At 73.6% G+C, this 54,655-nt stretch carries 53 protein-coding genes (1 of these 53 cut by a window edge); 28 read left to right on the top strand and 25 right to left on the bottom strand.

Translation table 11 applies throughout. The features are described from left to right. Positions 1-157 carry the 3' portion of a PadR family transcriptional regulator gene (locus ACZ6ZI_RS23295; protein ID WP_469523860.1) on the top strand. 482 nt of this gene lie to the left of the window's left edge, so only the last 157 of its 639 coding nucleotides appear in the window; its start codon lies off the left edge, out of view; the stop codon is at positions 155-157. A gap of 18 nt (positions 158-175) precedes the next feature. Here the strand turns inward: ACZ6ZI_RS23295 and ACZ6ZI_RS23290 are convergent, their stop codons facing one another. Further along, positions 176-1,054, bottom strand: a complete 879-nt coding sequence (locus ACZ6ZI_RS23290) for an EamA family transporter (RefSeq protein WP_469523858.1) — start codon at positions 1,052-1,054, stop codon at positions 176-178. 54 nt (positions 1,055-1,108) lie between these two features. On the opposite strand from ACZ6ZI_RS23290, the gene ACZ6ZI_RS23285 reads away from it, so the two are divergent. Further along, on the top strand, positions 1,109-1,957 hold the full coding sequence (locus ACZ6ZI_RS23285) for a MurR/RpiR family transcriptional regulator (RefSeq protein ID WP_469523857.1): 849 nt from the start codon (positions 1,109-1,111) through the stop codon (positions 1,955-1,957). A 79-nt stretch (positions 1,958-2,036) separates the two neighbouring features. On the opposite strand, the gene ACZ6ZI_RS23280 is transcribed toward ACZ6ZI_RS23285, so the two are convergent. Together ACZ6ZI_RS23280 and ACZ6ZI_RS23275 are read right to left on the bottom strand one after the other, a co-directional pair. Then, entirely contained in the window at positions 2,037-2,570 is a 534-nt protein-coding gene (locus tag ACZ6ZI_RS23280) for an EF-hand domain-containing protein (protein WP_469523855.1), read from the bottom strand. 144 nt (positions 2,571-2,714) lie between these two features. Next, on the bottom strand, positions 2,715-3,296 hold the full coding sequence (locus tag ACZ6ZI_RS23275; protein WP_469523853.1) for a hypothetical protein: 582 nt from the start codon (positions 3,294-3,296) through the stop codon (positions 2,715-2,717). 216 nt (positions 3,297-3,512) lie between these two features. On the opposite strand from ACZ6ZI_RS23275, the gene ACZ6ZI_RS23270 reads away from it, so the two are divergent. Beyond that, positions 3,513-4,205 (top strand): N-acetylmuramoyl-L-alanine amidase, encoded by a 693-nt coding sequence (locus tag ACZ6ZI_RS23270; RefSeq protein WP_469523851.1) that lies wholly within the window; start codon positions 3,513-3,515, stop codon positions 4,203-4,205. A 26-nt stretch (positions 4,206-4,231) separates the two neighbouring features. Here ACZ6ZI_RS23270 and ACZ6ZI_RS23265 read toward each other — a convergent pair whose 3' ends face one another. Both ACZ6ZI_RS23265 and ACZ6ZI_RS23260 read right to left on the bottom strand, forming a co-directional pair. Next, positions 4,232-5,707, bottom strand: a complete 1,476-nt coding sequence (locus ACZ6ZI_RS23265) for a M1 family metallopeptidase (RefSeq protein ID WP_469523849.1) — start codon at positions 5,705-5,707, stop codon at positions 4,232-4,234. 111 nt (positions 5,708-5,818) lie between these two features. Further along, positions 5,819-6,370, bottom strand: coding sequence for a hypothetical protein (locus ACZ6ZI_RS23260; RefSeq protein WP_363060769.1), 552 nt, complete (start codon positions 6,368-6,370; stop codon positions 5,819-5,821). 235 nt (positions 6,371-6,605) lie between these two features. On the opposite strand from ACZ6ZI_RS23260, the gene ACZ6ZI_RS23255 reads away from it, so the two are divergent. Continuing rightward, positions 6,606-7,196: an SMI1/KNR4 family protein gene (locus tag ACZ6ZI_RS23255; RefSeq protein ID WP_469523847.1), complete on the top strand. Its 591-nt coding sequence runs from the start codon at positions 6,606-6,608 to the stop codon at positions 7,194-7,196. A gap of 47 nt (positions 7,197-7,243) precedes the next feature. On the opposite strand, the gene ACZ6ZI_RS23250 is transcribed toward ACZ6ZI_RS23255, so the two are convergent. The 5 genes from ACZ6ZI_RS23250 to ACZ6ZI_RS23230 form a co-directional block, all read right to left on the bottom strand. Next, the gene (locus tag ACZ6ZI_RS23250; RefSeq protein ID WP_469523845.1) at positions 7,244-7,876 is read right to left on the bottom strand and encodes a hypothetical protein; all 633 of its coding nucleotides are present in this window, start codon (positions 7,874-7,876) and stop codon (positions 7,244-7,246) included. A gap of 122 nt (positions 7,877-7,998) precedes the next feature. Then, a complete protein-coding gene (locus ACZ6ZI_RS23245) occupies positions 7,999-9,126 on the bottom strand; it encodes a C40 family peptidase (RefSeq protein ID WP_469523843.1) in 1,128 nt (375 codons plus the stop codon). A gap of 140 nt (positions 9,127-9,266) precedes the next feature. After that, the gene (locus tag ACZ6ZI_RS23240; RefSeq protein ID WP_469523842.1) at positions 9,267-10,121 is read right to left on the bottom strand and encodes a dioxygenase family protein; all 855 of its coding nucleotides are present in this window, start codon (positions 10,119-10,121) and stop codon (positions 9,267-9,269) included. Between the two features lie 115 nt (positions 10,122-10,236). Then, positions 10,237-11,205, bottom strand: coding sequence for an AraC family transcriptional regulator (locus tag ACZ6ZI_RS23235; RefSeq protein ID WP_469523840.1), 969 nt, complete (start codon positions 11,203-11,205; stop codon positions 10,237-10,239). A gap of 103 nt (positions 11,206-11,308) precedes the next feature. Further along, complete coding sequence (locus ACZ6ZI_RS23230) at positions 11,309-12,310, bottom strand: PI-PLC domain-containing protein (RefSeq protein WP_469523838.1); 1,002 nt, start codon at positions 12,308-12,310, stop codon at positions 11,309-11,311. Between the two features lie 316 nt (positions 12,311-12,626). Between ACZ6ZI_RS23230 and ACZ6ZI_RS23225 the strand changes: the two genes are divergently transcribed. Next, positions 12,627-13,760 (top strand): lysostaphin resistance A-like protein, encoded by a 1,134-nt coding sequence (locus tag ACZ6ZI_RS23225; RefSeq protein ID WP_469523836.1) that lies wholly within the window; start codon positions 12,627-12,629, stop codon positions 13,758-13,760. Between the two features lie 39 nt (positions 13,761-13,799). Continuing rightward, positions 13,800-14,486 (top strand): CPCC family cysteine-rich protein, encoded by a 687-nt coding sequence (locus ACZ6ZI_RS23220; protein WP_469523834.1) that lies wholly within the window; start codon positions 13,800-13,802, stop codon positions 14,484-14,486. A gap of 28 nt (positions 14,487-14,514) precedes the next feature. Here ACZ6ZI_RS23220 and ACZ6ZI_RS23215 read toward each other — a convergent pair whose 3' ends face one another. Continuing rightward, positions 14,515-14,988: a pRL2-23 gene (locus ACZ6ZI_RS23215; RefSeq protein WP_469523832.1), complete on the bottom strand. Its 474-nt coding sequence runs from the start codon at positions 14,986-14,988 to the stop codon at positions 14,515-14,517. A 177-nt stretch (positions 14,989-15,165) separates the two neighbouring features. Here ACZ6ZI_RS23215 and ACZ6ZI_RS23210 point away from each other — a divergent pair, with 177 nt between their 5' ends. From ACZ6ZI_RS23210 to ACZ6ZI_RS23190, 5 genes are all read left to right on the top strand, one after another. Further along, entirely contained in the window at positions 15,166-15,978 is an 813-nt protein-coding gene (locus tag ACZ6ZI_RS23210; protein ID WP_469523831.1) for a DUF4253 domain-containing protein, read from the top strand. Positions 15,979-16,106: 128 nt separating this feature from the next. After that, positions 16,107-16,967 carry an ABC transporter ATP-binding protein gene (locus ACZ6ZI_RS23205; protein ID WP_469523829.1) on the top strand — a complete coding sequence of 287 codons (861 nt, stop codon included), beginning with the start codon at positions 16,107-16,109 and terminating at the stop codon, positions 16,965-16,967. Then, a complete protein-coding gene (locus ACZ6ZI_RS23200; protein WP_469523827.1) occupies positions 16,964-17,950 on the top strand; it encodes an ABC transporter substrate-binding protein in 987 nt (328 codons plus the stop codon). The genes ACZ6ZI_RS23205 and ACZ6ZI_RS23200 overlap by 4 nt, the downstream gene beginning before the upstream one ends. Positions 17,951-17,954: 4 nt before the next feature. Continuing rightward, the gene (locus ACZ6ZI_RS23195; protein WP_469523825.1) at positions 17,955-20,039 is read left to right on the top strand and encodes an iron ABC transporter permease; all 2,085 of its coding nucleotides are present in this window, start codon (positions 17,955-17,957) and stop codon (positions 20,037-20,039) included. 257 nt (positions 20,040-20,296) lie between these two features. Beyond that, positions 20,297-21,067, top strand: a complete 771-nt coding sequence (locus ACZ6ZI_RS23190) for an FAD binding domain-containing protein (RefSeq protein ID WP_469523823.1) — start codon at positions 20,297-20,299, stop codon at positions 21,065-21,067. A 98-nt stretch (positions 21,068-21,165) separates the two neighbouring features. Here the strand turns inward: ACZ6ZI_RS23190 and ACZ6ZI_RS23185 are convergent, their stop codons facing one another. Further along, entirely contained in the window at positions 21,166-21,660 is a 495-nt protein-coding gene (locus tag ACZ6ZI_RS23185) for a hypothetical protein (RefSeq protein WP_469523822.1), read from the bottom strand. Positions 21,661-21,847: 187 nt separating this feature from the next. Between ACZ6ZI_RS23185 and ACZ6ZI_RS23180 the strand changes: the two genes are divergently transcribed. Beyond that, positions 21,848-22,411, top strand: coding sequence for a DUF6817 domain-containing protein (locus tag ACZ6ZI_RS23180; protein ID WP_469523820.1), 564 nt, complete (start codon positions 21,848-21,850; stop codon positions 22,409-22,411). 108 nt (positions 22,412-22,519) lie between these two features. After that, the gene (locus ACZ6ZI_RS23175) at positions 22,520-23,476 is read left to right on the top strand and encodes a DUF1963 domain-containing protein (RefSeq protein ID WP_469523818.1); all 957 of its coding nucleotides are present in this window, start codon (positions 22,520-22,522) and stop codon (positions 23,474-23,476) included. Between the two features lie 79 nt (positions 23,477-23,555). Here ACZ6ZI_RS23175 and ACZ6ZI_RS23170 read toward each other — a convergent pair whose 3' ends face one another. Next, positions 23,556-25,733, bottom strand: a complete 2,178-nt coding sequence (locus ACZ6ZI_RS23170) for a protein kinase domain-containing protein (RefSeq protein WP_469523816.1) — start codon at positions 25,731-25,733, stop codon at positions 23,556-23,558. A gap of 108 nt (positions 25,734-25,841) precedes the next feature. On the opposite strand from ACZ6ZI_RS23170, the gene ACZ6ZI_RS23165 reads away from it, so the two are divergent. Further along, on the top strand, positions 25,842-26,417 hold the full coding sequence (locus ACZ6ZI_RS23165; RefSeq protein ID WP_469523815.1) for a hypothetical protein: 576 nt from the start codon (positions 25,842-25,844) through the stop codon (positions 26,415-26,417). 96 nt (positions 26,418-26,513) lie between these two features. On the opposite strand, the gene ACZ6ZI_RS23160 is transcribed toward ACZ6ZI_RS23165, so the two are convergent. Beyond that, complete coding sequence (locus ACZ6ZI_RS23160; RefSeq protein WP_469523813.1) at positions 26,514-27,563, bottom strand: helix-turn-helix domain-containing protein; 1,050 nt, start codon at positions 27,561-27,563, stop codon at positions 26,514-26,516. Positions 27,564-27,634: 71 nt separating this feature from the next. Between ACZ6ZI_RS23160 and ACZ6ZI_RS23155 the strand changes: the two genes are divergently transcribed. From ACZ6ZI_RS23155 to ACZ6ZI_RS23140, 4 genes are all read left to right on the top strand, one after another. Then, on the top strand, positions 27,635-27,958 hold the full coding sequence (locus ACZ6ZI_RS23155; RefSeq protein ID WP_469523812.1) for a cupin domain-containing protein: 324 nt from the start codon (positions 27,635-27,637) through the stop codon (positions 27,956-27,958). Positions 27,959-28,045: 87 nt separating this feature from the next. Continuing rightward, complete coding sequence (locus ACZ6ZI_RS23150) at positions 28,046-28,555, top strand: DoxX family protein (RefSeq protein WP_469523811.1); 510 nt, start codon at positions 28,046-28,048, stop codon at positions 28,553-28,555. Positions 28,556-28,655: 100 nt separating this feature from the next. Then, the gene (locus ACZ6ZI_RS23145; protein WP_469523810.1) at positions 28,656-29,195 is read left to right on the top strand and encodes an ArsR/SmtB family transcription factor; all 540 of its coding nucleotides are present in this window, start codon (positions 28,656-28,658) and stop codon (positions 29,193-29,195) included. Positions 29,196-29,215: 20 nt separating this feature from the next. Then, positions 29,216-30,520: an MFS transporter gene (locus ACZ6ZI_RS23140; RefSeq protein WP_469524012.1), complete on the top strand. Its 1,305-nt coding sequence runs from the start codon at positions 29,216-29,218 to the stop codon at positions 30,518-30,520. Here ACZ6ZI_RS23140 and ACZ6ZI_RS23135 read toward each other — a convergent pair. Continuing rightward, positions 30,489-31,328: an SDR family oxidoreductase gene (locus ACZ6ZI_RS23135; protein ID WP_469523808.1), complete on the bottom strand. Its 840-nt coding sequence runs from the start codon at positions 31,326-31,328 to the stop codon at positions 30,489-30,491. The genes ACZ6ZI_RS23140 and ACZ6ZI_RS23135 overlap by 32 nt on opposite strands. Before the next feature lie 169 nt (positions 31,329-31,497). Beyond that, positions 31,498-31,713 carry a hypothetical protein gene (locus ACZ6ZI_RS23130; RefSeq protein ID WP_037698246.1) on the bottom strand — a complete coding sequence of 72 codons (216 nt, stop codon included), beginning with the start codon at positions 31,711-31,713 and terminating at the stop codon, positions 31,498-31,500. A 279-nt stretch (positions 31,714-31,992) separates the two neighbouring features. Between ACZ6ZI_RS23130 and ACZ6ZI_RS23125 the strand changes: the two genes are divergently transcribed. The 3 genes from ACZ6ZI_RS23125 to ACZ6ZI_RS23115 all read left to right on the top strand — a co-directional run bounded on the left by ACZ6ZI_RS23125 (position 31,993) and on the right by ACZ6ZI_RS23115 (position 33,542). After that, a complete protein-coding gene (locus tag ACZ6ZI_RS23125; protein WP_469523806.1) occupies positions 31,993-32,568 on the top strand; it encodes a snapalysin family zinc-dependent metalloprotease in 576 nt (191 codons plus the stop codon). A gap of 201 nt (positions 32,569-32,769) precedes the next feature. Then, positions 32,770-33,117 carry a VOC family protein gene (locus ACZ6ZI_RS23120; RefSeq protein ID WP_363055831.1) on the top strand — a complete coding sequence of 116 codons (348 nt, stop codon included), beginning with the start codon at positions 32,770-32,772 and terminating at the stop codon, positions 33,115-33,117. A gap of 50 nt (positions 33,118-33,167) precedes the next feature. Beyond that, on the top strand, positions 33,168-33,542 hold the full coding sequence (locus ACZ6ZI_RS23115; protein ID WP_469523803.1) for a VOC family protein: 375 nt from the start codon (positions 33,168-33,170) through the stop codon (positions 33,540-33,542). A 358-nt stretch (positions 33,543-33,900) separates the two neighbouring features. Here ACZ6ZI_RS23115 and ACZ6ZI_RS23110 read toward each other — a convergent pair whose 3' ends face one another. After that, positions 33,901-34,554, bottom strand: coding sequence for a TetR/AcrR family transcriptional regulator (locus tag ACZ6ZI_RS23110; RefSeq protein ID WP_469523801.1), 654 nt, complete (start codon positions 34,552-34,554; stop codon positions 33,901-33,903). Positions 34,555-34,733: 179 nt separating this feature from the next. Here ACZ6ZI_RS23110 and ACZ6ZI_RS23105 point away from each other — a divergent pair, with 179 nt between their 5' ends. Continuing rightward, on the top strand, positions 34,734-36,470 hold the full coding sequence (locus ACZ6ZI_RS23105) for an amidase (protein ID WP_469523799.1): 1,737 nt from the start codon (positions 34,734-34,736) through the stop codon (positions 36,468-36,470). A 109-nt stretch (positions 36,471-36,579) separates the two neighbouring features. Here ACZ6ZI_RS23105 and ACZ6ZI_RS23100 read toward each other — a convergent pair whose 3' ends face one another. The 6 genes from ACZ6ZI_RS23100 to ACZ6ZI_RS23075 all read right to left on the bottom strand — a co-directional run bounded on the left by ACZ6ZI_RS23100 (position 36,580) and on the right by ACZ6ZI_RS23075 (position 45,686). Further along, entirely contained in the window at positions 36,580-37,695 is a 1,116-nt protein-coding gene (locus ACZ6ZI_RS23100) for a type IV pilus twitching motility protein PilT (protein WP_469523798.1), read from the bottom strand. Further along, a complete protein-coding gene (locus tag ACZ6ZI_RS23095) occupies positions 37,692-41,636 on the bottom strand; it encodes a hypothetical protein (RefSeq protein WP_469523796.1) in 3,945 nt (1,314 codons plus the stop codon). The genes ACZ6ZI_RS23100 and ACZ6ZI_RS23095 overlap by 4 nt, the downstream gene beginning before the upstream one ends. Next, a complete protein-coding gene (locus ACZ6ZI_RS23090) occupies positions 41,633-42,157 on the bottom strand; it encodes a type II secretion system protein (RefSeq protein ID WP_469523794.1) in 525 nt (174 codons plus the stop codon). The genes ACZ6ZI_RS23095 and ACZ6ZI_RS23090 overlap by 4 nt, the downstream gene beginning before the upstream one ends. Continuing rightward, positions 42,154-42,615, bottom strand: coding sequence for a type IV pilus modification PilV family protein (locus ACZ6ZI_RS23085; protein WP_469523792.1), 462 nt, complete (start codon positions 42,613-42,615; stop codon positions 42,154-42,156). The genes ACZ6ZI_RS23090 and ACZ6ZI_RS23085 overlap by 4 nt, the downstream gene beginning before the upstream one ends. After that, positions 42,612-43,823, bottom strand: coding sequence for a type II secretion system F family protein (locus ACZ6ZI_RS23080; RefSeq protein ID WP_469523790.1), 1,212 nt, complete (start codon positions 43,821-43,823; stop codon positions 42,612-42,614). Before ACZ6ZI_RS23080 ends, ACZ6ZI_RS23085 begins: the two co-directional genes overlap by 4 nt. Positions 43,824-43,904: 81 nt before the next feature. Further along, entirely contained in the window at positions 43,905-45,686 is a 1,782-nt protein-coding gene (locus ACZ6ZI_RS23075; protein ID WP_469523789.1) for a GspE/PulE family protein, read from the bottom strand. A 252-nt stretch (positions 45,687-45,938) separates the two neighbouring features. Here ACZ6ZI_RS23075 and ACZ6ZI_RS23070 point away from each other — a divergent pair, with 252 nt between their 5' ends. The 3 genes from ACZ6ZI_RS23070 (at position 45,939) to ACZ6ZI_RS23060 (ending at position 47,970) form a co-directional block, all read left to right on the top strand. Continuing rightward, positions 45,939-46,343, top strand: a complete 405-nt coding sequence (locus ACZ6ZI_RS23070; RefSeq protein ID WP_469523787.1) for a type II secretion system protein — start codon at positions 45,939-45,941, stop codon at positions 46,341-46,343. Positions 46,344-46,444: 101 nt separating this feature from the next. Then, a complete protein-coding gene (locus ACZ6ZI_RS23065) occupies positions 46,445-47,263 on the top strand; it encodes a prepilin peptidase (protein ID WP_469523785.1) in 819 nt (272 codons plus the stop codon). Between the two features lie 155 nt (positions 47,264-47,418). Next, complete coding sequence (locus ACZ6ZI_RS23060) at positions 47,419-47,970, top strand: PadR family transcriptional regulator (RefSeq protein ID WP_469523782.1); 552 nt, start codon at positions 47,419-47,421, stop codon at positions 47,968-47,970. Positions 47,971-48,140: 170 nt separating this feature from the next. Here the strand turns inward: ACZ6ZI_RS23060 and ACZ6ZI_RS23055 are convergent, their stop codons facing one another. Further along, complete coding sequence (locus ACZ6ZI_RS23055; protein WP_469523780.1) at positions 48,141-50,033, bottom strand: FG-GAP-like repeat-containing protein; 1,893 nt, start codon at positions 50,031-50,033, stop codon at positions 48,141-48,143. A gap of 234 nt (positions 50,034-50,267) precedes the next feature. Further along, complete coding sequence (locus ACZ6ZI_RS23050) at positions 50,268-51,494, bottom strand: type 2 periplasmic-binding domain-containing protein (protein ID WP_469523779.1); 1,227 nt, start codon at positions 51,492-51,494, stop codon at positions 50,268-50,270. 296 nt (positions 51,495-51,790) lie between these two features. Between ACZ6ZI_RS23050 and ACZ6ZI_RS23045 the strand changes: the two genes are divergently transcribed. The 3 genes from ACZ6ZI_RS23045 to ACZ6ZI_RS23035 all read left to right on the top strand — a co-directional run bounded on the left by ACZ6ZI_RS23045 (position 51,791) and on the right by ACZ6ZI_RS23035 (position 54,523). Beyond that, positions 51,791-52,426: a hypothetical protein gene (locus tag ACZ6ZI_RS23045; protein WP_469523777.1), complete on the top strand. Its 636-nt coding sequence runs from the start codon at positions 51,791-51,793 to the stop codon at positions 52,424-52,426. Between the two features lie 68 nt (positions 52,427-52,494). Beyond that, positions 52,495-54,087, top strand: a complete 1,593-nt coding sequence (locus ACZ6ZI_RS23040; protein ID WP_469523776.1) for a prepilin-type N-terminal cleavage/methylation domain-containing protein — start codon at positions 52,495-52,497, stop codon at positions 54,085-54,087. Positions 54,088-54,091: 4 nt separating this feature from the next. Further along, positions 54,092-54,523, top strand: coding sequence for an excalibur calcium-binding domain-containing protein (locus ACZ6ZI_RS23035; protein ID WP_469523775.1), 432 nt, complete (start codon positions 54,092-54,094; stop codon positions 54,521-54,523). Positions 54,524-54,655 lie beyond the last annotated feature (132 nt).

Raw genomic sequence — 54,655 nt, 5'->3', positions numbered from 1 at the left:
GGCCGACAGCGAGGCGGAATGGACCCGCGGCCTGATCGGTCGGATCGAGAGCGGCGCCTACACGTTCGCGGGGGAGGGCGAGCCCTTCGTCGGCGTACTCGCGGAAGGCGAACCCAACCCGTACGCCACCGGCCCCCACCCCGAGGACCCGAGCTAGGCCCCGGCCGGCTCCTCCTCAGGCGCCGCCCGTCAGTTGGAGCACCGCTATCCCCGCCAGGACGGCGACGCTCGCGGTGATCCGCCGGTGCCCGAGGCGCTCGCGGAACACCACCGCGCCGATCAGGGCCCCGAACACGATGCTCGTCTCGCGCAGGGCGGCGATGGTGGAGAGGTCGCCCCGCGACTGCGCCCACACGACGAGCCCGTACGCCACGAGCGAGAGCAGCCCGCCCACCAGGCCCCGGCCCCACATGGGGCGCAGCGCGGTCAACAGGGCGCGGCCCCGGCGCGCCCCCGCGATGAGGGGCAGGACCAGCCCCTGGCACAGGAACAGCCAGGCGACGTAGCCGAGGACGCTGCCCGAGACGCGCACCCCGCTGCCGTCGACGAGGGTGTACGAGGCGATCATCACCCCGGTGCCGAGCGCGGCGGCCAGCGCCGGCACCTGGGCGCGGCCGGGGATCCCGTCGGCGAGGGCGAGGCCGGCCAGTCCGCAGGCGATCACCGCGATGCCGAGGGCCTGTCCGGCGGCCGGGGAGTGGCCGAGCAGGGTGGTCGACACCAGGGCCACCACCACGGGCGAGGTGCCGCGCGCCGTCGGGTACATCTGGCCGAAGTCCCCGAGCTGGTAGGCGCGCAGCAGCAGGAGTTGGTACGTGACCTGCAGCGCGGCGGAGGCGGCGATGTAGGGCCAGGCCGCCGGCGCGGGCAGCGGGGCGAAGCAGACGAGCACCGCTCCGCAGCCCGCGGAGGCGAGGCTGATCAGGGTGAAACCGGCGAGCTTGTCGCGCAGGCCGTGGGTGAGGCCGTTCCAGGCGGCGTGCAGCACCGCGGAGGCGAGGACGACGGCGGGCACGGCGGTGGTGCCCGCCGCGGCCGACAGGTGTGCGGGCAAGGGGCGCTCCCCACGGCTGGAGGGTGGAATGGGATTCCCTGTTAGCGTAAACCCATGGAAATCGATTCCACACCTTCGGGTGGGCTCGCCGCCCACATCCGCGCCCACCTGTCCGAGCTGCGCGACACCGAGGCGCGAGTGGCCCGGGTCGTCCTCGACAAGGGCGCCGAGCTGGTGCGGCTCAGCGTCAGCGACGTCGCGGCGCTGGCCGGCACCGCGCCGTCCTCCGTCGTACGGGCCTGCCAGCGGCTGGGGTTCCGCGGCTACCAGGAGCTGAAGATCGCCGCCGCCCGGCAGGCACCCGCACCCGAACCCTCCCGCGACCGCGACCCCGCCGCCCGCGCCCTGGCCGACACCATCCGCGCCGGACGGGAGGCCCTGGAGGGGGTCGCGGCCACGGTGACCCCGCAGGACCTGCGGGCGGCGGCCGAACTGATCGACGCCGCCCCCCGGGTCCTGGTCGTCGGCGCGGGACTCTCCGGCGCGGTCGCGCTCGACACGGCGTACCGACTGCGCGCGCTGGGCTGCGCGGTCGACGCGCCGGCCGACCCGCTGACCGCCCAGCTGGCCGCCTCGCAGCTGACCTCCACCGGCGTCTGCCTGGCCATCAGCCACACGGGCGCCACGCGCAGCACCGTGGACGCCGTCCGACGGGCCCGGCGGGCAGGGGCCCGGGTCGTCGCCGTCACCAGCTACGCCCGCTCGCCGCTCAGCGAGGCCGGTGGCCTCACCCTGGTCGCGGGCGGCCAGGACCTGGTGTTCGGGCTCGAAACCGTTGCCAGCCGGCTCGCCCACCTCACCGTCATCGACGCCCTCGCCCTCACCCTGCTGGGGTTGCGCGGGGAACCGGCCGAAGCGGCGCTGCGGCTGTCGGCCGACGTCACGGTCGACCACTCGTACTGACCCGCCGGGCGGGCTCGTCCGCACGTCCCGGCCGTGCGTCCGGGACCGGCCGGGCGTCCGGGACCGGCCGGGTCCGGGCTCAGCCGGTCCGGTCCACCTCGACGGGGCCGAAGAGCAGCCCGCCGGGCGCGGACTCGTCGGTACCGGCCCAGAACTCGTACCAGCCGGCACGGAACTCCTCCCGGCTGATGCGGCCGTTCCCGTCGAGGTCGAGCCGGTCGAAGGCGATGTCGGTGTCCGTGCTCCGGCCGCTGAAGGCCTCGACCATCTGTTTGTACTCGCCCCGATCGACCTCGTCGTCGCCGTTGGCGTCCACGGCCGCGAACATCGCCTCGGCGGTGCCGTGGACGGCTTCGGGCATGGTGGGGAGCAGGTCGACCACGTTCAGGACGTCGTCGAGCGACACCCGGTCCGCCCCGTCGGCGGCGGCCGACAGGGTCCGCCACCAGCCGAGCATCGTCTCCCGCAGCACCGCGTGGTCGCCCGCGGTGCGTAGCTCCGTCCACCGCCGGGCGAGGAGCGCGAAGTCCTCCTCCGTCAGGAACCCGTCGCCGTCGACGTCGAGCATGCGGAACGCGCGGTCGATCTTGTGACGTTGGAACTCGTTGGCCATCGTGCGTCCCTGTCTGTGCGGTGGCGCTGCCGTGGTCTCCCCCGGAGGGAGGATGATCCGCCCGGCGCGGCGTCAAACGCCCTCGGCCGCGGCTGCGGGCGTGCGCGGGCGGGTGTGCGCGGGCGGGCGTGCGCGGGTCGGCCGTCAGTCGAAGAGGTCCAGGGCGCCGCGCCCGGAGCCGTCGGCGGTGGACCGGTGGAGCCTCGGGCGCGGCTGTGGGTAGGTCTCGGCCGCGGCCCGCGCCCGGACGACGTCCGGTCCGCCGCAGGCCGCGACCGCGAACTCCCCGAACACCTTGGCGAACGCCGCCGGGTCACTGAACTCGACGCCGTACGCGTCTCCGTCCTTCAGCGGCACCCACACCACCCGGGTGGACCGGTTCCACCGCGATGCCGGCAGGTCGTCCGCCGTTGACCGTCCCTCCAGCCACAGCCGCGCCACGTGCAGCAGGTTCACGTCCTCCATCGGCAGCCGCCGGCGCCGTATGCGCAGTTCACGCGGCGTCACCACGAGCTGCCGGTCCTTGCGCGGGTACCAGACGGCGCCCACCCCGATCGGCGCCCACAGGACGACCCCGATCATCGGCCAGACCACGGCGTGACCCCAGGTCCGGATCAGCGCGCCGTCGAGCACGGACACGACCCCGAAGAACACGGCCCACTTCGCCGTCATCCGCCAGAACCCGCTGCCCTGCCGGTACAGGACCCTCTGCTTCGTCATCGCCATGCCCGCACGCTATCGGCCGTCACGCTCCCTCAGGACACCGAGGGCCGGGGGCCGTCGGCCCGTCAGCGGGTGTGCGCCGAGTGGTGGAGGACCGGCTTGCCGGGATGTGGGCACTGGTGAAGCATCGGAATACGGGACGAACCGCCATCTTTCGTGATGTCACGATGCGCGGTGCGTCGACCCCTGCCTGCCTGCTCGACCTCATGAGGAGTGGCCATGGAAGACAGCCCGCTTAGCCGTCGACGGCTCGTGTGGGGTGGTGCCGTCGCGGCGGGCACGGCGCTGGCCGCCGTGGGGTTGCCCCGGCTGATGGCGCCCGAGGCGAAGACGAAGGCCGCGCCCGCGGGTCCCGTACGCAGGACCGACGGCGCCGCCGGTCCGCCCGCGAGACGCAAGGGCGACGCCTCGGTGGACTACGCCCCCGCCGTCTGGGTCGAGGCCTCCGAGTACAACTACACGGCCTCGGAGCGTCCCGAGGCGTATCCCATCCAATACGTCGTCATCCACCTCACAACGGACATCATGCCGATCATGTTCGCCAAGTTCAAGGACCCCGCGGAGAGGGTGTCCGCGCACTACGTGATCAGCGCGACCGGCACGCGGATCGCCCAGTGCGTGCGCGAGCGCGACGTGGCCTGGCACTCCGGAAGCGTCTGGTACAACCACCGGAGCATCGGCATCGAACACGAGGGCTGGACCGATCAGCCCGTCTACACCGACGAGATGTACGAGGCCTCCGCCGTGCTCACCGCCACGATCTGCGCGAAGTACGACGTCCCGATCGACCGCGACCACATCCTGGGCCACGTCGAGGTCCCGCTGTCCACGCACGACGACCCCGGCACCGTGTGGGACTGGGACCGGTACATGGAGCTCGTCGAGACCGCCCGACGGCGCGTCAAGGTCTGAGGCCCCGCCCCGCCCCGCCGCCCCGGTCACGCGGGTTTGCCGTCGCCGTGGAGCCACGCGTCCCAGATCGGGTCGAGGTCCCGGCCGGCCCTGGCCTCCGCGTACGCCGTGAAGTCCTTCGTGGAGGCGTGGCCGTGGCGGTGGCGCAGGGCCCAGCCCCGCACCAGGTCCCGGAACCCCTCGTCCCCGACGGCCTGGCGGACCCGGTGGAGGACCATCGCGCCCCGTACGTACACGGGCTGGCGGGAGATGTCCGAGGCGCTCGGCGGCTCGGCGGGCGGGAAGTCCCAGGCGTGGTCGTCGGCGGCCTTGGCGTGGTTGCGGTCGAAGTGGTCCTGGGCGGTGGCACCGCCGTGGTCCTCGGTCCACAGCCACTCCGCGTAGGTCGCGAACCCCTCGTTGAGCCACATGTCCCGCCAGGTCCGCGGGGTGACGGAGTTGCCGAACCACTGGTGGGCCATCTCGTGCACCACGTTGGTGGTGTGGAAGACGTCCGCCGGAATGGTCGGCCTCGTCTGGGTCTCCAGGGCGTACGGAATGCCGGCCGCCTGATCGACGATCAGCCCGGCGGTGGCGAAGGGGTAGGGGCCGAACCGGCCCTCGGCCCACTCCATGATCTCGGGGAACCGGCCGAGGACCGTCCCGTCCTCGTCCACCCGCGCGGTCGTGTCGACCGCCGACAGGACCGGGACGCCGGAGCGGGTCTTCGAGGTCTTGATGTCGTAGCTGCCGATGGCCACGGTCGCCACGTAACTGGCCATGGGCTCGGCCTGGTGCCAGTGGAACGTGGACCGGTCGCCGCTCGTGCGCCGTGCGCGCAGCTGTCCGTTGGAGATCGCCTGGAGTCCCTTGGGGACCGTGACGGTGATGTCGTACGAGGCCTTGTCCGAGGGGTGGTGGTTGCCGGGGAACCAGGTCATCGAGCCCGTCGGCTCACCGAACGCGACCGCCCCCCGGTCCGTCCTCAGCCAGCCCTCGCGCCACCCGTGGTCGTGGACGATCGACTCCGGCGTGCCCCCGTAGCGCACGACGCCGCGGAAGGCGGCGCCCTTCCCGATGTGGTCGCGCGGCCACAGCGTCAGCTCCTGCCCGTCCTGGTCGACCCGGGCCTCGTGGCCGTCGACGGTGGCGCCGGACACCTTCATGCCGAGCAGGTCGAGGTGGAAGGCGCTGAGGTCCTCGGTGGCCTTCGCGGTGATCTCCGCGGTCCCTTCGAGGCGGCCGCTGTCGGGGTCGTAGGCCAGGGTCAGGGCGTAGTGCGACACGTCGTACCCGCCGTTGCCGAGCTCGGGGAAGTACGGGTCACCGGCGCCCGCGGCCGCGGGGTGCCCACCCCGGAACGCCGGGCCGGCGGCTCCCGTCCGGGCGGTCTCCGGGCCGGTGCGCCCACCCGTACCGACGGCGGCGCGTTCGCCGGACCGCGAGCACGCGGGCAGTGCGGCGAGCAGGAGCGCGACCGCCAGGGCGGTCGGACGTCCGGAAGTCTTCACGCAGCCGATCATGACCCAGCCCCCGGGCGCCCCGTTCCCGCCACGCCGTGTGCGTGGCCCCTCCGGGCGGCACGACCCCGCCCGGAGGCCGGGGCGGGGGTGCGACGTCGGATCGCGGTCGGATCAGAGGGCGTTGCGGGAGATCTTGACGATCTTGCACTCGATCTTGTCGGACGGCTTGGCGTCCTTGGCGACGTTGTAGCCCAGCGCGCCGGCGTTCTCGTCGGTGTAGGTCTGACCGGCGGAGAGGTTCTGCGCCGTCGAGGTGAGGTCCTCCTTCTTGGCGCCGTTGACCAGGATCTCGCCCTCGACGAGGTAGGAGTACCGGCGGTCACCGCTGTTCGTGTACTCCACCTTCACCTCCATCTCCTTGATGTCGTAGTCGCCGGTCTTCACGGAACAGGCGGTGATCCGGGCGTCCTTGGTGATGTCCGGCTGCCCGGCCTTCACGTCGCCGCCGACCTGCGCGGAGTCGTAGGACTTGTCGAGTTCCTTGCCGACCTCGTCGGCGGCCTTGCCCACGACGAGGGCGCAGCCGCCGAGGACGAGGAGGCCGAGGAGCGTGGGGATGCCGCAGCCCAGCGCGATCTTCGTACCGGTGCTCATGCCCTGCTTCGGGGCGGGGTACTGCGGGGGCTGCTGACCGTAGGGCTGCTGGGGCTGAAAGTCGGACATGACAGGGAGATCCTCGCGAACAGGGGGAGCCCCGGGGCACGGCGATGCGGCGCGGTGCGGCAGGGGCGCCGTCATGTTGGCATATCCGTGTCAAAGTTGCACACGCATCTCAGATTCGGACGATCACGGCGGAGGGTGCGTCAGGGGACGGGCCGGTGTGGCCGCCCCGCGCCGCGCGGCGGCTCCCGCCCGTCGACCTCGTCGAGGTGTCAGTGGGCCCTGGCACCCTCACGCCATGAACGCATTCGACGACCTCCTCCGACGCGTCGCCATCCGGGCGGCGGCAGACGACGGGAACCTTCCGGCCCCCGTCGACGACGAGCGGATCGCGCGGGCGCAGTCCCGCCTGGGCCTCACCCTGCACCCCTTGCTCGGACGCCTCTACCGCGAGGTCGCCGACGGCGGGTTCGGCCCCGATTACCACCTGTTGCCGCTGCTGGGACCGGGCGGCGTCGTCGCCCACTACCTCGCGTCGCGCGCGAAGTCCCTGGAGGCGGAGCACCCGGTGTGGCCCGAAGGCGTCGTGCCGATCCTCCACTGGGGCTGTGGCATGTACGCGGGCGTCGACTGCCTCGACCCCCGGGGCCGGGTCCTCCTCTTCGAGCCGAACGCCCACGACGGCGGAGCGTGGGACGGGTGCTGGTTCCTCGACTGCGTCGGCCTGGAGGAGTGGCTGGAGACCTGGCTGGCCGGAACCGGTTGGTTCGAGGAGGACGCGTACGACCGGGACGACGTGGCCGAACCGCGGCCCTGGGAGCAGGCCGCGGCCCGATTGTCGTCCGTCGGCCTCTCCGGCGCGGACCGTCGGCCGACGCCGCCCGCCTGACGTCCCGCGACGCCCGGCGGGCGGCGTCCGGTGCGGACGACCGTCGTCTACCGGAGCGAGGCGGTGGGGTTCTTGCCGCTCTGGGACTGCTTCAGGCGTTCGACGACCATGGTGGTGAGGTCCCTCAGGCGGTTCGGCACCTCGTTCCCCGGAGACCAGGCGTACTCGACCTTCGCGATGACCGTGCCCTGCCGGACGCTGACACCCTTCCCCGTCCAACCCCTGGCGCCTGCCGGCAGGTCGTAGCCGGCGGCGTCCTCGCCCGGAGGATTGCTCCCCACCTCATCAGGCGTGCCCCGGCCGGTGGAGTGGGTCTTGGCCGTGGCCTCGTCGTCGAACGACATCGCCCGGATGACGATCCGTTCCTCGGCACCGGCCGCCGCGCTCACGCCCAGGGCGAGGGCGTCGGCGCACTCCTCGTCCCGCCAGCCTTCCGACTGGCAGATCGCGGGGTTCGACATGTCCCAGGCCTTGACGGAGGCACCGCCGCCCCTCGCGAATTCCCGCGGCAGGTTGATGCCCTGGGGGAGCGCGGCCTCCAGCACCTCCTGTGACATGACCCGGCCCGGGGCCTCGGCCTTCCCCGGAGCCTGGAGTCCGGCGTTGCCGGGCAGGCTCTCGACCCCGGGCGATCCGCCGCACCCGGCCATCACCGCGCAGGTGGTTACCGTCGTGGCCAACAGGCCGATCCTGGGCACTCGTTCGCTGAGCACGTGGTGCGCCGTTCCCCTCTCCCGAAAGTGTGACCGGCTGATGATATGTGCCACCTGGCCGGGAGCGGTCCGCGGCAGCGGTGCGCGGGTCAGCGGGTGAGGAAGCGGGTGGCGCCGACGTAGACGCGGCCGCTGGAGGCGATGGGCTCCTCCGTGACGGGGTCGCCCGTTCGAGGCGAATTGATCATCATGGGTTCGCCGTTCCGCGTCCCCGAATAGATGCCGACGTGGGTGACCCCGGTGCCGGTCGCGGGGCGGAAGGCGACGATGTCACCGGGGCGGAGGTCCGCCGTACCGGTGATCCGCACCCCCGCGGCCGATCCCGCGGGGACCTGTCCGCCGCCCGCGTCGAACTGCGGTTGGGCGTCCCGGGGGATGGTCACGCCGAGCGCGGAGTAGACCTGGCTGGTGAGACCGGAGCAGTCGTAGCCGAATCCGGAGGTGCCCGACCACAGGTAGGGCAGGCCCAGGAAGGCGCGTGCCGCGGCGACCACGTCCGCGCCGCCGCGGGTGGACGGCACCCTCGCCAGGTCCTCGGCCCGGAAGTACACCCGGCCGCCGCCGGTGGAATGCGCGGTGACGACTCCGGGCACCGGCCCGGCCTCCACCGGGAACGAGGTGTTGTACGAGTACTCGGCGACCTGTCCGGATCCGCCGCCGGCGAGCGCGGCCCGGGCGGTGGCGAAGCCCCGGGCCGTGGTGCGGGCGACCCGTTCCTCGTGCGTGCCGGCGGGCGGGCGGCGCCGCTCCGAGGTCAGTTGCCGGTCGGGGATCCAGCCGGGGTAGGCGCCCCGCCCGGCCTGGTCCCTGGGCGTGGGCTGGCCGTGCACCCACACGTGGTCCCAGAGCACACCGTCGCGCCACTCGCTGCGGTCGACGGTCACCCGGACGCCGTGCAGGGCCTGGGTCTCCCCGGCGACCTCGCGCCGCTCGTCCAGGGACATGCCGGCCAGCCAGCCGCGTACGTCGGCGGGGTTGGTGGTCGCCGGAGCGTCCACCGGGCGGACCTGGTCGGGACTGACCCAGACCTGGGCGACCGTCACGTCGACCCAGCAGGTCGGGGCGCCTTCGCACGGGCGTGGCGCGGCGGACGGGGCGGAGCGGGGCACGGCGGCGGGCGCCGCGGGGGCGGCGACGGCCGGAGCGGTGAGGGTGGGAGCGGTGAGGGCGAGGAGCGCTGCGGCGGTGGCCGCCAGGACGGTCTTCACGGAATACATGCGTCGATCCTGTCCAGGACGGCGCTCCCGCGAACCCCTCCGATCCGGCCGGCCCCGGCCCGGGGGGCGGTGGTGCGCGAGGGTTCCCGGCGGCGACGGACGCCCCGGCCCGCCCCGGTCGGGTGCGGGCCGGGCGGTCCTCACCCGCGCTGCCAGAGCGCCGGCACGTTCGGCGGCTCCCAGCCCGCGACCGCGGTGTGCGCCTGGAGGCACCGGTAGGAGAGGCCCCCGTACGTCACCCCGTCGCCGGCGCGGTACGCCCGTCCGGGGGTCCAGGTGCCCGAGGGCGGGGTCGTCGGCGGGGGAGTGGTGGGCGGGGTGGTCGGGTCCTGGGGCACGTCCAGGACGAAGTCGAAGGTGCCCTCGTGGCCGGGCCCGGACTGGCGCACGTTCATCAGCAGCCGGCTGTCGAAGAGGGAGTCCGTGTTGTTGCGCGGCTCGCCCGGGAAGTACAGCTGGGTGGTGACCACCCGGCGCCCGGGCGCCTGGAGCTTGACGTGGAGGTGGCGGGTGCGTCCGGGGTAGAGACCCGGCACGATGGTGGTCAGGCTGAACGCGCCCTGCGCCGTGCTGAACTGGTGCCCGCGGAAGCGGTAGCCGCTGTTGTCGTACGCGCCGTTGTGGTCGGCCTGCCAGAAGTCGAGCAGCACGCCGGGTATCGGGCGGCAGGCCCGCCCGAAGACGTACCCGGTGACGGTGAGCCGGGTGCCGGGCGTACCGCTCGTGACCAGCGAGTTCCTCAGCGGGGAGTTGGGCTTGAAGTACGGGCCCTCCATCTGCTCCACCGTCGGCTCGTCGCCGTCGTGGCAGTCCGGGGTGGGAGCGAGGCCGGCGCCGCCCGCCCCCGACTGCTCGCGGGCGAGGGCGACCCGCCCCCCGATCAGCAGCGGGGCGGCGCCGAGCGCGGCGGCCGCGCGCAGGACGGTCTTGCGGCTGACGCGACGGCCGCTTCCCGCCGGGTCGGGCAGTGCGGTGGGCTCGTCTTGCACGGGCATCGAGGGCCTCCTGGCTGGACGGGTGGGGGGTGTGGACGCGCGGTGGGGGAAGGGCGGGACCCGTCCGGGCATCCCTCCCGGACGGGCACCGGTCCGCTCGCGACCAGCAGCCAACCTACGGGCCGTCCCGGTGCGCGGCGATGGACTCGATCCGGGGATCGTGGTGATTTCGACCGGCGGCACGGGCGCGGAACTCGCCCGGCGACATCCCGGTCTCCCTCCGGAAGAACCGGCAGAAGTAGGCGGCGTCCGAGAAGCCGGCCGCGTACGAGATCTGCCGGACCGTCATGTCGGTGCCGGACAGCAGCCGCTTCGCCTCCAGCGTCTGCTGTTGCCGGATCAGACTGCCGGGCGAGCGCCCCGTGGCCCGTCGTACGAGCGTCTGGAAGTGCCCGACGGACACGCCGAGCTCCCGTGCGAACCAGCCCACCGACCGCCCCGCGCCCTCGGGTTCGCAGAGCAGCCGTCCGAAGGCCGAGGCCAGCTCGGTGGCCCGGTCGCGCGCCGCGCCGGCCGCCCCGTCGCCCGCGGCGCCCTCCCCGGAGGCCGAGTGCGGCGCGTCACCGGTGCGGCCGAGGGTCCGCGACGCCCGGGCGATGAGGATGTGCAGGCAGGCCCGCAACACGTTCTGGTACCCGGGCCGCAGCTCGCGGTACTCCTCGCCCATGTCGGCCAGGAGCGCGGCGATGGGCGCGGCCTGGTCGCCGGCGGGATGCCCGGGCCGGCCGGCCAGCAGCCGCAGGGCGGCGGCGTCGTCCGCGTGGGGCAGGAGGAAGTCCTCGTTGAAGAGGACCACGTGCCCGGTGAGTCGGTCGGCCTCGTCCCAGTGGTGGACCTGGCCGGGGGTGATCACGCACAACTGCGGGGGCTCCACCGGCCGGCTGACGAGGTCCAGCACGTGCGCGCCGCTCCCGCCGGTGACGTGGACGATCTCGTAGAAGGTGTGCCGGTGGGGGAAGGCGGCGCGCGACAGCGGGCCGATGGTGTCGAAGGTCCCGATGGCGAAGGGCAACAGGTGGGGGAGGGGGACCTCCAGGCGGTGCAGGGGCAGGTCGGGGAGGCGGGTGTTCCGAAGCCGGTCCATCCCCGCAGTCTCCGACCTGCCCCTCCCACAGGTACAGACCAATCACGGACGTCTGTCGTCCGGCCGTCCGGTCGTCCCGCCGCCCTGTCGCCGGCCTCCGGCCCTAGCGGAACAAGCGGTCTGCGGGGCCGGCCATGCGGTGGGTCGCGCCGTGCCGGTTCACCCAGTCCCGGACGAGGGCGATCGCGTTGGCGCACTGCCAGGCGTCGTCGTAGTCGCGCATCCCGGTGAAGGACCCGTAGCCCGCGATGATGCCGTCCACGCGTCCCTCGCCGAGCAGTTTGTCGACGTACCACGGGTCGTTGTACGTGGTCGTCCACGAGAGGGTGGCGGCGAGCCGCCCGGCGTCGCGGTCACCGGCACCCTTCTTCAGCTCCGCGCACGTGTAGTACGTGGCCTCGGTGCAGTTGCCGAACCCGTTGGTGATGTCGCTGTCCCCGTAGTCCATCACCCGGCGACCGGAGGGGAATCCGGAGCCCGACCGGTCGAACGCGGCCTGGACCCGGTCGCGCGTCCCGGTGGTCGTGATGCCCTCCAGGGGGCCGAGCCTGCCCGCCAGGCTCTGCCAGCCGCGTCCGCCGACGTCGGGCGTGTCGCCGCCGTGGTACTCGTAGAAGCCGTAGAGCACCTGGATCCCGGCGGCCGTCAGCCGCTGCGCCTTGTCGCGCAGTCCGGCGACGCTGCACCCGCGGTTCTCGCGTTCGCCGCAGTAGTTGGGGTCCTTGATGTCCAGCCAGACCAGGGCGAGGCGGCGTCCCGCGTTCGCGTGGGACAGGATGCGGTCGACCATGCTGTCGAAGCCGGGCCCCAGCCGGTTGTCACCGGCCGAGGAGCAGTCGTGCCAGGCGCGCCATTCGTTCGGGTTCCACCAGGCGCAGACGTCGATCTCGATGCTGTTCGCGCCGTGCCTCAGGGCCGCGTCCACGCCGGCGAGCGTGTCGACGCGGTGCGCGATGGCGTAGACGGGGCGCCGGCCATCCGCCGCCTGATCCGCCGCCGAGGCCTGCGCGCCGCCGAGCGCGCCGGCACCGACGAGCGCGCACAGGGTGGTGAGCAGTGCCAACAACTTCCTTGTGAGGGAGGGGCGTTCGAGGTGAGTGGGCAAGAGCGTGCTCCTTCGTCCCGACGTCCGGGGCGGGTGGTCCGTCCCTGCGCCCACCCTGCCGGCAGGGGTACGTGCACGCTGCATGGATCTCGGTCGAGGTGCGCCCGGACCTGGCGGGAAAGCGCTCGGGTCGCGTCGTGGCCCCCACCGACGGGCAGGGTGGGGCGTGGCCGAACGGGGGTGTTCCCCGGACGCCCGTTGATGGATCATGGTCTCGGCGGCCTGGCCGGACTCCGGACCGGGACGGGAGGCAGACTCGGACCGACGGGCGTACGGACCACGCCCCGCGATCGTGTGTCACCCGAGAAAGCGGCCGATGATGTCCCACCCGATACCGGGCCCCCCGCAGGACGCCCACGACCCCTGGGCGCTCGCGCCGAGGGAATCCCCGAAGCCCGTTCACCCGCAGGACGGACCGCCCCCGACGCCGTGGCCGACGCCGGGCCCGGGGCAGGCCGGATTCCCCCACCAGGGCCCGTACGGGGGCGCCCCGTACGGTGGGTGGCCCGAGCCGCCGGTGCCCGCGCCCGGGCCGGTCCCCGCGCCGCCCGGGGCCGCGTACCACGAGCAGGGGCGCAACGGGCGACAGCGCGGCGGTGCGCGGGTGGGGGAGTTCTTCCTCGGGCTCGCGCTGATGGTCGGCGTGATTCTCTTCGTGTTCGCCGCGTGCGCCGTGGCGGGTTCCGCCTTGGGGTTGGAGTTCGGGCCGGAGGGGAGCACCGCGGTCTTCGCCGACCCGCTGCTCGACAACTCCGTCATGCTCGTGGCCATCGGACTGTGGACGCCGGCCGTGCTGATCGCCGTCCGTGTGTGTGGCGGACGGCCCGCGGGGACCCTGGTGTCCGTCACCGGCCGGCTGAGGTGGGGGTGGTTGGGGCGGTGCCTCGCCCTGGCCGGGGCCGTCATGCTCCTCCAGAACCTCGTGATGTTCGTGTGGAGCCTGTGGCAGGAGGGGGACGAGGCGGTGGCCGGCGAGTTCCCCGGCTGGTCCTCGCTCGGGCTGAGCCTGGTCGTCCTGTGGGCCCTGGTGCCCTTCCAGGCGGCGGCCGAGGAGTTCGTCTTCCGGGGCTGGCTGGTCCAGCTCTTCGGCGGGTTCGTGCGGTCGCCGTGGCCCGGTGTCGTGGTGACCTCGCTCCTGTTCTCCCTGGCGCACGGCTACGGACAACTCTCCGGGTTCCTGCTGTTGTGCTATTCGGCGATCTGGTGGGGCTGGCTCACCGTCCGCACCGGCGGTCTGGAGGCCGTCATCGCCGGCCACACGGTCAACAACCTGATCGCCTTCTCGCTGGCCGCCGTGTTCGGGGAGCTCTCCGACCAGAGCACCGCCGCCGACGCCCCGTGGGAGGCCCTCGTGACCGAGCTGGTGTTCACTCCCATGTTCTGCCTGCTGGCCGCCCGGCTCGCCGACCGGCACGCGATCGCCGCGCGCACCCCGCGTCCCGCGCCCTGACCGCTGATCGCCGCTCGCGGCAGGGACCAGAATGGCCCGATGGACACGCGACGCCCCTGCCCCTGCTGCGGTCACCTCGTCTTCGACGTCGAAGACGGGTGGCCCGGCTGCCATCTCACCTGCCCGATCTGTTCGTGGGAGGACGATCCGGCGCAGTTCCGCCGGCCGTTTCGGTCGGGCGGCGCCAACCAGTGGTCGCTCGTCGAGTCCCAGCGGAACTTCGTGGCCTACGGCGCCTGCGACCAGCGGGGCCGGCGATTCGTCCGACCCCCGCGGGAGGACGAGCCCCTCGACCCGGCGTGGCGGCCCGTCGATCCGGCCACCGACCTCTTCGAGGACTCCGCGGCGCAGGAACCGGCGGCGCAGGAATCGGCGGCGCGGGACGCCGCGGTCCTGTGCTGGTGGCTCCCCACCTTCCGGGGAGCCGGCGAAGAGGCGGCGCCCGATCCGGACCGCGAGGTCGTGGTGGACGTGGGCGCGGTGCGCACCGAGCGCGACCTCCACGGTGTCCTCGCGCGGGAGCTGGGTTTCCCGTCGATCTACGGCATGAACTGGAACGCGTTCTGGGACGCGATCACCGGCCTCGTCGTGATGCCCCACCGCCTGCGCTTCGTCCACTGGTCCGCGTTGGAACGGCGCCTGCCGTCGGCCGCGACCACGCTGCGGGACCAGCTGAGGAGGTACGACGAAACGGTGCGCGGGATCGGCGTCGCCTACGACCGGTAGCCGGCCCCGGAGCGAGGCGGTGGTGCGGTCAGGGGGTGTCGGGGTCGAGGAGCGCGGCCGCCGCCGCGATGAAGGTGCCCGTCGCCTCCCTGGCCGCGTGCCGGCGGGCGTCGAGTTCGGCCCGGTCGGTGGCCCTGCGCAGGGCGTAGGTGGCGTCCGCGGCCTGCCGGGCGGACTCGGCCAACTCGGGTACCAGCACCTGGAGGCGTATGTGGGGCGCGGTGACGGCCGCGCGGGTCTCGTGGGACCTCGTCTGGGCCTCCAACTCGTGCGCGGTGCCGGGCGAGGTCAGCGTGAGCCGTTCCCGGTGGAACATCGCGGAGCGGTGCGCGTCGAGGGCGGCGGCGAAGTCGGTGACGGCGTCGAGCCGGTCCTGGCGATGGGACTGGGCACGCTCCTCGGCGCGCGCGGTGCGCGCCGAGCGGTGTTGCAGGAGGCCTGCTGTCAGGGCTCCGGCGAGGGTGCCGAGGACGGCGACGAGGGAAGGCCACAGGGAGGACATCGGGACGTGGATCCTTTCGGGCGTCGGGGCCGACCGCGAGGCGGGCGGGGCTCCGTCGGCGGTCGGGCGCATGCCGAGAGAGCGTCGCACGGGGGCCGAGGCCCTCTCGACCCCTTTCACGGGCACCGGGGGACCCGGGCCCACGAGAGCGTCGCAGGCCGCGGCTAGCATCCGCTGGTGAATCCCGAGCTGCTGTCGAACCTGGCCGTGCCCCTCCCACCGGGGCGGCTGATCACGTCCGACGAAGGGGACGCAGGCGCCCGGACCCTGTGGTTGAGCGACGGTGTCGCCCCTGCGGGGCTGTGGGGCCGGCTCGTCGCCGAGCACCACCGCTCGGGCGTGTGGCCGCTGTTGCTCGACGCGCTGGATCCGAGCGACGACGAGTTCCGCCCGTGGGGGTCGGGGGAGCTCTTCCCCGAGGGGATGTCCTCCCCGACGGACCACGATCCCGACGACGTCCTCGCCGCGTGGTGGGCGACCCTCACCGCGGGCGACGCGTACGACGACGCCCTCGACGTCAAGAGGCGCCTCGCCACCACCGCGCCCTTCGGCCAGGCGTGGCCCGGCCCGGCGATCGGCCGGGAAGGGGCGGTCGACCCGGTGGAAGCGGCCTGTGCGCTCGCCCGGACCTTCCTCGCCGATCACCCGCGCACCCGTCTGGGGCTGGTCGCCGCGCGCTCGGGCGCCGAGGCGCCGGCGGTCGCGGGTTGGCAGGGGCCCTGCAACCACGAGAACGACACCGCGCGGATCTCGGCGGTCCTGCGGGACTGGGAGATCCGGTTCGGAGCGCGTGTCGTCGCCGCGGGCTTCGACACGCTGCACCTCGGCGTCGCCGCGCCGCCGACGGGCGAGCGGGACGCCCTCCTGGTCGCGGCCGAGCACTTCGCCCTGTGCCCGGACAACATCCTGCAGGGCGACCGGCCGTACACACTGGCCGCGTACGCCGAACGGATCGTCGGAGCCCACCGCTGGGACTTCTGGTGGGACTGATCCCTCCGTACGTCCGGTCCCGCGGGACGGACCCGGACGGGCGTGCCCCAGGTTGGCGGGAATTGGACTTGTCAGGGTTCGCGATCCCCCTCTTGGCCTAACGCTTAGGTTAGGCTAACCTTCGTGTCGTGCAAGCCGGTGAAGAGAGATCAGCAGCAGGACGCCCCCGCGGGCATGAACTGTCGGCCACGGAAGTGACCGTGGCGTACGACGGCGTCGACGTGGTCCACGACGCGTCACTGGTGCTGCGGCCCGGAGAGGTCACCGTACTGGTCGGCCCCAACGGCAGCGGAAAGTCGACGCTGCTGCGCACCGTCTCGCGGCTCCAGCGACCCCGGACCGCGAAACTCGTCATCGACGCCGACATCGACGGCCTCGCCCTGTCGCCCCGTGAGTTCTCCCGCCGCGTGGCCCTGTTGACCCAGGGCCGACCCACCCCCAGCGGCCTGAGCGTACGGGACCTCGTGGAGTTCGGCCGCTACCCCTATCGCGGCCGCTGGGGCAAGGCCGACCCGGACGGCACCGCCGCCGTGGACCGCGCGCTCGCCCTCACCGGCGTCGCGGAGTTCGCGGACCGCGGAGCCGAGCACCTGTCGGGCGGACAGCTCCAGCGCGTCTGGCTGGCCGGCTGTCTCGCCCAGGAGACCGGCGTGCTCCTCCTCGACGAACCCACCACCTACCTGGACCTGCGCTACCAGGTCGAACTCCTCGACCTCGTACGCGACCTGGCGGACGACCACGGCATCGCGGTCGGCGCCGTCCTGCACGACCTCGACCAGGCCGCGGCCGTCGCGGACCGGATCGTCCTCCTCCGCGCCGGCCGGGTCATCGCCGAAGGCCTCCCCGAGGAGGTCCTCACCGGCCACCGGCTCACCGACGCCTACGGCATCCGCATCGAAGTGGATGCCGACCCCCTGACCGGCCTGCTGCGCACCCGCGCCATCGGCCGACACCACACGCGAAGCGAAAGGCTCAGTACCACCTCATGAGAAGGCTCCTCCTCACCGCGACGACCGCCACCGTCGCGGTCCTCACCCTGACCGCCTGCGGGACCACCGAGCCCGCCGCTGACGACAAGGCCCAGGCCAAGGGCGCGGCCGAGAAGATCTCCCTCACCGACGGCACCGGTACCAAGGTCGAGCTCGACGGCCCGGCCAAGACCATCGTCGCCACCGAGTGGAACGTCGTCGAGAGCCTCGTCTCGCTGGGCGTCGACCCCGCCGCCGTCTCCGACGTCAAGGGTTACAAGGCCTGGGACACCGCCGTTCCGCTCAAGAACGAGCCCAAGGACGTCGGCACCCGCGGCGAGCCGAGCATGGACGCCATCGCGGCCGTCAAGCCCGACCTCATCGTGGCCACCACCGACCTCCCGGCCGCCGCGGTCGACCAGCTGAAGAAGGTCGCGCCCGTCATCAACCTGAAGGCCGCGGACGCCGCGGACCCGATCGGCCAGATGAACAAGAACCTGGACCTCCTGGCCCAGGCCACCGGCACCACCGCCAAGGCCGACACCCTCAAGAAGGCCTTCGAGGCGAAGATCGCCGAGGGCAAGAAGGCGCTCGCCGACAAGGGCCTGGCCGGCCGGCCCTACGCCTTCGCCGACGGCTACGTCGTCTCCAACCAGGTCTCGATCCGCCCCTACACCAGCGGTTCGCTGATCGGCGGCGTCAACGAGAAGCTCGGGCTGAAGAACGCCTGGACCGTCGAGGGCGACCCGGCCTACGGCCTGGGCACCACCGACGTCGAGGGCCTCACCAAGCTCGGCGACGTCGAGTTCGCCTACATCGGCAACGACACCGACAAGGACAGCAACCCCTTCAGCGGCCAGCTGGCCCAGGACAAGGTGTGGACCTCGCTGCCCTTCGTCCAGAACAACAACGTGCACCGCATCCCCGACGGCATCTGGATGTTCGGCGGCCCCGAGTCGATGGGCAAGTACATCGACGCCGTCGTCGCCGCGCTGACGAAGTAACAGCATGGCCGTCACCACACTCACCCCCGCCACCCGTCCGTCGGCGGCCACGTCCCGGACCGGCGCAGCCGTGGTGACGGCCGTCCTGTGCCTGCTCGTCACGGCCCTCGCCGTCGCCGACCTCACCCAGGGCACCGCCCACGCCGGCGCCCCCGAGGTCTGGAAGGCCCTCACCGGCCGGGGAGACGCCACCGACACCTCCGTCGTCATCGCCTCCCGGCTCCCGAGGGCCGCCGCCGGACTGCTCGTCGGCGCCGTGCTCGGCATGGCCGGCGCCGCCCTGCAGGCCGTCACCCGCAACGTCATCGCCTCCCCGGACACCCTCGCGGTGAACTCCGGCGCCTACCTGGCGCTCGGCCTCACCGCCGTCACCGGGATCTCGCTGCCGCTGTTCGCCTCCTCCGGCATCGCCTTCCTCGGCGGACTCGCCGCGGCGGCCGTCGTCCTCGGCCTGTCCGGCCTCGGCGCCGGCACCGTACGACTCGTCCTCGCCGGCAGCGCCCTCACCCTGGGCCTCACGGCCGCCACCGAGGGGATGCTCCTGCTCTTCCCGCAGGAGACCACCGGCATCTACCACTGGAACCAGGGCAGCATCTCCCAGAACGGCTTCGACGGCATCCTCCAGGTGCTGCCGATCGCCCTCGTCGGCCTCGTCGGGCTGCTCCTCGTCGCCCGCCGGATCGACGCCCTGGCCCTCGGCGACGACGCGGCCCGCGGACTCGGCGTCCCGGTCCGCGCCACCCGCGTCACCGTCGTCGTACTCGCCTCCCTGCTGTCCACCGCCGCCGTCACCCTCGCCGGACCCATCGGCTTCGTCGGCCTGTGCGCCCCCGCGCTCGTCCGGCCGCTCGCCCGCCGCTTCCGCGCCTACACCAAGACGCGCGGCGCGCTCCCGGCCACGGCGCTCGTGGGAGCCGCCCTGGTCCTCGGCTCGGACGTGCTGCTGCGCGCCGTCGTCCCCGCCGACGTGGCCGTCGCCGTCCCCACCGGAGTCGTCACCAGCCTCGTCGGCGCCGTCTTCCTGATCGTCATGGCGACCAAGACCCGAGACACCGCCGGCACCACCGACACCGAGCGGCTGCGCATCAGGAGCCGTACGGCCTTCCTCGCCACCACGGGAGCCCTCGTCGTCGCCCTCGTCGCCGTCACCGTGGCGGGCGTCCTGCTGGGCGACAGCAAGCTGCTCCTCGGCGACGTCGTCAACTGGGCCCAGGGCAACGCCGGCCGGACCATCACCTTCGTGCTCGACACCCGGGTACCCCGCGTCGTCGCCGCGCTCCTCGCGGGCGCCGCCCTGGCCCTGGCCGGAACCCTCGTCCAGGCCGCCACCCGCAACCCCCTCGCGGAACCGGGCGTCCTGGGCGTCTCCGGCGGCGCGGCACTGGGCGCCGTACTCCTCGTGACCACCGTCCCCACGGCCGGCTCGTGGGGCCTGGCGGGCGCCGCCTTCGCGGGCGCCGCAGTCAGCGGCGCCGTCGTCTTCGGCCTCGCCGCACGGGGCGGGTTCCGGCAGAACCGGCTCGTCCTCGTCGGCTTCGGCGTGGCCACCGGCTCGGCCGCCCTGATCAGCATGCTGATCATCCTCACCGACCCGTTCAACGCCACCAAGGCGCTGACCTGGCTGTCGGGTTCCACGTACGGGCGCGGCTTCCCCGACGTGGTACCGCTCGCCGCGGTGCTCGTCCTCGGCCTGCTCCTCGCCGTCCGACGACGCGCCGACCTCGACCTCGTCTCCCTCGACGAGGACACCCCCCGGCTCCTCGGTCTGGACCCGGCGCGCGGCCGCCTGGCCTTCCTGCTGCTCGCCGTCCTGCTCAGCGCCACCGCGGTGGCCGCCGCCGGCACGATCGGCTTCGTCGGGCTCGTCGCCCCGCACGCCGCCCGGGCCCTGGTGGGCCGCCGGCACGTCAGGGTGGTCCCGGTCGCGGTGCTGCTCGGCGCCGTCCTCGTCTGCGTCGCGGACCTGGTCGGGCGGACCGTGATCGCCCCGACCCAGATCGGCGCCGGAGTGATGACGGCCCTGATCGGTACGCCGTACTTCCTCTACCTGTTGGTCCGCAGCCGAGGCCGCGACCAGGGCCGCCCGTAGGCCGTCGGATTTTCGGCCACCACGCGAAGGCGGCCCGTACGGATCTTCCGTACGGGCCGCCTTCGCGTGGTGGTTCGTGCCGGAGCGCGGAACGACGCGTGCGCCGTCACGAATCGAAGCACGTGGGGGCGCACGACCGGACGGCGTGAGCTCTGTACGCGCCCCTGGCCGAACGGCCAAAATGCGCCTGCCGACGGCCTTTTGGCCGGAACGCCACGTACCCCGCCGTCAAGTCACCGGGAAGCAGGTCGGCTGCCGTGCTGCTGCGTTTGCCCACGTCCGTGTCCGAAGCACAGGAGTGCATGGCCGAGGGAGCGGTGCCGATAGGCGGCGCCACCCTGGTGTGGGCCACCTGGCAGCGGGACGGCTTCCCCGCCCAGGCCATGTCACTTCGCGATCTCCCCGAGGCCAACGGGATCGGGGCCGAGACCCTGGGCGCCGCCGTCGTGCTGAACCGCGTGGACGACCGGGTGCCCGAGGTGCTGCGCAAGGCCGCCGCCGGCGTGGGAACCGGAGCCGTGCGCCGCACGGCCACGGTCGGGGGCAACCTCGTCGGCAGCACGCTGCGTTGCCTGCTGCCCGCGGCGCTCGTCCTGGACGCCCGCGCCGTGATCCTCGAACCGGAGGGCGTCCACACCACCGACCTGGCCGAAGTCCTGGCCAAACGCCATCTGCTGCTGAGCCTGGGCTGGCGCACGCCCATCGCGAGCAACCACCACAAGGCGCCGGACGAGGCGGGCGGGCCGCCGCCCCTGGTGGTGGCGGCCGCCCTGCACCGCGAGGAGGGCGGACAGGGCGGACACCGGCGCCTGCGCGTGGCCGTCCGCGACGAGGGCGAGCTGTTCGGCGGCGGCGTCAGGTGCCGCACCACGGCCGAGGAGGATCTCCGCGCCCTGCGCGAAGGCCGTTTGGCCCGTCTCTCGGACACCGCCTGGGAAGTGGTCCGACGGCAGGTCACGCAGCTGCTGACGCCTCCCGAGGGCAGGCCGGAGACCGGAACGGGGACCGGGGCCCAGAGCGCCGGGTAGGGGCGGTTCGCGGGGGAGGGGGCCCACCTCCACGGGCGAGGCCCCCTCGGTGGGTCGGGCGTCGGGGCGTCGTCCGCCGCCCGCGCCGGCCCGGGGTGCTACGTCGGCCGCTTCCTCGGCCGGGGGCGGGCGTCCAGGAGCGCCCACCAGGCGTGGCCGTCGTGGTCGAGGTGGGCGCCGCAGGCGTCGACCGTGCGCAGGGACACGACCTCCGGCGGGACCCGTCCCACCACGCCCCCTTCGCCGACCCGGTGGTTCAACACCATGACGAGGATCTCGCCCTCCTGATCGGCGAGGTGGACGCTGACGCGCTTGCCGCCGGCCGCCACGGCCGTGTCGACCAGCCCGTGGACGGCCTTGAGGAAGTCGTGCTCGTCCAGCAGCGGACAGCCCCACCCGGCGACGGCCAGCGCCGCCTGCCCGGCGGCCTTCCTCGCCGCCCACCGGTCCGCCCGGAACGCCCACACCCTCGCCCGCCGGCTCGTCACCACCAGCCGGGGAGGCACCCCGGTGACCGACGTCGGCCCCGCCGCCGCCTTCGCGGGGCAACTCGGCGCAACCTCGGGACCCTTGGCTTCCACGACCTCGCTCATACCCCACCACGCTACGCCGCCGCACCACCACCCCGCACCGGTGTCGACCACAGTGGTCCGCCGCGCACCCGTACGAGGGGCGCCCGCGCGGCGCCCGGGCGCCGTCGGGGAACCGGCCCTCCCCGCCACGGTGTCCGCATGCCGGTCCCGTCGTACGCGGACGCGGGCGGATCGTCATGATGGGCCCATGATGCACAGCGACGACGACCAGCACACCGACTCGCCGGCGATAGCCCTGCTCAAGGAGGTCGGAGCGGAGACGACCAAGCACTCCGGCGGCACGCTCCTGGCCCACCTCCTGCGCGTCGAGGCACTGCTCGCCGCGTGGGGCGCGCGGCCCGCACTGCGGACCGCGGCGCTGTGCCACGCCTTCTACGGCACCGACGGACTGCCGCAGGCGCTCCTGGAGCTGTCCGAGCGCCACCGCCTCGTCGAGGCGATCGGTGCGGAGGCGGAGGAACTCGTCTACTTCTACGCCGGCTGCGACCGAGCGGCCTCCTACCCCACGCTTGCCGCACCGGACGGCGAGCCGGTGACCTTCCGGGACCGCTTCACCGGCGAGGAGTTCACGCCGTCCGCGCAGCAGCGCCGCGACTTCGCCGAGCTGACCGTGGCCAACGAACTGGACCTGGCCAAGGTGAACGAGTCCTTCCGCGAGCGCAACGGGGCGGGCCTGCTGGAGCTGTTCACGAGCTGGGCGCCCCTGCTGTCGGAGGCGACCCGCCGCGAGGTGACCGAGGTCCTCGGCTGACGGTCCGATCCGCGCCCCGGGGAACGGGACCCGGAGCGCCTCGCCCGTCGACGGGACGCCGGGGCTGCCCGGCAGGGGGTTGTCAGTGGCGCGGGCCATGATCGCCGCATGGACGAGACAGAACGTTTCGACGCGGGCGCGGGCGCGGGCGCAGACGGGGACGCGGACGGGGCCGGCGCCCGTGCCCTGCGCGACATCGCGTACCGCCATCTCGACGAGGAGGCGGCCCGGCGGTGGGGTGCGCTGGTGCGGCCCTCCGTGTGGCTCGCCCGCGAGGAGGAGTCGTGGGGCGCGCGAGGAGGGCCGACGGTGGCCCGCCTGGGCGGGCGGCCCCCACTGTCCGCGGACGAGCCGTGGCCGGCGGACCGCGACGGCGCGCCGATGGCCTTCGTCGCCGCCGTGGACTGCGGGGCGGTGGCGCGCGCCGGCGGGCTCGACCTCCCGTTGCCCTCGGAGGGCGTTCTCGCCTTCTTCGCCTCGACGCCCTGCGCGGAAGGCGGTGCGGGCGGCTCCGCCGGGGGCCGGTGCCCGGGCCGGGTCCTCCACCTCCCCGCCGGGACGCTCGACACGGAGCACCCGGCACCGCCCTCCGTGCCGGTGTTTCCTCGTGTCCCCCTGACCGCGTGTCGCGAGCCGAGCGCGCCGTTTCCCGACCATCCGCGCGTCCGACAGGCCTTCGGCCTGCACACGGCCGAGGAGTTCCACGACCACCCGCTGAACGACCAGTCCTTCGTCGACGAGCTCGCCGAGTACGGGCACCGCTTCGAGAACCGGATCGGCGGTTACCCGGCGGCCTCCTCCGCCGCCGCGTACGAGGCCGGTGCGGGGCCCGCGGCGCACCCGGCGGGAGGCCGCCCGCGACAGCCCGGTGCCGAGGAGACCGACCGGGCGGCGCGGTGGGTCGCGCTCGCGCAGTTCCAACGCGACCCCGCGGGCGGCATGTCGGCCGCACCGCGGCCGGGCGGGACGCGCACCGCCCGCCGGGGCGTGCTGCTCTGGCTGATCCGCCCCGAGGACCTCGCACGGCGGGCCTTCGAGGAGGCAGTCCTGTTCCGCGCCCCGTGAACGGGACGCACCGCCCCGCCGCGCGCCCACCCCCGGGTCGGCGTGCCCACCCCCCGGGTCGGCGTGCCCGCGGCCCCGGTCAGCGGGATCGGCCGCGGACCCTGATCCGCAGGTAGAGGTCGCCCGTCGAGCCGGACAGCGCGCCCGTGTCGCCCTTCCCCGGGACCCGGAGCCGGTCGCCCTGGCGCACCCCGCCCCGGACGGCCACCTTGACGGTCTCCTGCGCCGGGGCCACGCCGTGACCGGAGCAGCCCGGGCAGGGCGTCGGGGTGACGGCGCCCAGTCCCAGGCAGCGCAGGCAGTGGTCGAGCCCGCGTACGTACCCGGCGCCGCGGCAGGGCTCGCAGCGGTACCAGGCCGCGGTGCGGCGGCGCTCCTCGGGGATGCCCGCGCCCCGGCACCGGCCGCAGGTGACCAGCCGGGTCGTGACGACCTCCCGTACCCCGCCGGCCAGGGCCCGGCGCGGCCACAGCGTCAGCGTCTGCTGCGTGTCCGCGCCGGGGCGGGCCGGGTTCGGCGGGCGCAGTTCCAGGAACCGGCGCCGGGAGCGCAGCGCCCGGCGGTACTCCGGTCCGTCCTCCACGGTCGTGTCGGCCGTGGAGGCGCTGATCCCGCGGAAGGTGACGGTCAGATAGAGGTCGCCGGGCAGTCCGCCCCGTCGGCCGGGCTCCCCCTTGCCGGTCAGGCGCAGACGCTGGTCCTCCCGCACCCCGGCCGGCACGCGGACGTCCAGGGTGGCAGGGACCCGACCGACGTCGCAGGCCGGGCAGGGCGTCGAGGGCAGGGCCGTACGCCCGCGGCAGCCCTGGCACACGCCCCGGCTGCCGTACCGGAAGCCGGTGAGGCAGCCCGCCGGACAGCGCCGACCCGGGCCGCTGCCCGGAGCGGCGCCGGTGCCCCCGCAGTCGAAGCACGGCTGGTCGGTGGTCATCCGGGTGACGGTGCCGCGGGCGGCCTCGTCGAGGCCGAGCGGCAACAGGAGCGTACGGTCCGGCCCGCGTTCGGGTCCGACGTCCGCGGTTCCGGGGGCGAGGTGACGGCCCAGCGCCCGCTCCCGCCACAGCGCCCGCCGGTCCGGGCGGGACAGCCCCGTGGGGGTGCTGGGCTGGAGGGCGAACAGCCTGCGCGGCGGTCGTACGGGCGCCTCCTCACCCGTGCCCGCGGGCGTGTCCCGGTCCCCTGGGCGCACCCGGGTCCAGGGACGGGTGCGGGAGGCGCCGCCCGCACCGGCCCGGGGGTCGAACCTGGTCCTCGTCGACTCCCGCGCGAGCCGCTCCCCGGCCGTGTCCGCGTCCCGGTCCTCGGCCGCCAGCCGCTGGATGCGTTGGATGCGCCCGACGATGTCGCCCGCGATGTCGCGCGGCAGCCACGGCTCCCCGACGGGGACGGTCACGTCGTTCGGCCCCGCCGTCCCGGCCGGGGCGCCGCGCCGGTCGTCGATGCGCCGCAGCAGCTCGGACAGCGGCGGGCGCGCCTCCGGCGTGGCGTCGAGGCAGGAGCTCACCAGCGCCCTGCGGTGCGGGTCGAGCCCGTCGAGCAGGGGGGTGGAGTTGACGGTGCTCGCCCCGTACGCGTGCCGGCCGGTGCCGGCGTACGCGAGGACGGCGCCCAGCGCGAAGACGTCCGAGGCGGCCACCGCCTCGTGGCCGAGCTGCCGTTCCGGGGCCATGTAGCGCAGCGTGCCGATGGCGCCGCCCCGGGTCAGGCCCGTTTCGTCGGCGGTGCGGGCGATCCCGAAGTCGATCAGCCAGGGCCGGGTCTGGTCCAGCAGGACGTTGGCGGGGGTGAGGTCGCGGTGGAGCACCCCGACCTGGTGGACCCCGAGCAGGGCCTCGGTCAGGCCCCGGGCCAGCAGCCACCAGCTGTACCCGGGCAGAGGTCCGTGCGCGGCCACGGCCTGCCCGAGGTCCGGGCCGGCGACGTACGCCACGGCCAGCCAGGGCACCTCGGCGTGCGGGTCGGCGGCCAGGATGGGCACCACGCCGGGGCCGCGGACCTTCCACGCGGCCCGTACCTCGCGGGCGAACCGTTCACGGTGCACCCGGTCGCCAGCGAGCGCGGGATGCACCATCTTGACGGCGAGGTGGCGCCCGCCGTCGTCCCGCGCCAGGTAGACCCGCCCCATGCCGCCCGCGCCGAGTCGGCGTACCACCCGGTACCCGCCGACCTCCCGCGGATCGTCCGCCTCCAGGTCCTTCAACAGTCCCCCGCCCGCTCTCGTGCCCCGTGCCGCCCGCTCGTCGGCGGGTCCTCGCACGGGTGCCAACTCTAGTTCCCGACGGCGGTGTGATGTCCGCCTGTTCGACAGCCCTGTCCAACGGCGCTTTTCGGCCAGACAATGGGGGGAAGGCCGGAAAGGAAACCCATGACCATCGAAGTCCCCGACGTCGCGCACCGCCCCGAGAGCCGGGCGGAGCGGACCGTCACGGCCCTCGACACCCGCGTGGACGCGGACTGGGCGCTCCACACGGCCGTCCACGGCGCGCACGACCTGACCGCCGAGAACCACGAACGGCGCGCCCGGGCCGTACACGCCGCCGCCATGGGGCTGGGACCGGCCGGCTGCGCGGCGTCCGCCGGGGTGTCCGAGGCGCTGCTGGCGAGCTGGCGTGCGAAGAGCCCGGTGTTCGACGCGGCCATGGCATCGGCCGCGGCGTTCGCGTCCGTGGAGAAGGTCGCCACGCCCGGCCGGCTCAGCGGCATGAGCCTGGGCCTCCTCCTCCAGGTGGTGGCCCGCGGTACGGCGATGGCCAAGGCGGTCGGGGTGGTGGGTCTCACGGCCGAGCAACTGCGGCGCCTGCGCGAGCGCAACCCGGACGTCGACCAGCTGGTCCGCGCGGCGATGGGGCTGTCGCTCTCGCGGCGGGCGGCCACCCGCGGCAAGCGCACCTCCCACTACCGGCTGATCGAGCGGCAGGCCGGCCGAGGCCGCCAGGGGTAGGCGCGACGCGTCGCGTCGCGGGTCCACCCCGCGACGCGACGCGCGCGGGGTGGACCCGCGCGGTGGACGGCGAGGTGAGGGGCCGCACCCCCGGCGTCATGCCTGGACGTCGTACGCCGTCCCGCCGCGCACGGCGGGCAGTGAAGGCGGGGACGACCGGGAGAGCGGGTCGGTCCCGTCGGCGCGCGTGCCCGCCGCGTGGAGCCGGAAGGAGCGGCGGTAGGCGGCTGGCGTGGTGTGCACCAGGGCCCGGAAGCGCCTGCGGAGGTTGGCCGCCGAGGACAGTCCGGTCCTGGCCGCGATCGTCTCGACGGCCAGATCCGTCTCCTCCAGTAGGGCCCGGGCCGCCATGACCCGCTGCCGGAGCAGCCAGTTGCCGGGGCTGGTGCCGAGCTGCTCGGTGAACCTCCGGGCGAGCGTGCGCGCGGAGACGGCCCCGAACGCGGCGAGGTCGTCGACGCTCAGCGGCTCGTGCAGACGCCGCGCGGCCCAGTCCAGTACGGGTGCCAGCGAGTCGGGGACGCGGTCGGCTAGGGGCGGCGTCGCGTACTGGGCCTGCCCGCCCTCGCGATGGGGCGGCATCACCATGTGCCGGGCGACCTGGGCGGCGTAGGCGGCGCCGTGGTCGGTACGGATCAGGTGCAGGCACAGGTCGACGCCCGCGGCCGTGCCCGCGCTCGTCGAGACGTCGCCCAGGTCGACGTAGAGCACGTCCGGCTCGACGCGGACCCCGGGATACCGGGCGGCGAGTTCGTCGGCCATGCGCCAGTGGGTGGTCGCCCGGCGGCCCTCCAGCAGCCCGGCCTCCGCGAGGAGGAAGGCGGCGGAGCACAGGGCGACGATGCGCGCACCGCGCTCGTGCGCCCGCCGCAGCGCGTCGACGACACGGGGCGGGGCGGCGCCCGAGCGCCCCACCCAACCGGGGACGACCACCGTCCGGGCCCGCTCCAGGGCCGACAACCCGTGTGTCACCGCCATGTCGTAGCCCGCCAACGTCGGCAGGGGGCCGGGCCGCTCCGCGCACACCTCGAACGTGTAACGGGCCGGCAGACCGGGGCGGTCCAGCCCGAACACCTCGGCGGCGCAGGCCAGTTCGAACGTGGACTGCGGAGGCAGGAGAAGGCACACCACGCGGTGAAGGCTCATGGCAGGAAAGTACCCCTCCGCGTCGATCCGGACTCTGGGGCGAAGGGGGAACGGCCGCGAGCATGTTCTCCATGACCCGAGCATCATCCGACGGCGTGCGGATCGTCCACGTCGAAGACATCGAGGCGACCGAGGTCGCCCCCGGAATCGTCCGCAGGCCCCTGGCCGCCACCGCGTGGGCGCGCGGCTGGGTCTACGACTTCGCCCCGGGCGCGCGATGGCCCGAAGAGGACGTGCACGACACCGAGGAGCGCTACTACGTGGTGTCCGGCGAGTTCATCGACTGCGGCCGGCGCCTCCCGGCCGGCAGCTACGTCGTCTTCGCACCGGGCAGCGCGCACCGCCCCCGCACGGAGACCGGGGCGCGCATGATCGGCATCACGATCCTCGGGTGACCGACCGGCGGCCCCTGGCCCACGCCCACCCGCCGCCCCACACGTCCGTCCCCACACCCACCCACCTGGCGAAAGGATCCTCCTCTCGTGTTCGGCACACTCCTGCTCATCGCCGTTCCCGCCCTGCTGTTCAGGCTGCTGGGCGCCCTCGGCGTCGGACGGTTCGCGACCTGGAGGGTGTCCGTCCTGCACGGTCTGGCGGTCATGCTGGTGTTCACGGCGAGCGCGCACTTCGTGCCCTCCGGCGCGCTCCCGATGCCCGGCCACCAGGACCTGGTCGCGATGGTTCCGCCGTACGTGCCGTTCCCCCGCCTCACGGTGTACGCGACGGGCGTCCTGGAACTCCTCGGCGCCGCCGGGCTCGTCCGGGAGACCATCCGGCCGACGGCCGGGCTCGCCCTCGCCGTGCTGTTCGTCCTGCTGCTCCCGGCCAACATCCACGCGGCGCTGGCGCACGTCCCGCCGGGCGGCGAGCCGGCGACGCCGCTGTGGTTCAGGGTTCCCGAACAGGCGCTCTTCATCGGCGTCGCGCTGTGGGCCTACGTTCCGACCCGCTTCGCGGCAGCCCGCCGACGGTCCGGCGGGCTCCCGGCTTAGTCAGGGGGGTGGGGCGCGGTCCCGGTCGTCCGGGCGCCGGACGAAGTCCGTGCGCCCAACCCCCTTGCGCAATGGTCAAGAAGTGTTGACCATTGGGGGCATGCCAACCGATGATCTTCCCGAGACGTTTCACGTCACCACGGACGAGCAGCTGCGCGCCGTCTCCAACCTCACCCGCCACCGGATCATGGCCGTGCTCCGCTTCGAGCCCGCGACCATCACCCAGATCGCCGAACGCGTGGGCCTCGCCAAGGGCAGTTCCAGCTACCACGTGCGCCTGCTGGAGCGGGCCGGACTGGTGAAGGTCGTCCGCACGCGGAAGGTCCGGGGGGTCACCGAGCGGTACTACGCCATGGCCGCGCGGTCGATCGTGCTGCCGGACCCGGGGGAGGGCGGCCCGGACGTCCTGATGCGGCACGCGGTCGCCGACCTGGAGGCGTCACCCGCGCAGGCCGAACGGCACGTGCGCATGGCGCACCTGAGGCTCACCGACGAGCAGTTCGCGGAGCTGGGGGCGCGCCTGGAGGCCCTCGCGGACGAGTACCGGGCACTGTCCGACCCCGCGCTGGCGGACGCGTCGCTCGTGTTCGCGCTGTTCCACCCCGCGACGGGCGACGACACCGAAGGGGAGGCCAAGTGACCCGAGACCCGAAGAAGAAGATGCCGGCCGGGTTCGGCCGGCTGTGGACGGCGCAGACGGTGTCCTCGCTCGGAGACGGGGTGACCCACGCCGCGCTGCCGCTGATCGCGCTGACGCTGACGCGCGACCCGATGGCACTCGCCGTCGTCGCGGCCGCCGGAACGCTGCCGTGGTTGCTCTTCGGGGTGATCGGCGGCGCGCTGGTGGACCGCTGGGACCGTCGGCGCACGATGTGGGTCGCGGACGCGGCGCGCGCGGCGCTGCTCGTCATACCGGTGGCGGCTGCCGCGCTCGACGCGCTGAGCGTCCCCCTGCTCGCGACCGTCGCCTTCCTCCTCGGCCTCGGCGGCCTCTTCTTCGACACGGCCGCCACGGCCTACCTCCCGGACCTGCTCGGCCGCGACCCCGCGCTCCTGGAACGCGCCAACTCCCGCCTGCGCGGCACCCAGACCGCCGCCTCCGGCTTCGCCGGGCCGCCCGCGGGCAGTGCGCTGCTCGCGCTCGGGCGGGCGGTCCCCCTGCTCGCCGACGCGGTGTCGTTCGCGCTCTCCGCCCTGCTCGTACGGTCGCTTCCCGCAGCCCCCAGACCCGAGCCGCAGGCCCGCGAGTCGCTGCTGCGACAGGCGCGCGCCGGCGCCTCGTACGTGTTCCGCGACCGGCTGCTGCTCGGCCTCGCCTTGCGTCCGGCGGTCGGCAACGTCGCCTTCCTCGCCGTGGAGACCGTCCTCGCGCTCTTCGCCCACGAGCGGCTCGGCATCGGCGCCCTCGGCTTCGGCCTGCTCCTTACCGCGGAGGCCGCCGGCGGCCTGCTCGGCGCGGGCATCGCCTCCTTCCTCGGCCGACGCCTGGGCACCGGCACCGCGCTGACCTGCACGGCCGCGATCGAGGGACTCGCCATCCTGGGCCTCGCCGCCGCCCCCGACGCGTACGTCGCCGGCTTCGCGCTGGCCGTCTGCGGCGCGGGCATGGGCGCCACGATGGTGCTCGCGCCCTCCCTGCGCCAGGCGATCGTCCCCGCCCACCTGATGGGCCGGGTCGCCTCGACCTCCCGCATGCTCTCCATGTGCGCCGCCCCGTTCGGCGCCTTCCTGGGCGGCTGGTTGGCCACCGCCCACGACGTGCGCACCCCGCTCTACGCCGCCGCCGGGCTCCTCCTCGCCATGACCGCCGTCACCGCGACGATGACCGGCAACCGCCGGGTGGAGGCGGCGCTGCGCGCCGCCTCCCCGGAGTCCGCGGATCCCGTCCGGGAACCTGTCGCCGAGGGTGCCGGGGTCCTCGCCGGTCCTCGCGTCAGTACGACGGCGGGGGAGGGCCCTGCGTGAGGATCCGGGCCGCGGCGAACTCCTCGCGCCAGGCCTCCTCGGCCACTTCCAGGTAGCCGTACGCGTCCTCGCCGACCGGGATCCGCAGCGGAGTGGGACCCTCGGCCGCGACGATCCCCAGGACCCGCGCGGCGAAGTCCTCGGGGCGCCCGGTCTCCGGGTGGTCCGCGAGGCCCCGCGCGCCTTCGAGCATCTCGCGGTTGGTCACGTCGTAGGCCGGGATCCGCCGGTGCGCCTCGCGCATGGACGTGCCGTAGCGCGTGGCGAACATGCCCGGCTCGATCACCGTGACGCGGACGCCGTGCGGGGCGCCCTCCACGGCCAGGGCCTGGCTCATGCCCTCCAGCGCGTGCTTTCCGGCGACGTAGGCGGCCAGCCCCGGGAACGCCATGCGGCCCACCACGGAGGAGACGTTGACGATGTGCCCGTGGCCCTGCGCGCGCATCAGGGGCAGGACGAGGCGGGCGAGCCGCCACGGGCCCACCACCAGGGTCTCCAACTGGTCGCGCAACTCGGCGTCCGACACCTCCTCGACGGCGCCGAACAGCCCGACGCCCGCGTTGTTCACGAGGACGTCGATGCCGCCGAGGCGGTCGGCGGCGAACCGTACGGCCTCCTCGCAGGAGGCGGCGTCGCGCAGTTCGAGCGGGATCGGCACGATCCGGCCCGGCCAGGAGGCGGCGAGGTCCTCCAGATCGGCGGTCTTGCGCGCGGTGACCGCCAGTTCGTCACCGGCCCGCGCCGCGGCCGTGGCCAGGGCGTGGCCGAGCCCCGAGGAGCATCCTGTGATCAGCCAGCGTCGTCCCATCGTTCCCCCGTGACCGTCGAGCCGCTTCGGATGTGGTGGTGACGGTCATGGTCGAGGCGCGAGGGCGCGCGGTCATCACCTCGCGCGGGGGCGTGCGGAGGCGCGCGGGCGCACACGCGGCAGGGTGCCGCGCGCCCCACCCGTGCCGAGGCCCCCGGCCCGGCCGCCCTCAGACGGCTTCGGTGGCGAAGAGTTCCAGGTGGGAGCAGTGCGGGCAGCGGTACGCCTCGATGCGGCGCCGGGGCCGCCCCAGCCGCTTGGCACCCCCGAACAGGCCGCGCTCCAGGGGGCCGGCGATCCAGCGGGCGTACCCCCGGGCCCCCTCACCGGCGTCCTCGACGAATCCCGGTTCCAGGCCGACACCACCGCAGTACGTACACCTCATCGCGTCCACCGGGCGAGTCTACGAACCGTGACGCCGCCCACCCCGAAGAGGGCCGGGTGGGCGGACCCGGCGGCCGCCCGCTGAGCGGGCACCGGCCGGAGTGCGCGACGGAAATGGCCGGCATGTGCATGACGAGTCGGTGAATTCCGGGGCTACGTTCTTAGGGCTCCGGAGGGGCGGCCGTCCGAACGCACGCGCCACGGACGGGCGGTGGCGGCGTCTCCGGTGCCCCGGCTCCGTCGAGGCGCCGGGTCCCCCACACCATGAAGGAAGACGACCATGACCCTGGGCACCTGGCTGAGAGTCGGCACCTCCGCCGCCGCGCTGGTCCTCGCGGCGGCCACCGCCGCGACCGCGGCACCCGCACCCGCACCCGCGGACACCAACGCGGCGGTCGTGACGCTCCGTTACGACGACAGTCGAGCCGTCGGCTGGGAAGCGGCCGTCACGGCCGGCGTCGCCACCTGGAACGCGAACGTCGGCAACGTGCGGCTGGTGAAGGCCGCCCCCGGCGTCCGGGCCGAGATCGTCATCGTGGCCACCACCGGCTGGCCGCAGGCCACCCTCGGCCCGGTTCGTCCGGGCCGACAGGTGCGGGTCGAACTCGGCTCGCAGGCCGTGAGCCAGGGGTACGACAAGACCCGCATCGCCGCGCACGAGCTGGGCCACAGCCTGGGCCTCCCGGACACCAAGCCCGGCCCGTGCTCGCAGCTGATGTCCGGATCCAGCGCGGGGACGGCCTGCACCAACGCGGTGCCCAACGCGACCGAGCGCTCCCGCGTGCAGAACGCGTACGCGAACGGCCTCGCCACGGTCGTGCCGATGGACGGCAGGGTGCTCGTCGACGCCCCCTGATCGGGGGCGTCGTCGGCGTCGGCGTCCGCGTCGGCCGCCGGGCCGGCGCGGGACCCGGCCGGGACGTGACTCCCGGAGGGCGCCCGCGCCGGCCCACCGCCGAGCCCGGACGGCGGGTCGAAACCGTGTGCGCGGACCGGCGTGCCGTAGTACTCCTGGGGGAGTCCCACAGGTGCCCCTCCACTCGATCGGAGTCGTCGGATGGCCGTACGCCGTGTCGTGCCCAACGTTCAGTCGCAGGCGGTGCGGGAGAGCCGGGAGTTCTACGGCCTGCTGGGGTTCGAGGAGGTCATGAACCACGGCTGGATCATGACCCTCGCCTCGCCCTCCCATCCGGCGGCGCAGATCAGCTTCATGACCGCCGACCTGACCGCGCCGGTCGCACCGGACCTGAGCGTGGAGGTCGACGACGTGGACGCGGCCTACGCGCTCATGCGGGAACGCGGCGCCGAGATCGTCCACCCCCTGCGGGACGAGGAGTGGGGGGTCCGACGCTTCTTCGTCCGCGACCCCAGCGGCCGCGTCATCAACGTACTGTCCCACCGCTGACACCGGCCGGGAGCGTGGTTCGTGGCGGTCGGCGGCGCATAATGCACCGCATGACTCAGTCGTCTCCTCACCGACACCACGCCCTCGACTACGTGGAACTGACGGTCACCGACCTCGAGCGGGCCAAGCGCTTCTACGCCGACGCGTTCGGCTGGGAGTTCAACGACTACGGGCCGGGTTACGCTGGCATCCGGGACGCGCGGGGCGAGGGCGCTCGCGAGGTGGGCGGTCTGTGCGCAGGCCCCGAGGTGCGGGCGGGAGGACCGTTGGTGCTGCTCTACTCCTCGGACCTGGACGCGTCGGTCGAGGCGGTGCGGAAGGCGGGCGGCCGCGTCGTGAACGGGCCGTACGGGTTCCCCGGCGGGCGCCGGTTCCACTTCGCCGACCCGTGCGGGAACGAACTGGGCGTCTGGGCCGAAGCGTAGTTCCGCTGTGCCCCACGCCGGCAGGGCGGTGCGGGGCAGGCCGTCGCGTCCCGCGGCCACCCCGTCGCCGCAGCCCCGGTCGCACCCGCGCCGCGCCGTCGACGGGGTTTCGGGTCTACGCGCGGGCTCTGGTCAGGCGGTCGTGGCACGCGTCGACAGCGCGCGCGATCCGCCGGTCGCTCGACCGGGCGGCCGGCTCGGCGAAGACCGCGACGGGTGTGGCAGACACCCGCCCGTAGCCCTCGCCCGCCGATTCCACCAACGCGTCGGCCACACCCGTCACTTCGTCCGCCAGGTTCCCTGCCCCCGTTCCCGTCGACCGCGACCCTCGACCCGCGACCCTCGCCACCGCGCGCCGTCAGGGTCGGCCGGTGGGGCGCAGTTCGCGTTCGAGGGCGGACAGGGCGAACGCGTGCGCGGAGGTGTGCTGCCAGCGGGAGCGTCCGAACATCACGTCCTCGGCGAGCCCGCTCAGCATGGCCACGGCCCGGATGGTGAACCCGGGCAGGTCGACGTCGGCGAACTGCCCCAGGTCCCGACCCTCGCGCACGATGGCCTCCAGGCGCTCGTCCCAGCCGTCGAGGAGCTCGGTGAGGATCCGGTGGCCCGCCTCGTCGTGGCGCTGGGCCAGGACCTGCGTCCACAGCGCGTAGCGTTCGTCGCCCTGGTGGCGGGGCAGGTACGAGCGGACGAACAGGTCCAGCTTCTCGGCGGGGGAAGAGGCCCGCTCGGCGGCCTCCTGGAGCCGGCTCCACAGGTCCGCCTGGCTCCACGCGAGGACTTCCAGCAGCAGCCGGTCCTTCTTGCCGAAGTGGTAGTGGATGTGCCCGGTGCTCATCCCGGCCCGCTCGGCGATGTCCGACATCCGCAGGGCCGCCGCGCCCTTCTCGGCTATGACGCTGACGGCGGCCCGCATCGCCCGACCCCGCGCCTCGTCCCCGCTGGGCTGGCGCTTCCTGTCGATCGGCGTCGGGGCCGCGGAGCGCGAGGGTCCGGTCTCTGACGTCGCCATGAGCTCACTTTCGGTAACGGGATCCAGGCTCCAAGTCTAGGTTCCGAAAATCTAGATTCTTGACCTAGACTGAAAATCAAGTCAGCCTGATGGAGAAGGCGCCGCCCCTCGGTCGCCCCTCGGCCGGCCTGACGCCCCACGGCTCGCCCGTCCGACCCGACCACCCTGGAGACACCCGCATGACGCGTGGATTCGATGTAGTGGAGACCTGTATCGCCGACCTGCGCGCGGCGCTGGAGAAGGGCGAGACCACCGCCGTCGGGCTGCTCGACGCCTATCTCGCGCGGATCGACGCCTACGACCGGCCCGGCACGGACACCGCCCTGAACGCGATGGTCGTGATGAACCCGGACGCCCGCGCGGAAGCCGAGGCCTCCGACGCACGCCGCGCGCGCGGCGAGACGCTCGGCCCGCTGGACGGCATCCCCTACACCGCCAAGGACAGCTACCTCGCCAAGGGCCTCACCGCCGCGTCCGGCTCCCCGGCCTTCGAGCACCTCGTCGCCCAGCGCGACGCCTTCGCCATCGAACGGCTGCGCGCCGGCGGCGCCGTCCTCATCGGCCTGACCAACATGCCGCCCATGGCCAACGGCGGCATGCAGCGGGGCGTGTACGGCCGTGCGGAGAGCCCGTACAGCGCCGACTGGCTCACCAGCGCCTACGGCTCCGGCTCCTCCAACGGCTCCGGCACGGCGACCGCGGCGTCCTTCGGCGCCTTCGGCCTCGGCGAGGAGACCTGGTCCTCGGGCCGCGCCCCCGCCTCGAACAACGCGCTGTGCGCCTACACGCCCAGCCGCGGCGTGATCTCGGTCCGCGGCAACTGGCCGCTCGTACCGACCATGGACGTCGTCGTGCCGCACACCCGCACCATGGCCGACCTTCTCGAACTGCTCGACGTCCTCGTCGCCGACGACCCGCACACGCGCGGGGACCTGTGGCGCGCCCAGCCGTGGGTGGCGCTGCCCGCACCCTCGCGGGTGCGCCCCGCCTCCTACCCGGCCCTGGCACCCGCCGGCGCCGAGGCCGCGTCCGACGCGCTCGCCGGCAAGCGCGTCGGCGTACCCCGGATGTACATCAACGCCGACCCCGACGCCGGAACCAACCCCGACGGGGGCATCGGCGGCCAGACCGGTCAGCGCATCGACACGCGCCCCTCCGTCATCGCCCTGTGGGAAGCGGCGCGCCGCGACCTGGAGGCCGCCGGCGCCGAGGTCGTCGAGGTCGACTTCCCCGTCGTCTCGAACTACGAGGCCGACCGCCCCGGCGCCCCCTCGCTGCTCACCCGCGGACTCGTCAGCCGCGAGTACCTCACCTTCGAGATCGAGGACCTGTCCGCCTGGGCCTGGGACGACTTCCTGCGCGCCAACGGCGACCCGGCGCTCTCCACCCTGGCCGAGGTCGACGGCGCCCGCATCTGGCCCAAGGAGGAGGGCGAGCTGCCCGACCGCTACGACGGCTTCGACGACACCATCGGCGACTACCCGCGCTTCGTGCGCGAGCGCCCCTACGCCTCCCTCACCGACATGCCGCGTCTGGAGGAGGGGCTGCGCGGGCTGGAGGAGACCCGCCGGGTCGACCTGGAGCTGTGGATGGACGGGCTGGGCCTGGACGCGGTGGTCTTCCCCGCGGTCGCCGACGTCGGCCCCGCCGACATGCACGTCAGCGAGGCGTCCGCCGACCTCGGCTGGCGCAACGGCGTCTGGGTCGCCAACGGCAACCTCGTCCCCCGCCACCTCGGCATCCCGACCGTGACCGTACCGATGGGCACCATGGCGGACATCGGCATGCCCGTCGGGCTGACCTTCGCGGGCCGTGCCTACGACGACAACGCCCTGCTGTCCCTGGCCGCCGCCTTCGAGAAGACCGGCAGCCGACGCACGGTGCCGCCGCGCACGCCGCGCCTGTCGGGGGAGTGAGTCGACCGGAGCCGTCCGGCCGCCGTCCGGCACGGCGGTCGGGCCGCTCCGGAGCGACCGGTGCGTCGACCACGCGCCGGTGCGTCGGCCACGCACCGGTCGGGGCCCGTCAGACGCGGCCGGCCGGGACGGAGGGCCGCTTGATCTCCTCCGGGTACGCCGTGTGCCGCACGGCCTCCTCGTAGGCGACGGCGCCCGCCGCGACGAGGGCGTTGATGCCCGCTTCGAGGGTGTGCATGCCGTCGCGGTGGCCGGTCGAGACCACGTTGCGGATCTGGCGGGTCTTGCCCTCGCGGATCAGGTTGCGGATCGCCGACGTGCCCACCAGGACCTCGAAGGCGGCCACCCGGCCCCCGCCGATCCGGGGGATCAGCGTCTGGTTGAGGACGCCGACCAGGGTGTGCGCCAGTTGCAGCCTGATCTGTGGCTGCTGCCCGGCCGGGAACACGTCGACGATGCGGTCCAGGGTCTGCGACGCGTCGTTGGTGTGCAGGGTGGCGAAGACCAGGTGCCCGGTCTCGGCGATCGTCAGGGCCGCCGAGATGCTCTCCGGGTCGCGCATCTCGCCGAGGAGCAGGACGTCGGGGTCCTCGCGCAGGGCGGCGCGCAGCGCGGCGGGGAAGGACTCGGTGTCGGTGCCGACCTCGCGCTGGTTGACCGCCGAGCGCTTGTGCCGGTGCAGGTACTCGATCGGGTCCTCGATGGTGAGGATGTGCGCCGACCGGTGCGTGTTGACGTGGTCGAGGAGCGCCGCCAGGCTCGTCGACTTCCCCGACCCGGTCGGCCCGGTGACCAGTACGAGTCCGCGCGGCAGGCCCGCCCACCCGGTGACGACCGGGGGGAGCCCGAGCCGCTCGGACGACGGTACGTCGAACGGGATGATCCGCAGCGCCAGCGCGGAGGCGCCGCGCTGCACGAAGGCGTTCCCGCGCAACCTGGCCCGCTCCCCCCAGCTGAACGCGAAATCGACCTGCTTCTCCCGGCGGAACCGCCGCGTGAGCTCCTCGCCCAGGACCCCGGTCACCAGGCGGTCGGCCTCCCGATCGCTCAGCGCGGCCCCGTCGACCGGTCGCAGGGCGCCGTCGACGCGCAGGAACGGCGCCGATCCGGTGGTGAGGAGGAGGTCGCTGCCGCCCCGCTCCAGGAGCTCGTCGAGCAGGTGGTCGATGATCGCGGCGCTCGGCCCGGACACGGTGGTCTCCAAGGGGGTGTTGTGCGTGCTCATGGCAGAACCGTCCACTGTCTGACGGCCCCGATGCGGCCGTCGAACGACACGGCGGCCTTCAGGAGGGGGCCGGACAGCAGGTCGATCCGGGTGCCGTCGAGGTGCGCGGTCGCGCCGCCGCTCCCGGCGGTGACGGTGTGGGTCACGGTCAGCCCGGCCAGGCGGGAGGCGTCGGTCAGCCCGCAGGGAGTCAGGTCGATCCGGTCGGTGACCGGGCCGCCCGCTCCGGGACGGACCGGTACGTCCAGCTCCCTGCCGGCGCCGGCGCAGGTGCTGCCGGGGAAGTCGACGGACAGCTTCACCGACCGGACGTCGCCGTCCTCGTGGTGCGCGACCTGGAGGACGGCGTGGTCGAGCGGCCCGTTCGCCGCCGGCTCCGGCGCCGGTGCGGCAGGCTGTGCGGCCGGCTGCGCGTAGGAGCCCAGGGTGAGGGAGGCCCGGCCACCGCCGGGGACGGTGGCGTCCGTGACGTCGACGGGCGCGCCGGACGCCGGGGCCTTGAACCCGGCGATCGCGGTCACCGACGCCGGCTTCGCGATCACGGCCGGATAGGTCGTGAACAGCACCGGTTCCGGTGGGATCCCGACCACCGGGCGGAGGTACCCGGGGGCCGCCTTGATGCCGAGGGCGATGGTCCGGGCGATGACGCCGCGGGTGACGACCTGGGAGTCGACCCCGCTCATCGACAGGTCGACGGCGGCGGTCGGCGCGTAGACGGTGCCGTTGACCACCAGCCGGCTGCGGGCGCCGGCCGTGTCGGCGTCGTCGGTCGACTTCAGCACCGGGCAACCGTCGCCGGAGGTCAGACAACCGGACAGGGCCCTGATGGACGGGGCGCGGAAGACGATGTCGAGCTCGACGCCGTCGAGCCGGACGGCGGTCTCGCCGCTGCCCGCGCCCAGCCTCGCCGCGTAGTCCACCGCGAGCGCGGACAGCCGGTCGGCCTTCGTGATCCCGCAGGCGCCCAGATCGACGACGTCCACACCGAGGGCGCCGTGGTGGGCGTTCAGGGCGTGGTCCGCGTCGCAGGCGGTACCGGTTCCGGAGACGGCCAGCGTGGCCGTCGGGGGCGTGGGCGGCGCGGGCGGCGTGGGCGGCGTGGGAGCCCCGGGCGGCGCGGGCGGTCCCGGCTGTGCGGGTGGCTCCGTCGGCGCGGGCGGTGGCGGGGCGGCGGCCTCACCCTGGTGCGCCACGCGCAGCACCACCTTGTCGATCACCGCGCCCGCCGGCAGGGGCGGCAGGGCGAACGCGCCGAGCCGGATCGACGCCGTCGGGGCGGCCGTGGAGAGCCGCGCGGTCGAGGCGGTGGTGTCGAGCGTCCGCGCGTCCAGCGGGTCGAGGAACGCCGCGGCGGTGGGCGTCGCGGTGCTGGTCGCGGTGGTGGGCCGGACCGCGATCGGGGGCCGGTGGGCCAGTTCCAGGGTGACGCCGTCGAGCCGGGCGGTGGCCCCGGCGCTGCCGGCGCCGAGGGAGGCGGCGTAGTTCACGACCAGACCGGCCAACTGGGCGGGGTCGGTCAGTCCGCAGCCGGCGACCAGGTCCAGGGTGTCGGTGCCCAGGGCGTCCCGGTGGGTGGCGAGGTGGTGCGGGCCGGTGCACGAGCGGGGCAGGGCGGGCCCGCTCAGGGTGACCTCGGCCGTCGGCGGCGCCCCGCCGGCCGCCCCGGGATCGTCGCGGTGCGCGACGCGCAGCCGGGCCGTGTCCAGGACCGAGCCGGGAACCACCGCGGGGGTGTCGTACCCGCCGAGGGCGATGGTCGCGGTCGGCGTCGTGACCGGGTCGAGCGTGGCGCGGGCCGTGTCGGCGCCGTCGATCGCGCGGGCGTGGGCCGCGGGGAGGAACGTCGTCGACTCCGCGCTCGCCGCCGGGCGGGGCGCCGGCGGGTCGTGGACGACTTCGAGCCACATGCCGTCCAGGGAACCGGCGCCCGCGGCGCCGCCCTCCTTCAGGCCGACGGCGTAGGTCGCGGTCAGGCCGGTCAGCGCGCCGGGGTCGGTGATGCCGCACGCCTTCAGGTCGACGCGGTCCTCGCCCGGGACGGCCCGCGCGGTGAGCGGCAGGCCGGTACAACGGCCGCCGCCGCCCGCGGGGGTGACCTCGACGGTGGGCGCCGACGCGTCGCCGCTCTCCTGGTGGGCCACCCGCAACACGGCGGAGTGGATCGTCGAGCCCGGCGGCAAGGGCGGTTGGCCGAACCCGGCGAGGGTGATCGACGCGGACGGGGCCGCCGACGTCAGAGCGGCGCCGGCCACCAGCGGTGTCGGCTGCTCGCCGATCTCCAGGGCGTTCCCGGGAGCGGTGCCGGAGGCGGTGAACCCGGTGGAGGCGCTCACGGCGGTCGGCTTGAACGTGCTCGGCGTGCGGTACGCCACCTCCAGCCAGACCCCGTCCAGCCGCGCCGTCGCGGCGGCGCCGCCGGTGTCCAGGGTGGCGGCGTAGGTCACGGTCAGGCCCGCGAGCCGAGCCGGGTCGGTGAGCCCGCACGCGCCCAGCAGGTCGATCGGGGGGTCGGTCGTGAGCGCCGTGTTCCGGGGCGCCTCGTCGGTGCGGCAGGTGTCCCCGCCGACGGCGGTGGTGACCCTCACCGCGCCCGGGGCGCTCAGATCGCCGGCCTCCTCGTGCCGGACGCGCAGCGTCGCGCCGGTGACGAGCGAACCCGGCGGCACCCGCGGGGTGAACCCGGCGAACTGCGTCGAGGCCGAGCGACGGTGCGTCGGGTCCAGGACGGCCTCGGCCGTGCAGCTCGCTGTGCCCGTCGGACGCGTGCACCCCGGCAGGGTCGGGCGTTCGCCTGCGGTCAGGGCGTGGCCCGGGTCGACGAATCCGGTGTTCGCGGCCACCGCCGTCGGCCGCAGGGTGTGGGACGGCTCCGGAGGCCGCATCCCGTACACCGCCGGCTGCTGAGCGCCGGGGGTCACCGGGGCGCACAGTTCGACGTGTCCGCGGTCGACCCGGAATCGGCTCTCGCCGCCCATCACGACCTGGACGCCTTCGGGCCGCGTCCTGTCACAACCGCCCGGGAGGGGGACGGTCGGGCGGGTGGCGGAGCCGGGATCCCATCCCGCCGGAGTGCCGCCGACGACGCTGACCGTGGGGTCGTCGACCGTCCAGAGCGCGGCGTCGCCCGTGGAGGCGAAGTCGAGGTAGTACAGGCCCGGCTGGAGCCAGACGACGACGCCGGGGCAGTCGCCGCCGGTGAGGCGGGTGAGGGCGCGGGCGTCGTCGTAGTGGCCGGGCCACAACCGCACCAGCCGGGAACCGGGGCCGGGGCAGGAGGGCGCCGTCCGCAGGACCGGGACGGCCGTGGTGGGCGGGGCGTGGTCGGGGTCGGCGCCCACGACCTCGTCGGCGGGGGCCGGCGGGGTGTCGTCGGCACAGCCGTGCGCGTAGGGGGCCTGGGTCGGCGGCAGCGGGGGCTGGGACACGGCGCGGGAGCAGGCTCCGACGGCGGACACGTCGCCCGACACGAGCATCGAGGCACCCGCCTCGGTGGTGATGTCCGAGTGGGAGAAGACGCCGCCCTGCACCCGCACGCCGGGCGCGCTCACGGTGATGCCGTCCTGCGCCGCCTTCCCCAGGCTGAGCAACGCGTGCTGCGGTTGGGTCGCCCGGGTGCCCGCGGGCGAGGCGTTCTGGGGGTCGCAGTGGACGATCATCTGCCGGCCGTTGATCGGCGGGGCGGTGTAGTCGGCGCACGGATTGCCCTGCGCGAAGTTCTTGATCGCGAGCTGCGTGGCACCGTCCGCGCCGTAGCCCCGCCGGCTCTGGTCGACGTACACGCTCGCGGCCTTCAGCCCCGTGGCGGCGAAGGACAGCACGGACACGGTGACGAGGCCGACGACGACGACGAAGGCCAGCGCCAGGACCAGCGCGGCGCCCTGCTCGTCGTCGCGCCGGGGGCGCGGACGCGGCCGGCCGGTCGGATGCGGGCGGCCGGTCATGACGCGCTCGCTCGTCGGACGGCGGTCAGGGCGGTAGGGGGAGTGGCGGGGTCGCTCCGCACGGTCAGCGTTACCTCCATGGGCGAGGTGCACGAGGTCTCGGCACCGCAGGTCAAGGTCACCGGCCGGGTCGACGCGGCGTCGTCGAACCGACCGAGCGGCGTGGTGACGACGCCCGCGTCGGTGCACTTCACCCGGTTGAGGGCGCCGGTCGGCGGGTCGTAGGCGTAGACGACGTCGCCGCCGGGCGCGGCCAGGTGGACGATCACCTCGGCGACGCCGCATGCCGGTGCGGTCGTGACGGCGGTCGCGCCGTGCACGTCGCCGTAGAACCAGCGGCCCAGCGCGCCCACCGTGCCGGTGGCGGACACGCGCTGCTCGGTGTCGGCGGCGAAGCGCAGTCCGAGGACGATCGCCTTGGGCAGCAGGAGCCCGATGATGCCCAGGATGACGATCGTGACCAGCAACTCGGTCAGGGTGAAGCCCGACTCCGGTCCTCCGGCGGGCCGTCGTGTCGTCATGACGGCATCGACTCCCGCTTGACCACTTCGAGCGTCAGGTCCCCGATCGCGTGCGGTCCGGTCGAGCGCACGGTGAACGTCACCTTCTGCACTCCGGTGTCGGCCGTCGGGCAGGAGCGGACGAAAGCGCCCACGCCGTCCCAGTACTCGATCGTGACGGTCAGGGCGTACCCGGCCGGCGGCGGCGCGGTCGCGTAACCGCCGGCGCAGGAGACGTACGGCCGGCCGACGACCTCCTCTGCGGCGCTGCGGACGACCGAGTCGGCGGTGGTGACCTTCTGCTGCCTGACCGAGCCGATGATCGCGGTGCCGATGCCGCCGAAGACGGCCACGAAGGCGATGCCCATGAGCACCACGGCGACGAGGACCTCGATCAGGGTCTCGCCCTCCTCGCCGCGGGGGCGGCAGGGGCGGTAGGGGAACCGGGCGAGGCGGGGGCGGGGCGTCGGGCCGGTCACTGGACCTCGACCTGGTTGTAGACGCCGTAGATCGCCGAGAGGAGGGCGACGGCCACGAACCCCACGACGACCCCGACCACGATCACGATGGCCGGCTCGAAGAGGCTGGTCAGCCGCTTGAGCTTGTGCTGAAGTTCCTTCTCGTAGAACTCGGAGACGTTGTCGAGCTGGTCGTCGAGGGTGCCCGTCTCCTCCCCCACGCGCATCATCTGGGTGACGGCGCCGGGGAACAGCCTGGTCCGGGCGATCGGTCCGGAGATGCCTCCGCCTTCGAGCATCTCCACCCCGGCCTTGCCGATGGACCGTTCGTACACGAGGTTGTCGGCTCCCGAGCCGGCCAGGTCGAGCGCCTCGGGGATGGGCACACCGGCCTTGATCATCGAGGTCAGGATGCGGCAGAACCGTTCGATGACCATGTAGCGGACCACATCGCCGAGCACCGGCGTCGCCAGCAGGAACCGGTCGCGCAGGATCCGTCCCCGCTCGGTCCGCAGAGCGGCGATCACCGCCACCACGAGCGCGACGAGCACGCCGAGGATGACCGGGTACCAGAGCGTCACGAAGTCGGTGAAGCCCAGCAGGATCCGCGTGGGCAAAGGCAGTTCGGCGTTGAAGGACTCGAAGAACAGCTTGAAGCGGGGCAGCACGAAGACGACGAGGACGAGGATGACGGCGATGGCCAGGACCATCACCAGGCTCGGATAGGTCAGGGCGGAGCGGACGGTGCGCCGGCCCTCGACGTCCCGCTCGATGTAGCGACCCAACTGGGCCATGACGACGTCGAGTTCACCGGTCGCCTCGGCCGAGCGGAGGACGGAGACGTAGAACGGCGGGAGCGCCTTCGTGTGGGTGGCCATCGCGCCGGCGAAGCTTTCGCCGAACCGCAGCGCGTCCATGACGTCGACGAGCAGCCTGGCCAGCTTCTTGTCCTTGGTCTCGGCGCGGATGATCTCCAGGGCGTCCAGGATGGGCACGCCGGCCTTGATGAAGGCGGCCATCTGGCGAGAGAAGTTGCTCAGTTCGACCAGGTCCACCTTCTCCGCGGTGAGCTCGAACCGGAGCAGGTCACGGCCCGCGGCCGTGACCGATCGGACCTCGTAGCCCTGCCGGGTGAGGCTCTCGGTCACGCCCTCGACACTGGAGCCCGTGAGCGCCCCGGTGGCCCGTTTCCCGTCCGGGCCGACGGCGACGTACTTGAAGGTGGCCATGCCGGTGCCCTCCTGGTTGCGTGGGTTCCTGGGTTCGTGTGTCGCGGGTCCGCAAGTCGTGTCGTGTCGCGCCGTGTCGCGCTACGCCACGTAGACGCCGGCCATGATCTCGGCGATGGTCGTGACGCCCTCCTCCACCAGACGGACGCCTCCGTCCAACAGGCTGTCCATGTGCTGCTCCCGGGCGGCCGCCCGCAGGTGGTCGACCGGTGCCTTCTCGACGAGCAGCCGCTTGACGGCGTCGCTCATCACGAGCAGTTCGAAGACGCCGATCCGCTCCTGGTAGCCGGTGCGCGAGCAGAAGTTGCAGCCCCGGCCCTGCCAGAACTCGATGTCGGGCGACCCGCCGGCCTTGGCGAAGAAGGCCAGTTCGTCCACGCCCGGCCGGTAGGGCTCGCGGCACTGGTCGCAGGTCCGCCGCACCAGGCGCTGGCTGACCACTCCGGAGACCGTGGAGGTGATGAGGAACGGTTCGATGCCCATGTCGGCGAACCGGTGCAGTGCGGAGCAGGCGTCGGCGGCGTGGATGGACGACAGGACGAAGTGGCCGGTGAGAGCGGACTCGACCGCGATGCGGGCCGTCTCGCCGTCCCGGATCTCGCCGACCAGGATCACGTCGGGGTCCTGCCGCAGGATCGAGCGCAGCCCGGTCGCGAAGGTGACGCCGGCCTGTTCGTTGATCTGGATCTGGTTGACCGACGGCACCACGTACTCCACCGGGTCCTCGATGGTGGTGATGTTGCGCTCGCTCTGGTTGAGCTCGCCGAGCGTGGCGTACAGGGTGGTCGTCTTGCCGCTGCCCGTCGGTCCGCCGCAGGCGACCATGCCGTAGGGGGAGCGCAGCAGGGAGGAGAACCGTTCGTAGGTCGCGGCGGGCATGCCGAGCTCGGCCAGCCGCAGCAGGGTGCGGTTGCTGTCGAGGAGCCGCAGCACCGCCTTCTCGCCCCAGATGGTGGGCGTGGTCGCGACCCGGATGTCGACCGACCTGCCGTCGATCTCGGTGGCGATCTGCCCGTCCTGCGGGCGTCGCCGGTCGACGATGTTCATATTGGCCATGATCTTGATCCGGCTGACCACGGACGGACCCATGTTCTCCGGCAAGCTCAGCACGTCGTGCAGCGCGCCGTCGATGCGGTAGCGGACCCGGACCCGGTCGCCGTGCGGTTCGATGTGGATGTCCGAGGCCCGGTCGCGCAGGCCCTGGGTCAGCATGAGGTTGACCAGGTGCACGACCGGCGCGTCCTCGCTGACGATCCGGGCCCCGGCGGCGGCGCTGCGGCCGGTCTCGGTCGCCTCGAAGGCCTCGACCAGACTGCTGACGCCGGTCAGCGCCCGATAGGCGTTGTCGATCGAGCGCCGGATGTCCGCGGGGGACGCGATCGCCCACCGCACCTCGTCCGGCGCGACCGCCCGGCCGACCTCGTCGCGCACGCGCGGGTCGCCCGGGTCGCCCGCCGCGATGAGCAGCGTGCCCTCGGTCCGCCGTACCGCGACGACGCCCAGCGAGCGGGCCAGTGCCTCCGGCACCCGGGCCGCCGCCTCGGGGTCGGGTTCGCTCTGGCGCAGGTCCGCCACCGGGACGTCGAGCTGCACCGCCAGCGCCTCGATCAGCGACGGTTCGTCGACCATGCCGAGTTCGATCAGCAGGGCGCCGAGCCGTTTGCCGGACGCCGACTGTTGCAGGAGCGCCTCGTCGACCTGCGCCGAGGTGAGTCGACCGCGCCGCACCAGCAGTTCCCCGATGCGCGGGCCCCGGTCTTCCGCGGACGACGACGGCTCGGCTTCGGGGCTCTCGTCCCGGGCCGGTTCGCCCGCGGGGTCGGTGGCCGCGGCGCGGTTCCGGAAAAGCCGGCGGTTCGCCAAGGAACCCACCCCTTTCGCGCTTCCAGAGGGGCGGCCGATCGTCTGCCGCGAGCGCGTCACAGTACTGTCAGCCGCTGATTAGTCAGCCGGATACTACAGCACGGGAGCGGGTCGCCCGCCCGGCGCGTCGGGGGTGCGTCCCGTCGGACCCGCCCCTTGTGGGTCCGTTGTTCGCTCAGTAGTCTGCCGCTGATTACTCAGGCTGTTACTAGTAAGTGGCGCCGCCGGACCGGTGGCCGTAGATGGAGAACGATGTCCACAAACCTGCAAGACACGTTGCGTCGGCACACGCGCGCCCGGAACGACCGGGACGCCCGGACGGACCGGAACGGGACGACGGAAGCCGGCTTCACGCTGATCGAGCTCCTCGTCGTCATCGTGATCCTCGGCATCCTGTCCGCCGTCGTCGTCTTCTCCGTCCGCGGCATCAACGACAAGGGCCAGGGCTCGGCCTGCAGGACCGACAAGGTCACGATCCAGACCGCGCTGGAGGCGTACTACGCCAGTCACGGCAAGTACACCGACGTCGCCACGCTGCAGAGCCAAGGGTTCCTGTCCACCCTCTCCGCATGGCACGAGGTCACCCTGTCCGAGGGCGACAAGGTGTACAAGGTCGTCCTGATACCCGGCGACACGAACCCCTGCATCGGCGCCTGAACCCGGCGGGCCGCCGCCACCGGGCGGCGGCCCGTCCCCGCCACACCCCACACCTCCCACCCGACGTCCACCGATTCACGCGACAAGGCACGGTTACTCCCATGGCGCCCCTGTTCATCGTGTTCACCGGCCTCCTGGGGCTCGCCGTGGGCTCGTTCCTCAACGTCGCCATCTCCCGGGTACCCGAAGGCCGATCGGTCCTGCGGCCCCGCTCGGCCTGCCCGCACTGCGCCACGCCGATCGCGCCCCGGGACAACGTCCCCGTCGTGTCCTGGCTCGTGTTGGCCGGGCGCTGCCGCGCCTGCGGGGTCGCGATCCCCGCGCGCTACCCGCTCGTCGAAGCGCTCACCGCGCTCCTGTTCACCGCCGAGGCGCTGGTCCTCGGCCCGTCGGAAACGCTCCCGGCCGCACTCGCCTTCACGGCCGGACTGATCGCCCTGGCCGCCTGCGACGCCGAACGCTTCCTGCTGCCCCGACGGCTGGTCTACCCGACCCTCGCACTCACCGCCGGCTGTCTCCTCGCCGCCGCCGCGGCCACCGGCCAGTGGCATCGGCTCGGGGTGAGCGCGGCCTGCGGGGTGGGCGGGTTCGCCGTCTTCCTCGCCCTCCACCGGGCACGGCCGGCCTGGCTCGGATTCGGCGACGTGCGCCTGGCGGGCCTGCTCGGCACCGGGCTGGGCTGGCCGGGCCCCTCGTACCTCGTCCTCGCGGTGCTGGCCGGCAGCGTCGTCGGGTTGCTGGTGGGCGTCGCCCTCATCGCCGCGGGGCGGGCGACCCGACAAACCCGGCTCCCCTTCGGCCTGTTCCTCGCCGCCGGCGCCATCGCCACCCTCCTCGCGGGCGCGCCCGTCATCGACTGGTACGACGGTTTGAGCGACCCGTACGCGACGGGCGCGACGCTCTCCACGATCCGCCGCTGACCCTCGCCACCCGGGGCCGGACGGCGGATCCGTCGTGCGGCCGTCCGCCGGACCCCTCGGTGTGTTCTCCCGGGATCCGGCGCCCGTACCGGCCTTTTTGCCTTCGGGCTCGGTCGGCATCGCAAATGCCACCGTCGATCCTTACCCTGTTCACCATGACGGAACCTGACCTGCCACTGGCCGAGTGGATCGTGCTCGCACTCCTCGCCGAACGCCCCAGCCATGGCTTCGCCATCGCGACACTCACCGCGGAGGGCGCGGAGATCGGCGAGTTCTGGTACATCTCGCGCCCCATGGTCTACCGCTCGATCACGCGGCTGGTCGAGCGCGGACTCATCACGCCGGTCGGCTCCGAGGAAGGCAACCGCGGCCCGCAGCGCATGATCTACGCGGCCACCCGCCCGGCGAAGACGACGGTCGGCCGGTGGCTCGGCGAACCCGTGGCGGAACTGTTCGACGTCCGCGCCGAGCTCACGTGCAAGCTCCTGCTGCTCCAGCGTCGCGGCACCAGCCCGGCGCGCCTGGTCGAGCGTCAACGGGGCGTCATCGACGAGATCGAGGGGTCGCTCCGCGCCAAGCAGGACGCCGCCGAGGACCACATCGCCCGCGCGAGCTACGCCCTGCGCCTGGAGGACGTCCGCGCCGCGCGCCGGTTCCTCGACGCCGTCGACGTCGACGCGCCGAAGCCGGCCGTCAAGACCGCCTGACGGCGCGTCCGTCCGCCGGGGTCGGGGTCGGGGTCGGGGTCGAGCCGGGACCCGGACCGGCGCCGGCCCCCGGAACCACGACGACGGGCTCGGCGATCGCGTCCTCGCGATCGCCGAGCCCGCGGCGTACCTCAGCGGCTCACGCACGGCCGCCTGAGTCGGTGCGTCGGCTACGGCACCTCGACGACCGTCTCGCAGGAGCCGCCCGACGCGATAGCGTCCGTGCCCGGGAGCGTCGGACCGCCGTTCGCGTCACCGGCGCAGACGTCCGCGCCGCTGCCGCCGGAGAGGGTGTCGCTGTCGGCGCCGCCGACCACGGTGTCGTTGCCGTTGCCACCGGAGAGCGCGTCGCTGCCGGCCCCGCCCCTGACGGTGTCGGTGCCGTCGCCGCCGCTGATGGCGTCGTTGCCGTCACCGCCGTCGACGTGGTCGTTGCCGCTGCCGGCCGAAACGGCGTCGTTGCCGCCGAACGCGCAGATCGTGTCGTTGCCGCCGTTCCCGCTGACGGAGTCGTTCCCGTTGCCGGTCACGATCACGTCGGCGCCGTTCGTACCGTTGACGATTCCGTCGCCGGTGATCGTGGCGGCGAGGCCGTTGCAGCCGGCCGACACGTTGACGGTCACGGTCGCGATGTTCGAATCGCCGGTCCCGTCGGTCGCCTTGTACGTGAAGCTGTCGCTCCCGATGTGGCCGCCGGCGGGCTGGTAGCCGAACGAGCCGTCCGGGGCCAGGGTGAGCGTGCCGTGCGCCGGTCCGGTGACGACCGAGGCCGTCAGCGCGTTGCCGTCGGGGTCCGTGTCGTTGCCGAGCACACCGGGGGCGGCGACGGCGAGCGCGGTGTCCGCCCCGATGTGCGCGTACGACTCGTTGGCGGCCGTCGGCGTCCGGTTCGTGGTGTTGAGCAGCACCGACGCGTCGTTGACGAACGTCGCCGAGCCGTTCCCGTTGGCGGTGACGACGTCGGGACGCCCGTCGCCGTCGAGGTCGGCCACCGCGGTGGCCTGCGGGTTGGTGCCGCCGTTCAGCCCGAAGGCGAGCGGGCTGCCGAACGCGCCGGCGCCGTTGCCCTCCAGCACGACGATCTGCTGCGTACCGGAGCTGGAGGCGACCAGGTCGACGTGACCGTCGCCGTTCAGGTCGGCCACCGAGGCGGAGGTGAGGTTCGCCCCCGCCGACAGGAGGCTCGCGGTGCCGAACCCGCCCGCGCCGTCGCCGAGCAGGACCGCGATCCGACCCGGCGTGCCGGGCGCCACGAGGACGGCGTCCTGCTTGCCGTCCCCGTTGACGTCGGCGAGCTTCAGCTTGGACGGCAGGGTCATGCCGGCCGCGAAGCTCGACGCCGTCCCGAAGCCCCCGTCGCCGTCGCCCCGCAGAACGGAGAGCGTGCCGGTCGACGAGTTCGAGGTGACGAGGTCCAGGTGGCCGTCGCCGTCCAGATCGGCGGACGCGATGCCCTGCGGGGCGGCGCCGCCGTTCAGGCCGAACCGCGTCGCCGCCGCGAACGTGCCGTTCCCGTTGCCGAGCACGACCGCGACGTTGTGCGTGTTCGCGTTGGACGTCGCGAGGTCCGGCTTGCCGTCCTCGTCGAAGTCGCCGACGGTGACGCCGCTGGGGAAGCGGGCGACGCACGGGTTGTCGCCCGTGGTGTCGCACCCGGGCGTCGGGTTGAGTTCCACGGCCGCTCCGGTGCCGAGGGCGCCGGTGCCGTCACCGAGCCAGACCAGGGCGATGTTGCCGCGCCCGTCCTGGCTGACGATGTCCTTGTGGCCGTCGCCGTTGACGTCGCGGATCTCCGCCGAGGCGATGAAGCGGGTGGACAGGGTCTGCGGCGCCGCGTACTTCGTCACGGCGCCGAAGCCGCCGCCGCCGGAGCCGAGGAACACGCCGAGGCCCTCGGTGCGGATCGCCGTGACGAGGTCCGGCTTCCCGTCGTCGTCGAGGTCGCCGATCGCGACGGCGGAGCTGCCGCGGCCGTTGTCGTCGAGGTTCGACGCGGTGCCGAAGCCGGTGGTGTCGGGGCCTGTCGCCGCGACCGGGGTGGCGGCCAACACGACGGTGGCCATCGCGAGGACGATTGTCGGAAGCCTGCGTCGTCGACCGTGTCGTGTGGCCGCGGCCGTGGGGCCGTCCGGCGCGGGGCCGTCCGACGCGAGGTGGCGACGTGGTGATCTGTTCATGGGTGAGGCCCCTCCTCAGGGCCTTGACGCATCAGTGGAGCGGTGGAGCGGTGGACGCGGACCGCCGGCGGGCGATGTCGGTGCCCTGCCGACGGTCCGTCGCCCGGTGCTCCGGAGCGCCTAGTAGCCGTAGGAGGCGAGGGTCTGCTGGATGGTGGAGTCCAGGTCCCAGTCGTTGTTGAACAGGTCGCTCCAGATGGCCGCCGCGCCCGGGTTCCCGCCGTTCAGGGCGACGCCGTACTGCTCGATGGCTCCGTAGCCCGAGTACTCGCTCGGATTGACCGCGGTCCACGTGTTGGGGTCGTTGGCCGTGGTGCCGTTCAGCGAACTCGACGTCCAGCTCACGTTCATGACGTTCGACTTCGCGACGAGGCCCAGCTGGGTGTTGCCGCCGGCGTTCGCCGTCACCGCGCCGCGCACCTGGCTGATCCCCGACTCCAGGCGGACCTTGCACGCCGTGCCCGCGCTGTCGCACGCGCTTCCCCGGAACACGTTCTGGCCCGGACCGCTGTCGGTCCAGGTGAACCCGTTCTGCACCAGGGCCTGCTTGGACGCCGCGCCGAACGGCGCGGAAGCCGGGTCGGCGACCGCGATCCGCTTCCCGCTGCCGGCCAACCAGGACACCACGCCCGACATCGTCGTGGGCGCGCCCGAGACCGGCGAGGCGTCACAACGGGGCGACTGCGCCTTGCCGTTGCCGCTGCCGTTGGCGTCCGCACCGAACGGCAACGGCGGGCTCGCGGCGTTGGACGGGTCGTCGCCGTTGGTCGCACCCGCCCAGGAGCCGTTGCAGCTGTAGATCGCCAGGTGCCCGACCGCCACGAGGTGCTTGGTCGTGTAGTCGCCGTTGCACTCCACGCTTCCGCTCGCCGTGCACGTCCCGCCGTCCGCGGCCGGGATGACGGCGTCCACGTTGGCCTGGTCCGCCGACAGGAACGCGTCGATGTGCAGAGGCCCGTCGACGCAGTTGTTCGAAGAGGAGGGGTTGCACGTGGTGTAGGGGCCGGCGCTCTTCAGCTGCTGGCGCAGGCTGCCCGAGGTGATGCCCCGCATCGTCGAGGTGTCGATCGCCGGCTTGTTCCAGAACCCGCCGATCTGCGAGCCGGCGTTCGCCGTGAACGGCGTGAACGACTTGGAGGTCGCGATGTAGCTCTTCAAGTCCTTCATGGCGGGATACATGTTGTTCGCGACGCCGACCTCCGAATCCGTCGTCGCGAACGCCGCCGGTGCCGCGGTGGTGATCAGCGCCGTCGCGAGAGCGCCCGCCGCGAACGCGTTCCGTACCCGGCGCATCGCGGTGCGGCCGGAGCGCGGACCGCTTCGAGTACGGCTGGACCATATTTGCATGTGCTACTCCTAGTCGATCTGATCGGCGGCGACCGCCGGACGGGTGAACCCCGTCGGCGGGGTCAGGCGAATGCCGCGAACACCTGGGCATCTGCCAGGTTTTCGGCATGACAGTGCCGCACACGCCTAGATGGTGCTCATCGTGAGCCAAGTAGTCAATGATTGACAACTGGCCTGGCCGTGGATGTAATGCACGTATCCAAACTGCAACGGGCGAGCGGTCGCGTGTCGCCGGCCCGCTGCGAGAGCCGGGAAGGGGCCTGCGGCACGATGGGCAGAGGCGTGAAATGGCAGTGGTGAGCGGTTCGTCGCGCTCGCGCGCGATCAGGCGCGGCGCGCTCGTTCTCGCGCTGGTCGCGGTGGCGGTGGGCGTCGTGGTGTTCGTGCGCGGCGGGTCGGATCCTTCCGCCCGGGCCCAGCGCCCCGAGCGCGACTGGTGCACGCCGGGCACCCCGCGCACCGCGCTCTGCCCGAACAACGAGGTGTTCGACGCGAAGCAGTACGCCGCCCACGGCGAAGCCTTCGAGTGCGTCAACTTCGCGAGCCAGGCGGATGCCCAGGCGGTGCTGCGGGCCGATCCCAGCGATCCGAACCACCTGGACGACGGTGGCGGCGTCGCCTGTCGCGGACTGCCGGAACCGCGCGACACCGAACCGGTGGCTCAGATCGCACAACGCTTCACGTGCGGTCCGACGGACCCGCGTAGCGCGCTCTGTCCACAGCCGGAACGAGCCTTCGACGCGCGCCGCTTCCTGCGCAACGGCGCCGACGCCTACGACTGCCCGGACTTCGCCACCCAGGCGGACGCACAGGCCGTCCTGCGCTTCGCCCCGGCCGACCCGAACCGGCTCGACCGCGACCGCGAGGGCGTCGCCTGCCCGGACCTGCCGGGCCCCAAGGACGTCAAGCCCGTACGCCGGACGACACCGTGACCCGGCGAGGACCAGGCCGCGCGCTCAGGCCGGACGTGACCCATCGATCCAAGGAATCCCCGACTGTCATGACACCGGACCATCGCCCGTTCCCCCCGCGTCCCGGACGCCAGGACGGCTTCACGCTCATCGAGTTGCTCGTCGTCATCGTGATCCTGGGCGTCATCGCCGCCATCGTGGTGTTCTCCGTCAGGGGCATCGGTGACAAGGGCCGCAAGAACGCGGTCGCCGCGGACGCGGCCACGCTCCGCACCGCGCAGGAGTCCTACTGCGCGCGGCACGGCCACTACGGGACGGTCGACGACCTGAAGACCGACGGCCTGCTGGCCGGCGACCCGGTCTACAACGCGATGATGGTCGGCGAGGAGAACAAGTGCGGTCGGGGCGAGAAGTCGTCCTACACGCTGTACGACGCCTCACCCACGGAGCGCGGGGCGGAGCCGATCAGGGTGGGTGAGGGGCCGACCGACCTCGCGGTCGACGAGAAGGCCGATCGCGTGTACGTCGTGTCCAGGATCGCCAACAGCGTGACCGTGATCGACGGCAAGACCGACGAACCGATCGGCGCTCCGATCGACGTCTCCGGTGCCGTGTCGAGCCCGACCCGGATCGCGGTCGACCCCGCGTCGGGGCGGGTCTACGTCGGCGGCACGGGCAGCGTCGCGATCATCGACACGGCGAACGGAAACCGGGTCACCCGCGTCGCCTTCCCCGCGACCGTCGGCGCCCTGGCGGTCTCCCCCGACCACGGCGACGTCTACGTCGGTGGCGAGACGTCGACGCTCGCCTACATCGCGGCGGGCAGCTCGTCGGCGACGATGATCCCGCTGCCCGCAGAGGCGCGGCTCGCGACCGCGAGCAACGGCATGGACTTCTCCATCCACGCCGCGCGCCATGAGATGTACTTCGCGAAGCAGGGCGTCGGCACCGGAGCCAGCCCCAATATCGGCCTCTTCGCCATCTCGACACAGACCCGCGCGGTCAGGCTCGTGGCGGAGTTCCCGACGAAGTCGGGCTGTAGCAACGCCAGCGGCTACGGGCACGTCATGACCTTGTCCGTCCGTGGCGTCACCGCCGTCGACCCGAACCGGGGCCTCGTCTACCTCCTCGCCAAGAGGTGCGTTCAGGACCCGGCGAAGCCCACCGGGCCGCAGGTCGGGACCGCGATCGCCATCGACCCCGGCAGCGGTGCCTCGACGCCGATCGACGACGTGCCGGAGGCGAACGCAACTCCCATGACCGCGGTCTACAACGCCGCGGCCGGGTCGGTCTACCTCTTCTCCAGCATTCTGGGCAGAAGTGACGGGCCGTGCGGATCGATCGAGGGCCGCGTCAGCCGCATCAGAGGCACCTCCGCCACGGAGGAGGCGTCGGTCTGCGGGCTGTCGGTCCAGAGCGCGGGGAACACGGCCCACAAGGTCGCCATGCTGAAGAACTTCAACAGGGTCTTCATCGCACAACGAAGGATCGAGGCCACGGAGGTCACCCGGCCCTCTCCGGGCGGCCTGGGGGTGGTCGACGGCACCACGATGCTGACGCAGGGTCTGCTCGGCGCGCCCAGTGATTACGCCTCACTGGCCGTCAACAACACCACGGGCAAGGTGTACGCGCTCGATCCGGCGAACAAGACGGTCGCCGTGTTCCGGACGGGATCGGTCTGAGGCCATGGCGGACCAGTCACGCGACATCCCCCAGGACCGGGCCGAACGGTCACGACCGGATCGCCGCCGCCGTCGAGATCGCCGTCGTGGCTCGCTCGCGGCGGCCGGGGTGATCGTGGCGCTCACGCTGACCGCGTGCGCCGGCAACGAGGCCCCGAGGCCCGCGTTCGACGTCGCCCCCTACGTGCACAAGGGGCACGTGGTCGACTGCGAGGCGTTCAAGGCCCAGGCCGACGCGCAGGCGGTACTGCGGGCGGACCCGCTCGACCCGAACGCACTCGACCGGGACGGCGACGGCGTCGCCTGCCCGAACCTCCCCGAGCCGACGGACAAGCGGCCCGTGCGCCGCGACTTCATGACCGACGTGGACGGTGCGCCGATCATCGAGCCGCTCAAACCGTCTCCGTCGTCGCCATCGTCGCCGCCTTCGCCATAGCGGTGGCCGTCGGGCGGGGGGGGGCCCCGCCGCGGGGGGGCCCCCCCCGCCCCCCCCCCCCCCCGGGGGGGGCACACCCCCGCGCAACCGCCCCCGGCCGCGCCGGCGCGCCGGTGGGGGGGCGGGCCGGCG

Source organism: Streptomyces sp. NPDC103540, assembly GCF_055584445.1.
Note: the sequence above shows the minus strand (reverse complement) of the source record. Positions and strands in the feature narration are given on the sequence as shown.

What these genes read in the sequence shown, in the direction of transcription:
- ACZ6ZI_RS23240 (WP_469523842.1), bottom strand. Translation starts at nt 10,121, where the DNA reads ATGCCCGTGCAAGACGAGCCCACCGCACTGCCCGACCCGGCGGGAAGC.
- ACZ6ZI_RS23130 (WP_037698246.1), bottom strand. Translation starts at nt 31,713, where the DNA reads ATGAGGTGTACGTACTGCGGTGGTGTCGGCCTGGAACCGGGATTCGTC.
- ACZ6ZI_RS23090 (WP_469523794.1), bottom strand. Translation starts at nt 42,157, where the DNA reads ATGACGACACGACGGCCCGCCGGAGGACCGGAGTCGGGCTTCACCCTG.
- ACZ6ZI_RS23145 (WP_469523810.1), top strand. Translation starts at nt 28,656, where the DNA reads ATGCCAACCGATGATCTTCCCGAGACGTTTCACGTCACCACGGACGAG.
- ACZ6ZI_RS23245 (WP_469523843.1), bottom strand. Translation starts at nt 9,126, where the DNA reads ATGTATTCCGTGAAGACCGTCCTGGCGGCCACCGCCGCAGCGCTCCTC.
- ACZ6ZI_RS23255 (WP_469523847.1), top strand. Translation starts at nt 6,606, where the DNA reads ATGAACGCATTCGACGACCTCCTCCGACGCGTCGCCATCCGGGCGGCG.
- ACZ6ZI_RS23070 (WP_469523787.1), top strand. Translation starts at nt 45,939, where the DNA reads ATGTCCACAAACCTGCAAGACACGTTGCGTCGGCACACGCGCGCCCGG.
- ACZ6ZI_RS23285 (WP_469523857.1), top strand. Translation starts at nt 1,109, where the DNA reads ATGGAAATCGATTCCACACCTTCGGGTGGGCTCGCCGCCCACATCCGC.
- ACZ6ZI_RS23220 (WP_469523834.1), top strand. Translation starts at nt 13,800, where the DNA reads ATGGACACGCGACGCCCCTGCCCCTGCTGCGGTCACCTCGTCTTCGAC.
- ACZ6ZI_RS23080 (WP_469523790.1), bottom strand. Translation starts at nt 43,823, where the DNA reads ATGGCCACCTTCAAGTACGTCGCCGTCGGCCCGGACGGGAAACGGGCC.
- ACZ6ZI_RS23215 (WP_469523832.1), bottom strand. Translation starts at nt 14,988, where the DNA reads ATGTCCTCCCTGTGGCCTTCCCTCGTCGCCGTCCTCGGCACCCTCGCC.
- ACZ6ZI_RS23110 (WP_469523801.1), bottom strand. Translation starts at nt 34,554, where the DNA reads ATGGCGACGTCAGAGACCGGACCCTCGCGCTCCGCGGCCCCGACGCCG.
- ACZ6ZI_RS23200 (WP_469523827.1), top strand. Translation starts at nt 16,964, where the DNA reads ATGAGAAGGCTCCTCCTCACCGCGACGACCGCCACCGTCGCGGTCCTC.
- ACZ6ZI_RS23050 (WP_469523779.1), bottom strand. Translation starts at nt 51,494, where the DNA reads ATGCAAATATGGTCCAGCCGTACTCGAAGCGGTCCGCGCTCCGGCCGC.
- ACZ6ZI_RS23235 (WP_469523840.1), bottom strand. Translation starts at nt 11,205, where the DNA reads ATGGACCGGCTTCGGAACACCCGCCTCCCCGACCTGCCCCTGCACCGC.
- ACZ6ZI_RS23175 (WP_469523818.1), top strand. Translation starts at nt 22,520, where the DNA reads ATGGACGAGACAGAACGTTTCGACGCGGGCGCGGGCGCGGGCGCAGAC.
- ACZ6ZI_RS23095 (WP_469523796.1), bottom strand. Translation starts at nt 41,636, where the DNA reads ATGACCGGCCGCCCGCATCCGACCGGCCGGCCGCGTCCGCGCCCCCGG.
- ACZ6ZI_RS23185 (WP_469523822.1), bottom strand. Translation starts at nt 21,660, where the DNA reads ATGAGCGAGGTCGTGGAAGCCAAGGGTCCCGAGGTTGCGCCGAGTTGC.
- ACZ6ZI_RS23265 (WP_469523849.1), bottom strand. Translation starts at nt 5,707, where the DNA reads ATGATCGGCTGCGTGAAGACTTCCGGACGTCCGACCGCCCTGGCGGTC.
- ACZ6ZI_RS23260 (WP_363060769.1), bottom strand. Translation starts at nt 6,370, where the DNA reads ATGTCCGACTTTCAGCCCCAGCAGCCCTACGGTCAGCAGCCCCCGCAG.
- ACZ6ZI_RS23060 (WP_469523782.1), top strand. Translation starts at nt 47,419, where the DNA reads ATGACGGAACCTGACCTGCCACTGGCCGAGTGGATCGTGCTCGCACTC.
- ACZ6ZI_RS23225 (WP_469523836.1), top strand. Translation starts at nt 12,627, where the DNA reads ATGATGTCCCACCCGATACCGGGCCCCCCGCAGGACGCCCACGACCCC.
- ACZ6ZI_RS23065 (WP_469523785.1), top strand. Translation starts at nt 46,445, where the DNA reads ATGGCGCCCCTGTTCATCGTGTTCACCGGCCTCCTGGGGCTCGCCGTG.
- ACZ6ZI_RS23140 (WP_469524012.1), top strand. Translation starts at nt 29,216, where the DNA reads ATGCCGGCCGGGTTCGGCCGGCTGTGGACGGCGCAGACGGTGTCCTCG.
- ACZ6ZI_RS23125 (WP_469523806.1), top strand. Translation starts at nt 31,993, where the DNA reads ATGACCCTGGGCACCTGGCTGAGAGTCGGCACCTCCGCCGCCGCGCTG.
- ACZ6ZI_RS23275 (WP_469523853.1), bottom strand. Translation starts at nt 3,296, where the DNA reads ATGGCGATGACGAAGCAGAGGGTCCTGTACCGGCAGGGCAGCGGGTTC.
- ACZ6ZI_RS23105 (WP_469523799.1), top strand. Translation starts at nt 34,734, where the DNA reads ATGACGCGTGGATTCGATGTAGTGGAGACCTGTATCGCCGACCTGCGC.
- ACZ6ZI_RS23195 (WP_469523825.1), top strand. Translation starts at nt 17,955, where the DNA reads ATGGCCGTCACCACACTCACCCCCGCCACCCGTCCGTCGGCGGCCACG.
- ACZ6ZI_RS23115 (WP_469523803.1), top strand. Translation starts at nt 33,168, where the DNA reads ATGACTCAGTCGTCTCCTCACCGACACCACGCCCTCGACTACGTGGAA.
- ACZ6ZI_RS23280 (WP_469523855.1), bottom strand. Translation starts at nt 2,570, where the DNA reads ATGGCCAACGAGTTCCAACGTCACAAGATCGACCGCGCGTTCCGCATG.
- ACZ6ZI_RS23120 (WP_363055831.1), top strand. Translation starts at nt 32,770, where the DNA reads ATGGCCGTACGCCGTGTCGTGCCCAACGTTCAGTCGCAGGCGGTGCGG.
- ACZ6ZI_RS23180 (WP_469523820.1), top strand. Translation starts at nt 21,848, where the DNA reads ATGATGCACAGCGACGACGACCAGCACACCGACTCGCCGGCGATAGCC.
- ACZ6ZI_RS23035 (WP_469523775.1), top strand. Translation starts at nt 54,092, where the DNA reads ATGGCGGACCAGTCACGCGACATCCCCCAGGACCGGGCCGAACGGTCA.
- ACZ6ZI_RS23100 (WP_469523798.1), bottom strand. Translation starts at nt 37,695, where the DNA reads ATGAGCACGCACAACACCCCCTTGGAGACCACCGTGTCCGGGCCGAGC.
- ACZ6ZI_RS23055 (WP_469523780.1), bottom strand. Translation starts at nt 50,033, where the DNA reads ATGGCCACCGTCGTGTTGGCCGCCACCCCGGTCGCGGCGACAGGCCCC.
- ACZ6ZI_RS23160 (WP_469523813.1), bottom strand. Translation starts at nt 27,563, where the DNA reads ATGAGCCTTCACCGCGTGGTGTGCCTTCTCCTGCCTCCGCAGTCCACG.
- ACZ6ZI_RS23270 (WP_469523851.1), top strand. Translation starts at nt 3,513, where the DNA reads ATGGAAGACAGCCCGCTTAGCCGTCGACGGCTCGTGTGGGGTGGTGCC.
- ACZ6ZI_RS23165 (WP_469523815.1), top strand. Translation starts at nt 25,842, where the DNA reads ATGACCATCGAAGTCCCCGACGTCGCGCACCGCCCCGAGAGCCGGGCG.
- ACZ6ZI_RS23155 (WP_469523812.1), top strand. Translation starts at nt 27,635, where the DNA reads ATGACCCGAGCATCATCCGACGGCGTGCGGATCGTCCACGTCGAAGAC.
- ACZ6ZI_RS23135 (WP_469523808.1), bottom strand. Translation starts at nt 31,328, where the DNA reads ATGGGACGACGCTGGCTGATCACAGGATGCTCCTCGGGGCTCGGCCAC.
- ACZ6ZI_RS23040 (WP_469523776.1), top strand. Translation starts at nt 52,495, where the DNA reads ATGACACCGGACCATCGCCCGTTCCCCCCGCGTCCCGGACGCCAGGAC.